This window comes from Lichenibacterium minor, assembly GCF_004137685.1.
In the GTDB taxonomy this organism is placed as follows: Bacteria; Pseudomonadota; Alphaproteobacteria; order Rhizobiales; family Beijerinckiaceae; genus Lichenihabitans; species Lichenihabitans minor.
The window spans coordinates 1-55,850 of sequence record NZ_QYBB01000023.1; the positions used below are offsets into that span (position 1 = coordinate 1).

General features: G+C 71.0%; 55 protein-coding genes and 2 tRNA genes (1 of these 57 running past the window's edge). 26 read left to right on the forward strand and 31 right to left on the reverse strand.

The window, feature by feature from the left end; translation table 11 throughout:
- The 3 genes from D3273_RS17810 to D3273_RS17820 form a co-directional block, all read left to right on the forward strand.
- Positions 1-494: DNA translocase FtsK (locus tag D3273_RS17810; protein WP_165359550.1), on the forward strand; the 494-nt coding region annotated here is incomplete at its 5' end.
- Positions 495-603: 109 nt separating this feature from the next.
- The gene (locus tag D3273_RS17815) at positions 604-1,275 is read left to right on the forward strand and encodes a LolA family protein (protein ID WP_245501249.1); all 672 of its coding nucleotides are present in this window, start codon (positions 604-606) and stop codon (positions 1,273-1,275) included.
- Positions 1,276-1,343: 68 nt separating this feature from the next.
- Positions 1,344-2,147 (forward strand): exodeoxyribonuclease III, encoded by an 804-nt coding sequence (locus tag D3273_RS17820; RefSeq protein ID WP_129228315.1) that lies wholly within the window; start codon positions 1,344-1,346, stop codon positions 2,145-2,147.
- Here D3273_RS17820 and D3273_RS17825 read toward each other — a convergent pair.
- Entirely contained in the window at positions 2,125-2,568 is a 444-nt protein-coding gene (locus tag D3273_RS17825; protein WP_129228247.1) for a Crp/Fnr family transcriptional regulator, read from the reverse strand. The genes D3273_RS17820 and D3273_RS17825 overlap by 23 nt on opposite strands.
- Positions 2,569-2,578: 10 nt before the next feature.
- Positions 2,579-3,268: a response regulator transcription factor gene (locus D3273_RS17830; RefSeq protein WP_129228248.1), complete on the reverse strand. Its 690-nt coding sequence runs from the start codon at positions 3,266-3,268 to the stop codon at positions 2,579-2,581.
- Between the two features lie 176 nt (positions 3,269-3,444).
- On the opposite strand from D3273_RS17830, the gene D3273_RS17835 reads away from it, so the two are divergent.
- The 4 genes from D3273_RS17835 to D3273_RS17850 all read left to right on the forward strand — a co-directional run bounded on the left by D3273_RS17835 (position 3,445) and on the right by D3273_RS17850 (position 7,797).
- Positions 3,445-5,190 carry a glucan ABC transporter ATP-binding protein/ permease gene (locus D3273_RS17835; protein ID WP_129228249.1) on the forward strand — a complete coding sequence of 582 codons (1,746 nt, stop codon included), beginning with the start codon at positions 3,445-3,447 and terminating at the stop codon, positions 5,188-5,190.
- Positions 5,191-5,296: 106 nt separating this feature from the next.
- Positions 5,297-6,355: a tRNA (adenosine(37)-N6)-threonylcarbamoyltransferase complex transferase subunit TsaD gene (tsaD, locus tag D3273_RS17840; RefSeq protein WP_129228250.1), complete on the forward strand. Its 1,059-nt coding sequence runs from the start codon at positions 5,297-5,299 to the stop codon at positions 6,353-6,355.
- Positions 6,355-7,347: an NAD(P)H-dependent glycerol-3-phosphate dehydrogenase gene (locus D3273_RS17845; RefSeq protein WP_129228251.1), complete on the forward strand. Its 993-nt coding sequence runs from the start codon at positions 6,355-6,357 to the stop codon at positions 7,345-7,347. The genes tsaD and D3273_RS17845 overlap by 1 nt, the downstream gene beginning before the upstream one ends.
- Before the next feature lie 39 nt (positions 7,348-7,386).
- On the forward strand, positions 7,387-7,797 hold the full coding sequence (locus D3273_RS17850) for an EVE domain-containing protein (RefSeq protein ID WP_129228252.1): 411 nt from the start codon (positions 7,387-7,389) through the stop codon (positions 7,795-7,797).
- Positions 7,798-7,944: 147 nt separating this feature from the next.
- Here the strand turns inward: D3273_RS17850 and radC are convergent, their stop codons facing one another.
- Positions 7,945-8,664: a RadC family protein gene (gene radC / locus D3273_RS17855; protein ID WP_129228253.1), complete on the reverse strand. Its 720-nt coding sequence runs from the start codon at positions 8,662-8,664 to the stop codon at positions 7,945-7,947.
- Positions 8,661-9,488, reverse strand: coding sequence for a type I methionyl aminopeptidase (gene map / locus D3273_RS17860; RefSeq protein WP_129228254.1), 828 nt, complete (start codon positions 9,486-9,488; stop codon positions 8,661-8,663). The genes radC and map overlap by 4 nt, the downstream gene beginning before the upstream one ends.
- Before the next feature lie 145 nt (positions 9,489-9,633).
- On the opposite strand from map, the gene D3273_RS17865 reads away from it, so the two are divergent.
- The 3 genes from D3273_RS17865 to gpt are packed head-to-tail and all read left to right on the forward strand — an operon-like array spanning position 9,634 to position 11,765.
- Positions 9,634-10,500 (forward strand): FkbM family methyltransferase, encoded by an 867-nt coding sequence (locus D3273_RS17865; protein WP_129228255.1) that lies wholly within the window; start codon positions 9,634-9,636, stop codon positions 10,498-10,500.
- Positions 10,493-11,239, forward strand: coding sequence for a competence/damage-inducible protein A (locus D3273_RS17870; protein ID WP_129228256.1), 747 nt, complete (start codon positions 10,493-10,495; stop codon positions 11,237-11,239). The genes D3273_RS17865 and D3273_RS17870 overlap by 8 nt, the downstream gene beginning before the upstream one ends.
- Positions 11,240-11,264: 25 nt before the next feature.
- On the forward strand, positions 11,265-11,765 hold the full coding sequence (gene gpt, locus D3273_RS17875; protein WP_129228257.1) for a xanthine phosphoribosyltransferase: 501 nt from the start codon (positions 11,265-11,267) through the stop codon (positions 11,763-11,765).
- 862 nt (positions 11,766-12,627) lie between these two features.
- On the opposite strand, the gene D3273_RS17880 is transcribed toward gpt, so the two are convergent.
- The 3 genes from D3273_RS17880 to D3273_RS17890 form a co-directional block, all read right to left on the reverse strand.
- On the reverse strand, positions 12,628-13,923 hold the full coding sequence (locus tag D3273_RS17880) for a hypothetical protein (RefSeq protein ID WP_129228258.1): 1,296 nt from the start codon (positions 13,921-13,923) through the stop codon (positions 12,628-12,630).
- 405 nt (positions 13,924-14,328) lie between these two features.
- A tRNA-Leu gene (locus tag D3273_RS17885) sits at positions 14,329-14,410 on the reverse strand.
- Between the two features lie 350 nt (positions 14,411-14,760).
- A complete protein-coding gene (locus D3273_RS17890; RefSeq protein WP_245501250.1) occupies positions 14,761-15,228 on the reverse strand; it encodes a c-type cytochrome in 468 nt (155 codons plus the stop codon).
- 477 nt (positions 15,229-15,705) lie between these two features.
- Here D3273_RS17890 and D3273_RS17895 point away from each other — a divergent pair, with 477 nt between their 5' ends.
- The 3 genes from D3273_RS17895 to D3273_RS17905 all read left to right on the forward strand — a co-directional run bounded on the left by D3273_RS17895 (position 15,706) and on the right by D3273_RS17905 (position 18,587).
- Positions 15,706-15,960, forward strand: a complete 255-nt coding sequence (locus D3273_RS17895) for a hypothetical protein (RefSeq protein WP_129228259.1) — start codon at positions 15,706-15,708, stop codon at positions 15,958-15,960.
- A 150-nt stretch (positions 15,961-16,110) separates the two neighbouring features.
- Positions 16,111-17,925 carry a pyrroloquinoline quinone-dependent dehydrogenase gene (locus D3273_RS17900; protein ID WP_245501251.1) on the forward strand — a complete coding sequence of 605 codons (1,815 nt, stop codon included), beginning with the start codon at positions 16,111-16,113 and terminating at the stop codon, positions 17,923-17,925.
- An 80-nt stretch (positions 17,926-18,005) separates the two neighbouring features.
- The gene (locus D3273_RS17905) at positions 18,006-18,587 is read left to right on the forward strand and encodes a c-type cytochrome (protein ID WP_129228260.1); all 582 of its coding nucleotides are present in this window, start codon (positions 18,006-18,008) and stop codon (positions 18,585-18,587) included.
- Positions 18,588-18,642: 55 nt separating this feature from the next.
- Here D3273_RS17905 and D3273_RS17910 read toward each other — a convergent pair whose 3' ends face one another.
- A complete protein-coding gene (locus D3273_RS17910; protein ID WP_129228261.1) occupies positions 18,643-19,569 on the reverse strand; it encodes an ankyrin repeat domain-containing protein in 927 nt (308 codons plus the stop codon).
- Between the two features lie 162 nt (positions 19,570-19,731).
- On the opposite strand from D3273_RS17910, the gene D3273_RS17915 reads away from it, so the two are divergent.
- The 5 genes from D3273_RS17915 to D3273_RS17935 are packed head-to-tail and all read left to right on the forward strand — an operon-like array spanning position 19,732 to position 23,798.
- Positions 19,732-20,079, forward strand: a complete 348-nt coding sequence (locus D3273_RS17915) for a hypothetical protein (RefSeq protein ID WP_129228262.1) — start codon at positions 19,732-19,734, stop codon at positions 20,077-20,079.
- Complete coding sequence (locus tag D3273_RS17920; protein WP_129228263.1) at positions 20,069-21,034, forward strand: PQQ-dependent catabolism-associated beta-propeller protein; 966 nt, start codon at positions 20,069-20,071, stop codon at positions 21,032-21,034. The genes D3273_RS17915 and D3273_RS17920 overlap by 11 nt, the downstream gene beginning before the upstream one ends.
- 13 nt (positions 21,035-21,047) lie before the next feature.
- Complete coding sequence (locus tag D3273_RS17925; protein ID WP_129228264.1) at positions 21,048-22,253, forward strand: type 1 periplasmic-binding domain-containing protein; 1,206 nt, start codon at positions 21,048-21,050, stop codon at positions 22,251-22,253.
- On the forward strand, positions 22,238-22,996 hold the full coding sequence (locus tag D3273_RS17930; protein WP_245501252.1) for an ATP-binding cassette domain-containing protein: 759 nt from the start codon (positions 22,238-22,240) through the stop codon (positions 22,994-22,996). Before D3273_RS17925 ends, D3273_RS17930 begins: the two co-directional genes overlap by 16 nt.
- 4 nt (positions 22,997-23,000) lie before the next feature.
- Positions 23,001-23,798: an ABC transporter permease gene (locus tag D3273_RS17935; protein ID WP_129228265.1), complete on the forward strand. Its 798-nt coding sequence runs from the start codon at positions 23,001-23,003 to the stop codon at positions 23,796-23,798.
- Between the two features lie 94 nt (positions 23,799-23,892).
- Here D3273_RS17935 and D3273_RS17940 read toward each other — a convergent pair whose 3' ends face one another.
- The 3 genes from D3273_RS17940 to rffA form a co-directional block, all read right to left on the reverse strand.
- Positions 23,893-24,297: a c-type cytochrome gene (locus D3273_RS17940; protein WP_129228266.1), complete on the reverse strand. Its 405-nt coding sequence runs from the start codon at positions 24,295-24,297 to the stop codon at positions 23,893-23,895.
- 525 nt (positions 24,298-24,822) lie between these two features.
- Positions 24,823-24,907, reverse strand: a tRNA-Leu gene (locus D3273_RS17945).
- Between the two features lie 68 nt (positions 24,908-24,975).
- Positions 24,976-26,106 carry a dTDP-4-amino-4,6-dideoxygalactose transaminase gene (gene rffA, locus D3273_RS17950; RefSeq protein ID WP_245501259.1) on the reverse strand — a complete coding sequence of 377 codons (1,131 nt, stop codon included), beginning with the start codon at positions 26,104-26,106 and terminating at the stop codon, positions 24,976-24,978.
- Between the two features lie 321 nt (positions 26,107-26,427).
- On the opposite strand from rffA, the gene D3273_RS17955 reads away from it, so the two are divergent.
- Together D3273_RS17955 and D3273_RS17960 are read left to right on the forward strand one after the other, a co-directional pair.
- Positions 26,428-26,793, forward strand: coding sequence for a response regulator (locus tag D3273_RS17955; RefSeq protein ID WP_129228268.1), 366 nt, complete (start codon positions 26,428-26,430; stop codon positions 26,791-26,793).
- Between the two features lie 116 nt (positions 26,794-26,909).
- Complete coding sequence (locus D3273_RS17960) at positions 26,910-27,920, forward strand: complex I NDUFA9 subunit family protein (protein WP_129228269.1); 1,011 nt, start codon at positions 26,910-26,912, stop codon at positions 27,918-27,920.
- Positions 27,921-27,963: 43 nt separating this feature from the next.
- On the opposite strand, the gene D3273_RS17965 is transcribed toward D3273_RS17960, so the two are convergent.
- The 8 genes from D3273_RS17965 to uxaC all read right to left on the reverse strand — a co-directional run bounded on the left by D3273_RS17965 (position 27,964) and on the right by uxaC (position 37,393).
- Positions 27,964-28,719: an SDR family oxidoreductase gene (locus tag D3273_RS17965; RefSeq protein ID WP_129228270.1), complete on the reverse strand. Its 756-nt coding sequence runs from the start codon at positions 28,717-28,719 to the stop codon at positions 27,964-27,966.
- 117 nt (positions 28,720-28,836) lie between these two features.
- Positions 28,837-30,357: a UxaA family hydrolase gene (locus tag D3273_RS17970; RefSeq protein WP_129228271.1), complete on the reverse strand. Its 1,521-nt coding sequence runs from the start codon at positions 30,355-30,357 to the stop codon at positions 28,837-28,839.
- On the reverse strand, positions 30,354-31,847 hold the full coding sequence (locus D3273_RS17975) for a mannitol dehydrogenase family protein (RefSeq protein WP_245501253.1): 1,494 nt from the start codon (positions 31,845-31,847) through the stop codon (positions 30,354-30,356). Before D3273_RS17975 ends, D3273_RS17970 begins: the two co-directional genes overlap by 4 nt.
- Positions 31,847-32,689 carry an ABC transporter permease gene (locus D3273_RS17980; protein ID WP_129228272.1) on the reverse strand — a complete coding sequence of 281 codons (843 nt, stop codon included), beginning with the start codon at positions 32,687-32,689 and terminating at the stop codon, positions 31,847-31,849. The genes D3273_RS17975 and D3273_RS17980 overlap by 1 nt, the downstream gene beginning before the upstream one ends.
- The gene (locus D3273_RS17985; protein ID WP_129228320.1) at positions 32,686-33,507 is read right to left on the reverse strand and encodes an ABC transporter permease; all 822 of its coding nucleotides are present in this window, start codon (positions 33,505-33,507) and stop codon (positions 32,686-32,688) included. Before D3273_RS17985 ends, D3273_RS17980 begins: the two co-directional genes overlap by 4 nt.
- Positions 33,508-33,584: 77 nt before the next feature.
- The gene (locus D3273_RS17990; RefSeq protein WP_245501260.1) at positions 33,585-34,682 is read right to left on the reverse strand and encodes an ABC transporter ATP-binding protein; all 1,098 of its coding nucleotides are present in this window, start codon (positions 34,680-34,682) and stop codon (positions 33,585-33,587) included.
- A gap of 11 nt (positions 34,683-34,693) precedes the next feature.
- The gene (locus D3273_RS17995; protein WP_129228273.1) at positions 34,694-35,866 is read right to left on the reverse strand and encodes an extracellular solute-binding protein; all 1,173 of its coding nucleotides are present in this window, start codon (positions 35,864-35,866) and stop codon (positions 34,694-34,696) included.
- 126 nt (positions 35,867-35,992) lie between these two features.
- Complete coding sequence (gene uxaC, locus D3273_RS18000) at positions 35,993-37,393, reverse strand: glucuronate isomerase (protein WP_129228274.1); 1,401 nt, start codon at positions 37,391-37,393, stop codon at positions 35,993-35,995.
- A 172-nt stretch (positions 37,394-37,565) separates the two neighbouring features.
- Here uxaC and D3273_RS18005 point away from each other — a divergent pair, with 172 nt between their 5' ends.
- Together D3273_RS18005 and uxuA are read left to right on the forward strand one after the other, a co-directional pair.
- Complete coding sequence (locus D3273_RS18005; RefSeq protein ID WP_245501254.1) at positions 37,566-38,216, forward strand: GntR family transcriptional regulator; 651 nt, start codon at positions 37,566-37,568, stop codon at positions 38,214-38,216.
- Positions 38,217-38,226: 10 nt separating this feature from the next.
- The gene (gene uxuA, locus D3273_RS18010) at positions 38,227-39,411 is read left to right on the forward strand and encodes a mannonate dehydratase (protein WP_129228276.1); all 1,185 of its coding nucleotides are present in this window, start codon (positions 38,227-38,229) and stop codon (positions 39,409-39,411) included.
- 10 nt (positions 39,412-39,421) lie between these two features.
- Here the strand turns inward: uxuA and pdxH are convergent, their stop codons facing one another.
- Positions 39,422-40,036, reverse strand: coding sequence for a pyridoxamine 5'-phosphate oxidase (gene pdxH, locus D3273_RS18015; RefSeq protein WP_281011322.1), 615 nt, complete (start codon positions 40,034-40,036; stop codon positions 39,422-39,424).
- 159 nt (positions 40,037-40,195) lie between these two features.
- Between pdxH and D3273_RS18020 the strand changes: the two genes are divergently transcribed.
- Together D3273_RS18020 and D3273_RS18025 are read left to right on the forward strand one after the other, a co-directional pair.
- Positions 40,196-40,594, forward strand: a complete 399-nt coding sequence (locus D3273_RS18020; protein ID WP_165359551.1) for an RT0821/Lpp0805 family surface protein — start codon at positions 40,196-40,198, stop codon at positions 40,592-40,594.
- A 139-nt stretch (positions 40,595-40,733) separates the two neighbouring features.
- Entirely contained in the window at positions 40,734-41,660 is a 927-nt protein-coding gene (locus D3273_RS18025; RefSeq protein WP_129228278.1) for a DnaJ C-terminal domain-containing protein, read from the forward strand.
- 57 nt (positions 41,661-41,717) lie between these two features.
- Here D3273_RS18025 and D3273_RS18030 read toward each other — a convergent pair whose 3' ends face one another.
- Positions 41,718-43,274, reverse strand: coding sequence for a sensor histidine kinase (locus D3273_RS18030; RefSeq protein WP_129228279.1), 1,557 nt, complete (start codon positions 43,272-43,274; stop codon positions 41,718-41,720).
- 188 nt (positions 43,275-43,462) lie between these two features.
- On the opposite strand from D3273_RS18030, the gene D3273_RS18035 reads away from it, so the two are divergent.
- On the forward strand, positions 43,463-44,104 hold the full coding sequence (locus D3273_RS18035; RefSeq protein ID WP_129228280.1) for a uracil-DNA glycosylase family protein: 642 nt from the start codon (positions 43,463-43,465) through the stop codon (positions 44,102-44,104).
- A gap of 61 nt (positions 44,105-44,165) precedes the next feature.
- Positions 44,166-46,256, forward strand: a complete 2,091-nt coding sequence (locus D3273_RS18040) for a prolyl oligopeptidase family serine peptidase (protein WP_129228281.1) — start codon at positions 44,166-44,168, stop codon at positions 46,254-46,256.
- 35 nt (positions 46,257-46,291) lie between these two features.
- Here D3273_RS18040 and D3273_RS18045 read toward each other — a convergent pair whose 3' ends face one another.
- The 10 genes from D3273_RS18045 to tkt all read right to left on the reverse strand — a co-directional run.
- Positions 46,292-47,545 (reverse strand): energy transducer TonB, encoded by a 1,254-nt coding sequence (locus tag D3273_RS18045; protein WP_129228282.1) that lies wholly within the window; start codon positions 47,543-47,545, stop codon positions 46,292-46,294.
- Positions 47,546-47,636: 91 nt separating this feature from the next.
- Entirely contained in the window at positions 47,637-48,533 is an 897-nt protein-coding gene (locus D3273_RS18050) for a fructose bisphosphate aldolase (RefSeq protein ID WP_129228283.1), read from the reverse strand.
- Between the two features lie 117 nt (positions 48,534-48,650).
- Complete coding sequence (pgl, locus tag D3273_RS18055; RefSeq protein ID WP_129228284.1) at positions 48,651-49,385, reverse strand: 6-phosphogluconolactonase; 735 nt, start codon at positions 49,383-49,385, stop codon at positions 48,651-48,653.
- Positions 49,385-50,062: a ribulose-phosphate 3-epimerase gene (rpe, locus tag D3273_RS18060; protein ID WP_129228285.1), complete on the reverse strand. Its 678-nt coding sequence runs from the start codon at positions 50,060-50,062 to the stop codon at positions 49,385-49,387. Before rpe ends, pgl begins: the two co-directional genes overlap by 1 nt.
- Before the next feature lie 6 nt (positions 50,063-50,068).
- Positions 50,069-50,902, reverse strand: coding sequence for a Cof-type HAD-IIB family hydrolase (locus D3273_RS18065; protein ID WP_129228286.1), 834 nt, complete (start codon positions 50,900-50,902; stop codon positions 50,069-50,071).
- 11 nt (positions 50,903-50,913) lie between these two features.
- A complete protein-coding gene (locus D3273_RS18070) occupies positions 50,914-51,753 on the reverse strand; it encodes a Cof-type HAD-IIB family hydrolase (RefSeq protein ID WP_129228287.1) in 840 nt (279 codons plus the stop codon).
- Positions 51,750-53,339 (reverse strand): glucose-6-phosphate dehydrogenase, encoded by a 1,590-nt coding sequence (zwf, locus tag D3273_RS18075; protein ID WP_129228288.1) that lies wholly within the window; start codon positions 53,337-53,339, stop codon positions 51,750-51,752. Before zwf ends, D3273_RS18070 begins: the two co-directional genes overlap by 4 nt.
- A 14-nt stretch (positions 53,340-53,353) precedes the next feature.
- On the reverse strand, positions 53,354-54,433 hold the full coding sequence (gene gnd, locus D3273_RS18080) for a phosphogluconate dehydrogenase (NAD(+)-dependent, decarboxylating) (RefSeq protein WP_281011324.1): 1,080 nt from the start codon (positions 54,431-54,433) through the stop codon (positions 53,354-53,356).
- A gap of 128 nt (positions 54,434-54,561) precedes the next feature.
- On the reverse strand, positions 54,562-55,686 hold the full coding sequence (gene tal / locus D3273_RS18085) for a transaldolase (RefSeq protein ID WP_165359552.1): 1,125 nt from the start codon (positions 55,684-55,686) through the stop codon (positions 54,562-54,564).
- A gap of 62 nt (positions 55,687-55,748) precedes the next feature.
- Positions 55,749-55,850: the 3' end of a transketolase gene (gene tkt, locus D3273_RS18090; RefSeq protein ID WP_129228291.1), read on the reverse strand. It continues 1,983 nt past the right edge of the window; 102 of the gene's 2,085 nt are visible here — the last part of the coding sequence; its start codon lies off the right edge, out of view; its stop codon occupies positions 55,749-55,751.

Here is a 55,850-nt window from a genome sequence, read left to right on the forward strand (position 1 = left end):
TGACCAGCAAGATCGACTCGCGCACCATCCTGGGCGAGCAGGGCGCCGAGCAGCTGCTCGGCCAGGGCGACATGCTCTACATGGCGGGCGGCGGGCGCATCTCCCGCGTGCACGGCCCCTTCGTGTCCGACGCCGAGGTCGAGGGCGTCGTGGCCCACCTGAAGGCGCAGGGCCGGCCCGACTACCTCGGCGCCGTGACGGAGGACGTCGACGGCGACGCGGCGGCGGACGGCGACGGACCCGCGCCGGGCTCGCTCGACGCGGAGGAAGGCGGCGACCTTTACGACCGCGCCGTCGCGATCGTGGTGCGCGACAAGAAGTGCTCGACCTCCTACATCCAGCGCCGGCTGTCCGTCGGCTACAACAAGGCCGCGTCCCTGGTGGAACGCATGGAGCGCGAGGGCGTCGTGGCGGCGCCGAACCATTCCGGCAAGCGAAACGTCCTGGTCGGCGGCGGCGTCGACCACGGCGCCTTCGACCCGGAGGAGGCCTGAGGCTTCGGGCTCCTGCGCCGCTTCCGGGCGGGGCGGTCAGGGCCGCACTGTCTCACAAACGCCATACCGCCCCTTTATCGCGCCGATCATGGCCAGCCGGACACCCCGCATGCATCGTTCGCTCCCGATCGCCCTCGCAATCTTCGCCCTGATCGGGGGTCGGGCGTCGGCGGAATCGAAGCCGATGAACCTCCAGTCGGCCAAGGTCGCCAAGCCGGTCGGCAAGCCCGTGCCCCTCGACCCCGACGCCGTGGTGGCCAAGGCGAACGCGTATTTCAACGACGATGCCACGATGATCGCCCGGTTCACGCAGATCGGCGGAGACGGCCGCCGCACCGACGGCCAGCTCCTCATCGACAGGCCCGGCCGCATGCGCTTCGCCTACGCGCCTCCCGCCACGCTGGAAGTGGTGGCCGACGGCACGTCCGTGGCGGTGATCGACCGCAAGCTCCACACCCAGGATCTCTACTTCATCGCGCAGACGCCGCTGAAGTTCCTGTTGAACGACCACGTCGACCTCGCCGCCGACACCAAGATCATGGGTGTATCGGGAGACGGCAACACGGCGTCCATCGACATCGAGGACCACGCCACCTTCGGCGGCACCTCGAAGATCCGCCTCACCTTCGAGCAGAACCCCTTCGCCTTGAAGCAGTGGACCGTGGTCGACCCCCAGGGTTACGAGACCGTGGTGTCGCTGTCGGACATCGACCTGCAGACCAAGCCGGACGACAGCCAGTTCAAGATCAACACCGAACGGCTGCTCGACACCCGCCGGTGACGGTGGCACGGGGCCGCGGGACGCGGGTTCCCGCCGCCGTCCGCGCCTCCTCCGCCGAAAGCTTCGCCTTGCCCATCACGATAGCGTCCTGGAACATCAACTCGGTGCGGCTGCGCATGCCCATCGTCAAGCGCTTCGCCGAGGCCGCCCGCCCGGACGTGCTGTGCTTGCAGGAAACCAAGGTGCGCGACGAGGATTTTCCCTTCTCGGACCTGCGCGACCTCGGCTACAACCACATCGAGATCAGCGGCCAGAAGGGCTACCACGGGGTGGCGATCCTGTCCCGCTTCCCGCTGTCCGACGTGGTGCGGGGTCCCTTCTGCCGCGAAGGCCACGCGCGCCACATCGCGGCACGGGTCGGCGCCGGGGCGGGCGTGACGGTCCACAATTTCTACGTGCCGGCCGGCGGCGACGAGCCCGATCCCGCGATCAACCCGAAGTTCGACCACAAGCTCCACTTCCTCGGCCGCATGTCGGACGGGCCGAAGGAGCGCCACCTGCTGCCGGAGCGCGCCGTGGTGGTCGGCGACCTCAACATCGCGCCCCTCGAAACGGACGTTTGGAGCCATAAGGCGCTGCTCAAGGTCGTCAGCCACACGCCCGTGGAGGTCGAGGCTTTCGGGCGCGTACAGGCGGCGGGGGGCTGGGTCGACGCCCTGCGCGAGCGCATCCCACCGGCCGAGAAGCTCTACACCTGGTGGAGCTACCGCTCGCCCGACTGGGCCGCCGCCGACAAGGGCCGCCGCCTCGACCACGTGTGGCTGAGCCCCGACCTGCGCCAGGACCTCGGTGCCGTGACCGTGTTCAAGGAAGCCCGCGGCTGGGACAAGCCGTCGGACCATGTGCCCGTCATGGCCGAACTTCGGATCTGAAGCCCGCGAGCCTGCGGCCGAGCCGGTCCGCCCAGTAGCGCCGCAACGGTTCCGCGTTGCCGGGGTGAACCTCGAGGACCCGCATCATCAGCGTATGCGGCACGGCCACGACGGTGCAGGCTTCCTGCGCGGTCGCCGTCACGGTCTGCATCCCCGGCGCGAAGAGAGCCGTCTCGTTGAGCAGCGTGCCCGCCAGGGCCCAGCTCACCGACAGGCGGTCCTCGGTTTCCTCGTCGAGCGCCAGCATCCCGGTGGCGAGCAGCACCGCGGCGTCGGCGACCTCGCCCCGGCGGAACAGGACGTGGCCCGCCGGCAGGCGCCGGGCCTGCGCCGAAAAGGCGACGAGCGTCAGCGCTTCCGCGTCGAGGCAGGCGAAGACCGGCAGGCGCCGCAGCCGATCGATGTCCTGGCCCAGTGCCATTCCGGTCCCTTCACGCGATCAGTCGGTAGCCGCCGGCATCGGTCACGAGCACCCGGGCGTGGGCCGGGTCGTCCTCGATCTTCTGCCGCAGGCGGTAGATGTGGGTTTCGAGCGTGTGGGTCGTGATGTTGGAATTGTAGCCCCACACTTCCCGCAGCAGCACGTCGCGGCTGACCACCTGCGGCCCGGCGCGGTACAGGAACCGCAGGATCGCGGTCTCCTTCTCGGTGAGCCTCAGCCGCGAGCCCCGCTCCGTGACGAGCAGCTTGGCGCTCGGCTTGAAGGTGAAGGTGCCGACCTGCAGCGCCGCGTCCTCGCTGCCGTCGTGCTGGCGCAGGTGGGCGCGGATGCGCGCCAGCAGCACCGCGAAGCGGAAGGGTTTCGACACGCAGTCGTTGGCGCCGGCTTCCAGCGCCGCCACGACCTCGTCCTCGGGCGCGCCCGCGCGGTTGAGCACGATCACCGGGCCGGAGAACCCTTCGGCCCGCAGCGACCGGACCAGGACGAGCCCGTCCCGGTCGGGCAGCGACAGCGCGAGGATGACGAGGTCGGGCCGGTCGGACCCCAGCGCCGCTTCGGCTTCGGCGGCGCTGCGGGCGCAGCGGGCGGCGAAGTCGACATGGCCGCCGAGCTGCTCGGAAAGGGTCGCCCGCAGATCGCCGTCGTCGTCGACGATGAGGATCTTGCGGGCGTGGGCCATGGGCGCGTCTTTCCGGTCGTCGGCGGTGCCACCACGGCGCGCCGCCCGCTGGGCCCCGCCCCGGAGGCCACGTTGCGCAAAGACGGGGCAGGGCGCAAGCGCCGCGACGCCGGTCTTCCCCATCGGCCGTCGATCCGTGCTAACGCCCGTCGACCCTCCCTCCCGCCGAAGCCGCCATGATCCGCATCTACCTCCGCGTCCTCGGCGCCCTCGGGGCCGAGCGACGGCTCGCCGCGGCCCTGATGCTCGCCAACGCCGTGCTGGCGGCCGCGCAGTTCGGCGAGCCCGTCCTGTTCGGCCGCATCATCGACCGCGTGACGGGCACGGGCGCGGGCGGATGGCCGGGCGTGCTGCCGCCCCTCGCCGCCTGGGGGGGGCTCGGGCTGTTCAACATCGCCTGCGGCGTGGGGCTGGCCTTCAACGCCGACCGCTTGGCGCATCGCCGCCGCCTCGACCTGACGGCCGGCTTCTTCGAGCACGTGCTCCACCTGCCGACGAGCTTCCACGGCGCCAACCATTCGGGCCGGCTCCTCAAGGTCATGCTCGAGGGGGTGAACGGCATGGCGGGGCTGTGGCTGTCGTTCTTCCGCGACAATTGCGCGTCCGTGGTGGCCCTGACGGTGATGATGCCGCTGTCGCTTCTGGTGAACTGGCGCCTCGGCCTGCTGCTCGTCGTGCTGGTCGCGGCGTCGGGTTCGGCGACGCTGCTCGTGCTGCGCCACACGGAAGCCATGCAGACCAGCGTCGAGCGCCACAACAGCGGGCTCGCCGAACGGGTGGCCGACAGCTTCGCCAACGTCCCGGTGATCCAGAGCTTCACCCGCATCGCCAACGAGACGCGGGGCCTGCGCCGCGTCACCGAGGCCGTTCTGGCGGCGCAGATGCCGGTGCTGTCCTGGTGGGCGCTGGCCGCGGTGGCGACGCGGGCGGCGTCCACACTGACGCTGTTGTCGATCTTCGTGCTGGGGCTCGCCCTGCATTTCCGCGGCCTCGCCACGGTGGGCGAGATCGTCGCCTTCATGAGCCTCGCCGCGGGCCTCATCGCCCGGCTCGACCAGCTCGTGTCGTTCTCCAACGCGCTGTTCCTGCAGGTGCCGAAGCTCCGCGACTTCTTCGGCGTGCTCGATACCGTGCCGGCCGTCGCCGACCGCCCGGGCGCGCGGGACCCCGGCCGGGTGGCGGGCCGCGTCGCCTTCGAGGGCGTCGCCTATTCCTACGACGGCCGGCGCGACGCCGTGTCGGACATCGCCTTCGAGGTGCGGGCCGGCGAAACCGTGGCGCTGGTGGGCGAGACGGGCTCGGGCAAATCGACCACGCTGGGGTTGCTGCACCGCGTGTTCGACCCCGCGCGCGGCCGCATCACGGTCGACGGCGTCGACCTCCGCGACCTGTCGCTGGCGGGCCTGCGGCGCAACATCGGCGTGGTGTTCCAGGAGCCCATGCTGTTCGCCCGCTCGATCGAGGAGAACCTGCGCGTGGGGGCTCCCGACGCTTCGGCCGACGAGGTGGCGTCGGCGCTCGCCCGCGCCCGCGCGGCCGACTTCGTCGCGCGCCAGCCGGACGGGCTGTCCACCGTGCTGGGCGAGCGCGGCCGGTCGCTGTCGGGCGGCGAGCGCCAGCGCCTCGCCATCGCGCGCGTCCTGCTGAAGAACCCGCCCATCCTGCTGCTCGACGAGGCCACGAGCGCGCTCGACGCCGTGACGGAGCGGATGGTGCAGGACGCCGTCGACGCCGCGGCGCGCGGGCGCACGACCTTCATCATCGCCCACCGCCTGTCGACGGTGCGCCGCGCCGACCGCATCCTCGTGTTCCACGACGGGCGCGTGGTGGAGGAGGGCGGCTTCGACGAGCTGCTGCGCCGCGGCGGGCGCTTCGCCGCCCTCGCGCGGGCGCAGGGGTTCGCGGTGGCGGAAGCGGGGTAGCGGACGCCCACGTCCCGCGACCGGCCGCGCGGCGGGGCGGTCCGGCTCCCGCCTTGTCGCCCCCGACCCCCTCCGCTACGGTCCCGCCGCACGCTGAAGGGGACCCATGCGCGTTCTGGGCATCGAGACGACCTGTGACGAATCCGCCGCCAGCGTGGTGCGCCTGCGCGAGGAAGGCGGGGGCGACATCCTGTCGAACGAGGTGATGAGCCAGATCGCCGACCACGCCGCCTTCGGCGGCGTCGTGCCCGAGATCGCCGCCCGCGCCCACGTCGAGGTCATCGACCGGCTCGTCGAGCGCGCGCTCGACCGCGCGAAGATGCGGCTCGACCAGCTCGACGGCATCGCGGCCGCGGCGGGGCCGGGGCTCGTGGGGGGCGTCATGGTGGGGCTCACCACCGGCAAGGCCCTGGCGCTGGCGCTCCGCAAGCCCCTCGTCGCCGTGAACCACCTCGAAGGCCACGCCCTCACGGCGCGCCTGACCGACGGCGTGCCCTTTCCCTACCTGCTGCTCCTCGTGTCGGGCGGCCACACGCAGCTGATCGCGGTGCGGGGCATCGGCGACTACCGCCGCCTCGGGACGACGGTCGACGACGCGGTGGGCGAAGCCTTCGACAAGACCGCGAAGCTGCTCGGGCTGCCTTACCCCGGCGGGCCCTCGGTCGAGCGCGCCGCCGAGGCCGGCGACCCCGTCCGCTTCACCCTGCCTCGCCCGATGCTCGGCCGCGCCAAGCCGGACTTCTCCCTGTCGGGGCTGAAGACCGCCGTTCGGCTCGAGGCCGAGCGCGCGGCCCCCCTCACCTCCCGGGACGTGTGCGACCTTTGCGCCTCGTTCCAGGCCGCCGTCGTCGACGTGCTGATCGACCGGACCCGGGCGGCGCTGCGCCAGTTCCGCGACGTGGCGGGCCGGCCCAGCGCCATCGTGGTGGCGGGCGGCGTGGCGTCGAACCTGTCGGTGCGGAGCGCCTTCGTGCGCTTCGCCGGCGAAAGCGGCATCCGCCTCGTCCTCCCGCCGCCGGTGCTGTGCACCGACAACGGCGCCATGATCGCCTGGGCCGGCATCGAGCGCCTGCAGCTCGGGCTCGTCGACGACCTCACCGCACCGCCGAGGCCCCGCTGGCCGCTCGACCCCGAGGCCGAGCGGGCCCCCGGCGGACGGGCCTGATGCGCTTCGCCCGCATCGCGGTGCTGGGCGCGGGCGCCTGGGGCACGGCGCTCGCCACCGTGGCGGCGCGGCCCGGCCGGCGCGTGATCCTGTGGACGCGCGACCCCGCCGAAGCCGCCGCGATGGCGGAAGCCCGCGAGAACCGCCGGTCGCTGCCCGGCGTGCGGCTCGCAAACGGCATCGTGCCGACGGCGTCGCACGAGGAGCTCGCCACAACGGAGCTGGTCCTGCTCGCCGTTCCGGCGCAGCACCTGCGGGCCACCCTCGACGCCGTGCCGCGCTTCGCGGCCGGCGTGCCGGCCGTGCTCTGCGCCAAGGGGATCGAAGCCGGCACGGGCCTGCTGATGAGCGACGTGCTGGGCGCCTGCCGGCCGGGCCACCCCGCCGTGGCGCTGTCCGGGCCGAGCTTCGCCGCCGACGTCGGGCAGGGCAGGCCCACCGCCGTCACGGTGGCGAGCGAGGACGGGGAACTCGCCCGCGCGGTCGCCGAGGCGCTGGCGAAGCCCGGCTTCCGCCCCTACCACTCCACGGACCTCCGCGGCGTCGAGATCGGCGGTGCCGCCAAGAACGTGCTCGCCATCGCCTGCGGGGTCGCGGCCGGCATGGACCTCGGCGCCAGCGCGTCCGCGGCCCTGATCGCACGCGGCTTCGCGGAGCTCGGCCGCTTCGGCCGCGCATCCGGCGCCCGGCCCGAAACCCTGATGGGCCTGTCGGGCCTCGGCGACCTCGTGCTCACCTGCTCGTCCGCGCAGTCGCGCAACTTCGCCTTCGGCCGCGCCCTGGGTGCGGGCGCTTCGCTGGCGGAGGCCGCCGGCGGCAAGCTGGCCGAGGGCGTCGCCACCGCGCCGGTGCTGGTGCGGCTCGCGCGCGAGCGCGGCGTCGACATGCCGGTCGCCGAGGCCGTGGCGGCGCTGGTCGCCGGTCGCACCACGCCGCGCGACGCGCTCGATGCCCTCATGTCCCGCCCGTCCCGCGCCGAAGCCGGCGACTGAGGCGTCCCCTTTTTCCGAACGAGACGGAGTCGAACCGCCATGGCCCGTTGGCTGGTGAAGAGCGAGCCCGCGAAATGGTCTTTCGCCCAGCAGGTCGAGGCCGGCGACGCCGGCACGCATTGGAACGGCGTTCGCAACCACGTCGCCAAGCAGCACCTGATGGCGATGCGGGTGGGGGAAGAATGCTTCTTCTACCATTCCAACGAGGGCAAGGCGGTCGTGGGCGTGGTCGAGGTCATCAAGCCCTATTACCCCGACCACACGGACGAGACCGGCAAGTTCGGCATGGTCGATCTCAAGGCCGTGCGCGCCCTGCCGCCCGTGACGCTGGAGCGCATCAAGCGTGAGCCGCGGCTGGCCGAGATGGTGCTCGTCAGGAACTCGCGCATGTCGGTGCAGCCCGTCACCGAAGCCGAATGGGCCCTGGTGCTCGAGCTCGCGGCCGGTTGAGCGGCAACCCGGGGCGTCGGCGGCCGTTCCCCGCGGGTCACCCGGGGGCGGCGTCGATGAACAGGGTGCGAAGGTCGAGCAGGAGCGTCTTCGCCGTCCTGCTCGCGGCACCCCTCGCGGGGGCCCGGCGATACCTGTCCGCTCGGGTCAGATGAACTTCAGCGCCTTCATGCTGCTGTGGCCGTGCTTGCCGACGATGAGGTGGTCGTGGACCGCGATGCCCATCGGCTTGGCGATCGCGATGATCTCGTGGGTCATGCGGATGTCGGCGGTCGACGGCGTCGGGTCGCCGCAAGGGTGGTTGTGGACCAGCACCAGCGCCGTCGAGCCGAGCTCCAGCGCGCGGCGCACGACTTCGCGCGGATACACGGGCGTGTGGTCCACCGTGCCGCGGCCCTGGACCTCGTCGTCGATCAGCACGTTGCGCTTGTCGAGGAACAGGACGCGGAACTCTTCGCGGTCGTTGAACGCCATCGCGGTGCGGCAATAGTCCAGCACCTCCGTCCAGGAGCCCAGGGTTTGGCGCGCCTTGACGGCGCCCCGGGTCAGCCGGCGTGCCGCCGCCTCCACGACCTTCAGGTCGGTGATGGCGGATTCGCCGAGGCCGGCGATCTCCCTCAAGCGTTCCGGCCGGGCCGCCAGCGTTTCCGCGAAGGAGCCGAAGCGCGCGATCATCGCCTTGGCGAGGGGCTTCACGTCGCGCCGCGGGATGGCGCGGAACAGGATCAGTTCGAGGAGCTCGTAATCGGCGACGCCGGCATCGCCCACCGCGTTGAAGCGCTCGCGCAGCCGGTCGCGGTGGCCCGCGTGGAGCGGTTCCGCCGGGCGAGGCTCGCCGAAACCGTCCTCCCTGGCGTCGGAGCTCACGGCTTGGCGAAGGGCGGGTGGTGGAGGCCGGCGGGCGACAGGGTGAAAATCTCGCAGCCCGCGTCGGTGACCCCCACCGTGTGCTCGAACTGCGCCGACAGCGAGCGGTCACGCGTGACCGCCGTCCACCCGTCGCCGAGCACCTTCACGTGGGGGCGGCCGAGGTTCACCATCGGCTCGACGGTGAAGAACATGCCGGGCTTCAGCACCACGCCTTCGCCCCTGCGCCCGTAATGCAGGATGTTCGGCTCGTCGTGGAACAGGCGGCCGATGCCGTGCCCGCAGAACTCGCGCACGATGGTGCAGCGCTCGCCCTCCGCGTAGTCCTGAATGGCGGCGCCGATGTCGCCCGTGGTGGCGCCCGGCTTGACGGCCGCGACGCCGATCATCAGCGCCGCGTAGGTGACCTCGATCAGCCGCGCGGCGCGGCGCGGGATCTCGCCGACCGCGTACATGCGCGACGAATCGCCGTGCCAGCCGTCCAGGATCAGCGTCGCGTCGATGTTGACGATGTCGCCTTCCCGCAGGGGCTTGTCGTCCGGGATGCCGTGGCACACGACATGGTTGATCGACGTGCAGATCGACTTGGTGAAGCCGCGATAGTCGAGCGTCGCCGGAAAAGCGCCGTTCGCCACTGCGAAGTCGAACATCAACCGGTCCAGCGTGTTCGTGGTCACGCCAGGCCGGACATGCTCGGTCAGCATGTCGAGCGACTCCGCCGCCAGCCGCCCGGCCCGCCGCATGCCGGCGAAAGCGGCCGCGTCGTGGATCTTGATCTGGCCGTTCTTCCGGCCCGGCGATGTCGATGCTTCGACGAAGGTCATGGATGCCCGAACGCGTGTGATGGTTGGCCCGACGCCCCAGGTGGGGCCGTCCGGGACGATAAACAATCGGCCGCTTCGGTTCAAACGGCGAACCGAGCGGCGGGCCGCCCTTGCCAAGCCGGACCGCTTGCTGGACAGAGGGGCCATGACGTTTCGCGCCAGCAACGACCTTTCCGCCTACGGCCGGCACGCGCCCCGCGGCTGGCTCGCCGGCCTGGTCGGCGTGGCCCGGCGCTGCGGCACGGACTGGTCCGGCCGGCGCCTCGCCTTCGCGCTCCGGGCGGTCGGGGTTCGCGCCCTCGCCGGCCGTCCGCTCGACGTCGAGTCGCTCGGGCTCCGCATGCGGCTCTACCCCGGCAACAACGTCGCCGAAAAGAACCTGCTGTTCACCCCCCAGTATTTCGATCCCGAGGAGCGCCGCTTCCTCGCCGACCGGCTGGGGACCGACTTCGTCTTCGTCGACGTGGGCGCCAACGTCGGCGGCTACGCGCTCTTCGCCGCCACCCTCGGCGGCCCCCGGGCCCGGATCCTGGCCGTCGAGCCCCAGGCGGACATCTTCGAGCGGCTGTCCTTCAACATCCGGCAGAACAGCCTCACCACCGTGAAGGCGCTGGAACTCGCGGTCGCCGACCGAGACGGCGAGATCACGCTCTTCGTCGACGCGAAGAACAAGGGTGAAACCTCCATGCGCCTCGTCGGCACGCACGGCCCCGGCACCTCCGTCAGGGTGCCCGCCAAGGCGCTTCGCACGCTCGTCGAGGAGGAGGGCTTCCCTCGGCTCGACTGCGTGAAGCTCGACGTCGAGGGGGCCGAGGACCTGATCCTGGAAGCCTTCTTCCGCGACGCGCCCCCGGCGCTGTGGCCGCGGCTGCTCGTCGTCGAGGACGCGCCCGGCCGCTGGGCGATCGACCTGCCGGCGCTCATCGCGGCCCACGGTTACGCCGTCGCGCTGAAGACGCGCACCAACGTCATCTACGAGCGCGACACCGCCGAAAGCCGAACCCATGACTGAAGCCGTGACGGCCGCCATCCTGGTCATCGGGGACGAGATCCTGTCGGGTCGCACCAAGGACAAGAACATCGGGACCATCGCCGACCACCTGTCGGCCATGGGCATCGACCTGTCCGAGGTCCGCATCGTGCCGGACGTCGAGGCCGAGATCGTCGCGGCCGTGAATGCGCTGCGCTCCCGCTACACCTACCTGTTCACCACCGGCGGCATCGGCCCGACCCACGACGACATCACGGCCGACTGCGTCGCCAAGGCCTTCGGGGTCGGGATCGGCGAGCATCCGGAGGCGATCCGCATGCTGCTGGAACGGATCAGGCCGGAGGACCTCAATGAGGCCCGGCGCCGCATGGCCCGGATCCCCGACGGGGCGGAGCTGATCCGCAACGACGTGTCCAAGGCGCCGGGTTTCCGGCTCGGAAACGTGATCGTGATGGCGGGGGTGCCCGCCATCATGCGCAACATGCTCGACAACGTGACGCCGAGCCTGCAAGGCGGCGACCGCATGGTGGCTGAGGCGGTCGACGCCGAAGGGTTGCCCGAGGGCGCCTATGCGGCCGGCCTCGGCGCGCTCGCCAAGGCGCATCCCGGCGTGTCGATCGGCTCGTACCCGTCCTTCTCGCCGGACGGCTTCCGCAACCAGATCGTGGTGCGGGGCAAGGACGCCGGGCTCGTCGCGGCCGCGCGATCGGCGGTGGTCGCCCTTCTGGCGGGCCTGAAGGGCGACGGCGTCCCGGCCTGAGCCGGGACTGAAGGAGGACGGGGCGATGAGCGACCACGGCGACAAGGCTTTTCCGGTCTCCTGGGACCAGTTCCACCGGGATTGCCGCGCGCTGGCCTGGCGGCTGTCGGCGGCCGGCCCTTTCGACGCGCTGGTGGCCATCACCCGCGGCGGCCTCGTGCCGGCCGCCATCGTGGCGCGCGAACTCGGCATCCGCACCATCGAGACGGTATGCATCGCGAGCTATCACGACTACGACACCCAGGGCGGCCTTCGGGTGCTGAAGGGGGTCTCCGATGCCGTGCTGAAGCTCGGGCGGGACGCCAAGGTGCTGGTGATCGACGACCTCGTCGACACCGGCCAGACCGCCCGGGAAGTGCGCGACATGCTGCCCCACGCCCATTTCGCCACGATCTACGCCAAGCCCCTCGGCCGGCCCCTGGTCGATACCTTCGTGACCGAGGTCAGCCAGGACACCTGGATCTACTTCCCCTGGGACATGGGCCTGACCTTCCAGGAGCCGCTGGCCAAGGGGCAGCCCGGATAGCCCTCGCCCGTGGCTCGCGGGCGCGTGGTCCTAGGCCGGCGTCCTGCCGCAGCGGCGGTCCGCGCAGGGCGCCGGGCCGGGATATGGAAGCGTACCTCCCGCGAAGGATTGCCCTCCGGACCGGATCTCATGCGTGTTCATGGCTCGACCGGCTCGCCGAATGCGGTCGCGATCTGCCGCAGGCGCCCCGTTCGAGGGCCAGCCGGGCCGCCCCGGTCACGAAAACGACATTGCCGACGTCGTGGTGCACTCCGTCGTGGAGCCAGGATGGGCACCTATGTATTGAGTAATGGTGCGTTCGTGATCTGACGAACGGCGCCGAGGACCCAGGGTCCGATCCAGGCGATGTCAACCGCAGACAATATCTAGGCCCGACGGCTCTGGCCCGGGTGAGCGAGCATCAGGCGAGAGTGCGATGAACCAGATGAGAGGCCTTGACGTCACCTTCGCCGTCCACCCGAGGCCGGCGCCTCACGATTCCAAGGACAATACGGATCCGGTTCCTGTGCCGACCCAGCCGAGTTCGGTGGCGTCGCTCGCCGAAGACGCGGTTCCCGAACGAGACACGTTCATCGGCGACCTGATCTTCCTGGCTCGCTTCGCATTCGGGCGATATTGATCGATCCCTCAAAGGAAGACGCGCCTCGGAGCAACGGGCGCTCGCTTCGCGAACTTCGTCATATACACCGTCTACGGAGGACGTCGGCCGGTTCGCGACGGTTCATTCCGGACGAGAAACGGATCAGACGACCGACTCGCCGGCGCCCACAGGTCAGGATATCGGACGAGGCCCCCCTCGACCGCGCGTGCCGGCGTCCCCAACCTCATGAGCCCGGGCCGGTGCCTCCGGTCGCCGGCGACCTCATCCGCCGCGCCTCGGCTTGATGTCGAAGGTCCAATGCAGGCCGGCCGGCCAGACGGTCACCCGACACCAGCCGGTCCCGCAGGCGTCAACCTGGGACGCTACGGACGGCCCTTCCACATTCTGCTTCGGCCATTGAGCGAGCACAGCGGTGCTGATGCCGTTCAGCAGGGCGAAGCCGACCAGCGCCGTTCCCATGATCCTGGCTGTGGCCGTCACGCCATCGATACAGGCAGCCATGAGCACCAGCATGGAGCTCGCGCCAACGAAGAAATAGCGGCTGCCGGCCCATCCGGAGAGCATGTCATCGGCTGTCGCCAAGGCTCCGAACTCGTTCACGAGCGGGATCAGGAGGGCGCCGACTTGCAGCAGCCCCGCGGTGAACAAGCCTAACCTGCGTGAGGCCAGGACGGTGACGGCCACCATGCCCGCAACGCCCAGCGCTGCCACCTGTAATCCCGTCGCGTGGCCCAGGCCATCGTAGGCCCCCACCGTCCGCCCGAGCACGTCCAACACATGTGCGGGCAGGACTTGGGCGTAGAAGACCTGAAGCACCTCGGGCAGGAGCATGTGCGGAGACAGAGATAGCGCCCTGTGCAGTTCCGCCCGGTGCGCCAGAACGACCCCCGCTTGCACGGCGGTCGCGATGCCCAGCACCGACGTCATCGCCCAGCGGAAGGTGCTGCGGCGCCACGCGGCCCCGGCCAAAAAAAGCGGAAGCAGGATGCAAGACGGCGTTCCGGTGAGACCGCAAGCCAGCAGCACGGCGTAATGCACGGCCGCCCGCGGGCTCCATGCCGGGACGTCGTCCGAGACTGCCAAGAGCAGCGTCAGGACGGATGCCACCCACTGAACGTTCGTGGCGCTCAGGAAAACCTCGTAGCCTCCCGGCTGAAGAGCGAACAGAGCAGCGGCTGCGGAGGCGGCCCATGTGGAGCAGCCTCGGGCAAGCAAGAGCCTCGCGATCATCCAGCAGCACGCCATCGCCACCGCGAGGCTCAGGTAGGTGGTGACATGGGCTGCATACCGTGGCGGAAACTGAAGCGCCGCTTCAACCAGCCCGTCGGTGAGGAGCTGGTAATTGCCGTTGAAAACTCGGACGAGGCCTTTGAGCGGCGCCACATTCTGCAGCTCGCTGTAGTACAGAGCGCCCTCCTCGGCCCAGAACCGAGGGGCCGTGAGCAGGCCGGGAGATCGCCAAGCGAGGCAGCAGACGAAGATACCGGTAGCCAGCAGCGGAGTACTCGCGAAACCCCGCACGATGCCGACGGTCCGCGGCGCTTCGATTGCGCTCAAGGCGTGTCCTTCGATGTCAATCCATCCCCCGGTCGTTCAATGTCCGACTGATCCCGATTCGAACCGCCCACTCCCGGTTTCCGGCCGCGAACGGGTATGAATAAAGGCGCGTCCGCGAGCCGCATCGCATCTCGCGCTCGGTTGGTCCAGTGCCGAATCAGCTGCTTCGGGTGAGCGGCGTCACGAACCAAGCGTTGCCGCTCCCCTCCAATCTTGCCGGTTTTGCATCGATCGACATGGGCCAGGACTGCCCCTAAGCCTCCGGACATCTGACAAGTGGGCGCCTACGCCCGGCATCGAGGCGTTTGTCTGCCATATTTCGTTTCCGGTCGATCCGCCTGAGTGGTTCGGAAAGCGCAGGTGCAGTCCGGCGCCGCGACGTGGATTGCGGATCATACGACGCGGTGCGCGCTGGGGGACTCGAACCCCCAAGCCGTGAGGCGGGGGATTTTAAGTCCCCTGCGGCTACCAGTTTCGCCAAGCGCGCGACGCGACCGAAGCCGCAGATAGCACGGCGTTGGAAGGGACAGGAAGCGGCTTTCGGCACGCGTGCCCCGACCGCAGGGCTCGAGAGGGCGGCCGGCCCTGGCGTGTGGCACGGCACCGCCGGCAGGCCGACGAGCGCGGATTCTGCCCGTGCCGCTTCCCGACAACCAGCCCAGCGAAGCTTCCCCGGGGGTCGCTGACAGCGCTCGCGCCGGACAGGCTCAGAAACCCGAGGACTGACGAGGCCCGCGTGGTGTCGGGCGGCCCGGCGACCGGTGGCTCCGCCCGGCGTGCCGTGATCTGGCGTCGGTCGACGCGTCCGCCTCCGCGTTTCTACCGCCTCGGCCGTCGTCATCGCCGCGCGGGGCCCTGCGCCCCCAGATAGGCGATGACGTCGGCGCGCTCCCCGGCGTCGGGGAGCCCGGGGAAATGCATCGCGGTGCCCGGCGCGAAGGCGGCCGGGTCGGTCAGCCACGCGTCCAGGCGCGCTTCCGTCCAGGTCCCGCCGCTGTCCCGGAGGGCCTGCGTATAGCCGTAGCGCGGCCTGCGCTCCGCCACGCGGGCGCCGACGACGCCGTACAGGTTCGGGCCGTCCACGTCGGCGCCTCCGCGCCCGATCGTGTGGCACGCCGAGCAGGCCCGGAAGACCGTCGCGCCGCGTCCGGCATCGGCCGAGCGGCCCGGGTCGGGCCGGCCGCCGATCTCGGTGGGAGCGCTTCGGGGTGGGGCACGCTCGGGCGCGGGTGCCAGCGTCACAGCCACCGCCACGACCGCCACGGCGGCGGTGCCCACGGCGGCCAGGGTCATCGCATGTTTCATGGGGAGGCGGCGTCCGCGATTGAGCAGGGGATGCTGCCGCGCATCCTGTCGCCGGCGCGGCTCGCCGCGAAGCGATGGGTGGGCGACGTTCCGGCGCCGCCACCGCTCCCACAGAAGATCCGCATTCCGTTCATCCTCCATGATAGGGGCTGGCCACGGCCCCGAGCGCTCCCGCATGCCCGTGAGATGTCGCCTCGGGCCACACGGGACCAGCACTCCGCGCCAAAGCGACACGCTGGACACCGGCCGCGACGGTGCCGACCCGTTGCAGGCGAGTCGCCTGGGTCTTTCTTCGTGCGGGCATCCTGGCCCGTGCCGCGGCCGTGCTTTCGCCAAGCCGCCTGGGGGCCGTCCCTCCGGCGCTTCAGCGTGCGACGCCAACCCGCGACGATGGATCGAGGCGGAAAAGCGCGCCCCGCGAAGGCCCGGGGGGACCTCGGCGTCGAGAACGGCGTTGAGCGGCCGGGAGAAAACATCATGCGCAATCTCATCGCGGTCGTCCTGACCCTGTCGACACTGTCGGGCGGCGCTCTCGCCCAAGACGCCGCTCCGGCGGAAGCGCACAAGGGCGCGTTGCCGCAACCGGTCGGGACGACCCAGGTGCAGCAACCGGCCGGCGTCACCAGGACCGGCGACGCCCAGGGCAAGTCGGGCAACACGGCTTCGGGCGTCAACTGCCAGTCGGCCAGCGCGGAGATGACCAACGGCAAGGTCGAAACCTGCGCCAAGTGAGACCGCCCTGGAACGATTTCGTGGGCCGTCCCTGGGCCGGGGCGCGTCGACCCGGACGAAAATAATTGACCCTCGTGCCCCGCCGGTCCAGGGTTCAGACGGACGACCGTCCCGGACAGAGGTGGCGACGCCCCTGTCTGGAGGGACGTCGTGAAGAAGCTCGTGACCGCGCTGCTGTGTTCGGCAGCTTTGGGGATGCCCGCCGTTCAGGCGCAGGAGATCAAGTCGGCGACGAAGTTCGGCGACATGTCGACCGTCTCGCAGGACATGCTCAACCGCGCCGCCACCGACAGCCAGAACTTCCTGCAGACCAACGGCGACTACGCCCAGCAGCGGTTTTATCCCAACCGCCAGATCAACACGACCAACGTGTCGAAGCTGCGCCCGGCCTGGATCTTCCAGACCGAAGTGAAGGAGTCGCTCGAAACCTCGCCCATCGTGGTCAACGGCACGATGTTCGTGACCACGTCCTTCAGCCAGGTCTACGCGCTGAACGCTCGCACCGGCGAGGAGCTTTGGCACTACGTTCCCAAGATGGGGCCGATCACGACCTTCTGTTGCGGCCCGAACAACCGCGGCGTCGCGGTCTCGGACAACATGGTCTACCTCGGCACGCTCGACTCGCAGCTCGTGGCGCTCGATGCCCGCTCCGGCAAGGTGATGTGGAAGACCGAGATCGCCGATCCCGAGGAGGGGTACAGCGAGACGATGGCGCCGACCGTGGTCGACAACAAGGTGCTGATCGGCACCAACGGCGGCGAGTACGGCATCCGCGGCTTCATGAAGGCCTTCGACGCCAAGACCGGCAAGCTGATCTGGACCTTCAATACCGTCCCTGAGAACTCCGTCGGCGTGTGGGCCGAAAAGGACGCGACCGGCAAGGACCTCCACCGCGACATCGCGGCCGAGAAGGCCACGCTGGCGGCGATGATGCAGCCCGCGCCCGGCGATCAGAAGCAGAAGAGCGGCGCCGTCGATCCGGCCGCCAAGGTCGTGCCCGTTGCCGACAAGACCGGCCCGGCGCCGTCCACGTCGGCGGCCCCGCAGCCCAAGGCCGCCCAGTTCTACAAGACGCTTGGCGGCGGCATCTGGCAGAATCCGGCCGTCGACCTCGAGTCGCGCCGCATCTACTTCGTCGTCGGCAATCCTTCGCCGGATCTCGACGGGTCGCAGCGGCCCGGCGACAACCTTTACACCGACTCGCTGGTGTCGCTGGACCTCGACACCGGCAAATACGTCTGCCACCTGCAGTACATTCCCCACGACGTGTGGGACTTCGACGCCGTGTCGCCGCCGGTCATCACCAAGGTGGCGGACAAGGACGGCAAGCCGATCAAGGGTGTGCTGCACGCGGGCAAGACCGGCTACGTCTACGTGCACGACGCCAAGGACTGCAGCCTGGTCCGCTATTCCGAGCCGATGGTGCCGCAGGAGAACATGTGGACGCTTCCCACCAAGGAAGGCGTGCGCATGCTCCCGGGCGCCAACGGCGGCGTGGAATGGTCGCCGCTCGCCACCGATCCGAACCGCGGGCTCGCCTATGCGATCAACCTGCACCAGCCCATGACCTACCAGGTGCAGAACTCGGCCTACCCCGACGGGAAGCTCTGGCTCGGCGGTGCCTTCAAGGTGATCCCGTCCGAGGAGCAGTGGGGCAACATCACCGCGGTCGACTACAACACCGGCAAGATCCGCTGGCAGGTGAAGACGCCTCAGCCGATGATCGGCGGCATCCTGGCGACCGCCGGTGGCCTCGTCTTCGCCGGCGAAGGCAACGGCCTGTTCAAGGCCTACGACTCGGAAAGCGGTTCGCCGCTGTGGTCGTTCCAGGCCGGCGCGGGCGTCAACGCACCCCCGTCGTCCTATTCGGTCGAGGGCAAGCAGTATATCGTGGTGGGCGCCGGCGGAAACACGCAGCTCGACTACAAGCGCGGCAACTCGATCATCGCCTTCACGGTCGATTGACCGGAACGGGTCTACCGTCGACAGGAGGGCGGGCTCATGCCCGCCCTTCCCATATCTGAAACCGAGATGAGGCCATCGACATGACGGTTCGGCGTTTGGGGACCTGCCTTTCGGCGGCGCTCCTCGTGTCCGCGGTCCTTCCAGTGTCGGTCCGCGCCGACACGATCGACGAGAAGGCGGCGGTCTGCTCCTCGTGCCACGGCGAGAAGGGCGTCCCGACCGAGAAGAACATCCCGATCATCTGGGGCCAGCAGGAGGGCTACCTCTACCTCCAGCTTCGGGACTTCAAGAAGGGCGCCCGCAAGAACGAGATCATGAACGGGATCGCGGAGTCGCTCGAAAAGGACGACATGAAGGAGCTGGCGGCCTATTTCGCCGCGAAGTCCTGGCCGAACCTGGACCAGGCCTCCGCCAGCGACGCCGATGTGGCGGCGGCCAAGACGGCCAACAGCGCTGTCGGCTGCTCGGCCTGCCATCTCGACCATTTCCAGGGCACCGGCACCGTGCCGCGCTTGTCCGGTCAAAGCCACGAATACCTGACCAAAACGCTGGCGGAGTTCCGCAGCGGCGAGCGGGCCAACAACCCCGGCATGACCAGCCTCGCCCAGGCGACGCCCGAGCCCGACCTCAAGGCGATGGAGGCCTATCTGGCGGGGCTGTGACCGCCAGGGTCGACCCGGTTCCCGCCGGTGCGATCGCTCCGGGCGCGGCCCGCCTTCAGCCTTTCGCCGCCAGCTTCCCCTTGAGCGCTTCCGTCGGCGCGAGGTCGGCCGCCGTCTGCCCCCCCTTGTCCCGGAGCGTCCGGTCGGCGCCGCGGCCGAGCAGGAGGTCGACCACCTCGTCGTGACCGAGGCCCGCCGCGATCATCAGCGGCGTGCGGCCGCGGTCGTCGCGCGCGTCGATCGCCCCGCCCTTGTCCAGCAGCAGCTTCACCAGCGCCACGCCGTCGTCGGTCGGCACGTCGTTGGCGTAGCCGGCGGCCCACATCAGCACCGTCAGGCCGTTGCCGTAGGTCGCGTTGACGTCCGCCCCCGCGGCGAGCAGCCGCGTCACCACGGGCGCGAAGCCGCGCGCCGCCGCGTAGAGGATCGCGGTCTTGCCGCTCGCGTCGGCCGTGCCCGTGGCGGCGCCGTGCGCCAGGAGCAGGTCGACCAGGCGGGCGTTGCCGTTGAAGGCGGCGGCCGAGAGCGGCGTGACGCCGGCTCGCCCGGGCGTATTCACGGCGGCGCCGAGCGCCACCAGCGCCGCCGCGGCCTTGAGCCGGTTCTGTTCCACCGCCACGTAGAGCGGCGTGGAGCCTTGGACGTTGCGCTCGTCGACCTCCGCGCCGTGGGCCGCCAGCACCGCGATGGTGCCCTCGTGCCCGCCGCGCGCCGCGTGGGTCAGCGCCGTTCCCCCGGTCCGGTCGCGGGCCGCCACCGAGGCGCCGGCGTCGAGCAGGCGCGTCGCGAGCGCCTCGCAGCCGTCGTCGGCGGCGGCGAACAGCGCCGCGCTGACCTGCGGCGGTTCCAGCTCGGCTCGCTTCGCCTCGTATCGCGCCGTCAGCGCGTCGCAGGTGGAAGCGTCGGCCGCCCGCGCCGGTGCCGCGGGCTGCAGGCAGGCGAGCCAGGCGGCGGCTCCGGCGAACAGGGGCTGGTGGCGCAAGGCGTGTCTCCCTCCGGTGTGGGGCGGCCGGGCCGCCGTCCCGCCCCGTCCCTATAGGCCCCGGCGGATCGAAACCAGGGCGTTTCGCCGGGGACGCCCTTGTGCGGCCCGCGCCGGCATGGTGAGGTCCCGCCCCGTCGAAAGAGAGGGGAACCGCGTCGGATGAGGCCATCGATCGCCGCAGGCTGCCTGTGCCTGCTGCTCCCCGCCGTCGCCCTCGCGGCCGGCAAGAAGGGCACCCAGTTCTGGAACCTCACGGGGGAAACGCTGAGCGAGGTATCGCTCGCGCCGGCCGGCACGAAGGACTTCGGCGCCAACCAGTGCGTCAACGACAAGGACGGCACGGTCGACTTCGACGAGAACCTCCGCATCAAGGGCGTGACGCCCGGCCGCTACGACCTCCGCCTGAAGGACGTGCACGGCCGCACCTGCTATGCCCGGAACGTCGAGGTGAAGACCGACGAGACCTTCTCGGTGCGCGACAAGGACCTGGTGGACTGTGCCGGGTAGCCGCCCGACGCGCGTCGCCGCGGCGATCCTCCTCGCCGCCGCGCTGTCGCCCGCGCCCGCCCGGGCGGCGGGGACCGGCCAGATCTTCGTGTCCAACGAGCGGTCGAGCCAGATCTTCGTGCTGACCCCGGACGGGGACGTCGCGAGCTCCTTCGAAAGCTGCGGGCGCCCGCGGGGCATGCAGTTCACCCCCGACCATGCCCGCCTGCTCGTCGCCTGCGGCAGCGACGACACGATCGCCGCATACGATGTCGCGACCCACAAGCTCGCGAAGCGCTTCCGCGACGTGCCCGATCCGGAAGCCTTCGCGCTGAGCCCCGACGGCCGGAACCTGTACGTGTCCAACGAGGACGACGCCGAGGCCACCGTGATCGACATCGGGACCGGGGCCGTCGTGCAGCGCTATCCCATGGGCGACGAGCCCGAAGGCGTCCTGGCGACGCCGGACGGGAGATACGTCTTCGTGGCGTCGGAGGCCGCCAACCTGGTCCAGGTGATCGACGTGGCGGCGAAGAAGGTCGTCAAGGAGATCGTCACGGCGACGCGCCCGCGCCGCTTCGCCCTCACGCCCGACGCCAAGCGGGTGTGGGTGTCGGACGAGATCGCGGGCCTCGTCGAGATCATCGACGTGTCGACGTTGGCGGTCGTCGGCCAGGTCACCTTCGACGTGCCGGGCCTGCGCCACGACGAGATCACCCCGGTCGACATGGCCATCAGCCGCGACGGCCGGACCGCCTATGTCACGCTCGGCCGGGCCAACCGCGTCGCCGTGGTGGACGTCGCCACGCTGAAGACCACCGATTTCATCCTCACCGGCAAGCGCCCCTGGGGTCTCAGGCTCAGCCGCGACGAGACGCGGCTTTACGTGGCCAATGGCCTGTCCGACGACGTGGCCGTGGTGGACACGGCGGCCCGGAAGGTGATCAAGGCCGTCCCGGTCGGCGTCATCCCCTAAGCGGTGCTGATCGATGAATAGGCTCCCCTCCGCCGCGCTCGGCGCCGCGCTCTTCGGCCTCGCGGCGCTGCCGGCCGCCGCTCAGGAAGCCCCCAGGGTGCCGGCCGGCGCGGCCGACCTCCACGTCGTCTACCTGTCGCGCGAGAACGATCCCGCGTATCAGCCGGTGCGGGCCGAGAACGGCGTGACGGTGCCGACCTTGCCCGACCCCTTTCCCGGCGCCGAACTCGCGATCCGCGACACGCGGGCCACGGCCCGCGCCCTCGACCTCGCCGTGGAGCTCGACCGCCGCGTGCTGCCCGAGGGGGCCCCGGTGGCGGAGGTGGCGGCCGAGATCGCCCGCTCGGGCGCGGTCGCGGTGGTCGCCGACGTGCCGAAGGACGACCTCGTGGCCCTGGCCCGGGCCGTGCCGAAGACTCTGGCGGTGTTCGACGTGCGCCAGCACGACGACGACCTGCGCGCGGGCTTCTGCGACGCGCCGCTGTTTCACCTGTTGCCGTCCGACGCCATGGCGACCGACGCCCTGGCGCAGTTCGTCGTGGGGAAGAACTGGCGCCGTGCCTTCGTGCTCTACGGCCCGCTGCCCGCCGACAAGGCGCTCGCCGACGACTTCGCCGCTTCGGCGAAGAAGTTCGGCGCCAAGGTCGTGGCCGCCAAGCAGTTCGCCATCGGCAACGACCCCCGCCGCCGCGACGAGATCGACGTCTCGCTGATGACCGCCTCGGACGACTACGACGTGGTGTTCCTGGCCGATACGGCGGGCGATTTCGGCCGGTTCGTGCCCTGGCAGCTGTCGCGCCCGCGGCCGGTGATCGGCACCGAGGGCCTGCGCGCCGCGGCCTGGGATCCGCTCGCCGAGCGCTTCGGCGCTCCCCAGGTCAACCACCGCTTCGCCCGCCTCGCCAAGCGCGACATGGACAACGGCGACTGGGCCACCTGGGCAGCGGTGCGCAGCGTCGTCGAGGCGGCGATCCGGCACGGCGCCCGGGACGCGGCCGCGGTGGAGAAGAGCCTCGCCGAGGACGCGACGCCGATCGACCTGTCCAAGGGCGTCGAAAGCTCGTTCCGGCCCTGGGACCACCAGCTCCGGCAGGCCGTGATGCTGCGCTCGGCCGACGCCGTGATCGCTTACGCGCCCTTCGAGCCGTTCCTCCACCGCCGCACGCCGCTCGACACGCTGGGCGTCGACCTCGAGGAGTCGCCGTGCCGGCTGAAATGACGGCGGCCGCCGTGGCGGTGGCGGGCCTGTCGAAGGGCTACGGCCGGGTGAAGGCGCTGGACGACGTCTCGTTCGCGGTGCCGACGGGCTCCGTCACGGCGCTGCTCGGCCTCAACGGCGCCGGCAAGACCACGCTGTTCCAGATCCTCACGGGTCTGTTCGTGGCGGATGCCGGGCGGGTGTCGGTCTTCGGCGACGACATCGCGGCGGCACCCGTGCGGGCGCTCGGCCACATGGGGATCGTGTTCCAGCAGCCGGTGCTCGACCTCGACCTCACCGTGCGCCAGAACCTCGCCTTCCACGCCGGCCTGCACGGCTTGAAGCGGCACCGCGCCGCGGCAGCCATCGCGGCCGGCCTCGCGCGCTTCCGCATCGGCGACCTCGCGGCCCGGCGCGTGCGGGAACTGTCGGGCGGCACGCGCCGCAAGGTCGAGCTGGCCCGCGCCCTGGTGACCTCGCCGCGGTTGCTGCTGCTCGACGAGCCCAGCCAGGGGCTCGACACGCGCAGCCGCTCCGAACTCGTGGCCGACGTCTTCGCGTTGGCGGCGGAGCGCGGCACGACGGTTCTGTGGGCCACCCACCTCGTCGCCGAGGTGGCCGGGGCCGACCGCGTGGTGGTGCTGCACCGCGGGCGCGTCGCGGCCGACGGCACGCCGGCTGAACTCATCGCCGCGGAAGGCGTCGACTCGCTGGAAGCCGCCTTTCTCGCCATCGCGCGCTCCGGCGCAGCGGAGGCGGCCTGATCGCATGTCCCTCACCGTCCTCCTCGCCGTCGTGTGGCGCGAACTCCTGCGCTTCCGCCACCAGACCAGCCGGCTCGTGTCGGCGCTCGTGCGCCCGACGCTGTGGCTCGTGGTCTTCTCGGCCGGCTTCCAGAACGTGCTCGGCATCTCGATCACGCCGCCTTACGGCAGCTACATCACCTACGACGTCTACATGCTGCCGGGCCTGCTCGGCATGGTGCTGCTGTTCCAGGGCATGCAATCGTCGCTCGCCCTGGTGTTCGACCGCGAAGCGGGGATGCTGCGCCTGTTGCTGACGGCGCCCGCGCCGCGCTGGTTCGTGCTGCTGGCCAAGCTCGTCGCCGCCGCCGTGCTGTCCGTGGTGCAGGCCTACGTGTTCCTGGCCGTCGCGGCGCTGTTCGGCGTGGACATGCCCGCCTTGGCTCCGCTCACGCTGCTGCCGGCGCTGGTGCTGGGCGGCTTCGCCCTGGGGTCTGTCGGGCTGCTCCTCACCGTCTACGTCCGGCGGATGGAGAACTTCGCCGGCACCATGAACTTCGTGATCTTTCCGGCCTTCTTTTCCACCGCGCTGTTCCCGATCTGGAAGGTCCAGGACAGCGGCACCGCGTGGATCGTCGACGTGATTCGCCTGAACCCCTTCACATACGTGGTGGAGATGATCCGCTTCGCCGCCTACGGCCGGTTCGACGCCCCGTCCTGGGCCGTGACGGCGGCGGTCGGGCTTTCGGCGTTCCTCCTGTCCGTGCGCGGCTACGATCCCCAGAAGGGCATGCTGGGGCGCAAGCCGCGCAACGAGGGTTGAGGGGACCGCCGATCACCCGCCCACGCGGCAGAGGGATGGCGGGCCCGCTGGCGCGCGGGATCGCCGGAGTCGACCGGGTAGCCGCCCGCCCGGATCAGGGGATCTTCTTGCCGTCCGGCCCGAAGGTCTTGAGATACGCCGTCACGTTGTCGATGTCGCTCTGCTTCGACAGCCCGGCGAAAGCCATCTTGGTGCCTGGAACCTTGGCCTTCGGATCCTTGATGTACTCCTTGAAGGTCGCCTCATCCCAGACGATGTTGGAGTTCTTCATCGCTTCCGAGTAGGAATAGTCGGGGATGGAAGCGGAGTGCCGGCCGATCAGGCCGTTGAGCTGGGGGCCGACCGCGGTGTGGGCGCCCTCGCCGATCTGGTGGCAGGCCTTGCACTTCACGAAGACCTTTTCGCCCAGCGCGGCGTCGCCGGCCGCAGGTGCGTCCTGCGCCCTCGCGGCCCCGACCGACAGCAGCGCCAACATCGCGGCGGCAATTCTCATCGACATGTCCCAGTTCCCGATCTTTCGTCCGACCCGCGGTACGCTGCCGGGTTCGACCGGCGACCCGTCACGGATCTGGAATCATAACAAGGAGCGAGAGGATTTGTCCCGGCCTTTCGCCCCGCTGGCGACGGTCACGGATCGGCCGGGCCCGACGGAACGGCCCGGCGCGGGGCGGATCCATCCCGACCCGCCTCGTCGAGCACATCGGCAGGCCGCGTCACCTCGCGCGTGACATCCGCGCCGAAGCCAGCGGCCTCCGGTGGCCGGGTCCCGGCGTGTGGGATCGTCCGTCTGCCGGCCCCGCGCCGGGCTGCGCTTCGCTGGCGAGATCGGCTTCGGTGGGACGAACCCCGGAGAGCCGGCACAGGCCGAGCCAGGACGGCGCGAAAGGTGGAGATGTGCGACGCGCCCACACGGTCCCGCGGCGACAGCGGTCGAGCCTCGAAGGACGATGGGCGAGATGATTGCGAGTCTGAAGTCCGAACCCGATCAGAAGGGGATCGCGACTTCGAACGACGTCATGTCGTGTGGTGCCCTGGAGAGGACTCGAACCTCCACGGTGTTACCCACTGGTACCTGAAACCAGCGCGTCTACCAATTCCGCCACCAGGGCCTCGACCGCGCTTCTAGGAAGCTGGAGCGCGGCTGTCAACCCGTTTCGGCCGGCGAGGGTGGGGGAGTTCAGCGTCCTCGGGCGACGTCGGCCACGAGTGCCGCCACGGCGTCGATGGCGTCGTCGGCGAGGCCGGCCCAGAGGGGCAGCCGCACCAGCCGCGCGCTGGAATCCTCCGTGACGGGCAGGGGGCCGTTCTGCCGCGCGAAGCGCAGCCCGGCGGGCGCGCTGTGGAGGGGCACGTAATGGAACACGGCACCGATCCCGGCCGCCTTGGTGCGCCTGAGCAGCTCGACGCGCTTGTCCACGCTCGGCATCGTCACGTAGTAGATGTGGGCGTTGTGGGCGCAGATCTGCGGCACCGTCGGCTGGGCGAGCAGCCCTTCGCGCGCCAGCGGCGCCAGGACGCGGTGGTAGCGCTCCCAGGCGCGATGGCGCGCGCGCTGGATCTCGTCGATCTTCTCGAACTGGGCGAGCAGGAAGGCGGCGTTGAGCTCGCTCGGCAGGTAGGACGAGCCGACGTCCACCCAGGTGTACTTGTCGACGCGGCCCTGGAGGAACTTGGTCCGGTTCGTGCCCTTCTCGCGCAGGATGTGGGCGCGGTCGACGAAGCGCTCGTCGTTGATCAGCAGGGCGCCGCCCTCGCCGGCGATCACGTTCTTGGTCTCGTGGAAGCTGACGGCCCCGAGGTGGCCGATGGAGCCGAGCGGCCGGCCGTCGTAGCGCGCCGCCATGCCCTGGGCGGCGTCCTCGAGCACGAACAGGCCGTGGCGGTCCGCGATGGCCATGATTTCGTCCATGGCGGCGGAAACGCCGGCGTAATGGACGACGAAGATGGCGCGCGTGCGCTCCGTGATGGCGGCTTCGATCAGGCGTTCGTCGATGTTCAACGTGTCGGGCCGGATGTCGACGAAGACCGGGACGGCACCCCGCAGCACGGCCGCGTTGGCGGTGGACACGAAGGTGAACGACGGCATGATCACCTCGTCGCCCGGCGCGAGGTCGAACAGCATGGCCGCCATCTCCATCGCGGCCGTGCAGGAATGCGTCAGCAGGGCCTGGCGCGTCCCGGTTTCCCGTTCCAGCCAAGCGTTGCAGCGCTTGGTGAAGGGCCCGTCGCCGCTCAGGTGCCGGTTGCCGATGGCTTCCGCCAGATAGGCGAGTTCGTTGCCGGCCGGCAGCGGCACGTTGAAGGGGATGGGGCCGGCCTGGGTCGCGGGATGGGGTGCCGCGACGGGACCCGGGCTCTGGTGGTCGCTCGAAGACACGGTGGTGGCACGTTCTCGCGGGGAAGGGGGCATGTGCGATCCTTAAACCCGATCGCGCGCCGCGGCCACCCGATCCCGCGGTCGGGGCTCGACGCCGGCCCGGCGCCGGGGCTAGAAGGGTGCCCGCGATCGCGCCGCCGTCGCGTGCGACATCTTTACTTTCCCGCGGCACGCGTCCCCGGATTAAGGAATTATTAACCGTTTCCGTTAACCCTGTGTTGACCGAGTTGTCGCGTTTTCCACGAGGACACCATGCAGCGCAGCACGATCCTGATCGTCGAAGACGATGCCATGCTGCGGGCCGACACCGTGTCGTCGTTGGAGGATGCCGGACTGTCCGTCATCGACCGCGCGGATGCCGACGAAGCTCTGGGCTTCCTGCTGGAAAACGGCACCGACGTCGCGGCCGTGCTGACGGACATCAACATGCCCGGCCATTCGGACGGCGTTCACCTCGCCGAGATGATTTCCCGCCATTGGCCGCACATCGGCGTCGTGGTCACGTCGGGCGGGGCTCGGCCGCTGCGGGACCTGCCGGCGCGGGTCCACTTCATCCCGAAGCCGTGGCGGGCCGAGCAGGTCGTCGCCGCCATGCAGGTGCTCGTCGAGGCCGCCTGAAGTCTCGACGCGCGGGGCCGGCACACCGGGCCCCGTTCAACGCCCGCGGCACCGCCCGCGCTATACACGGCGGCCGCCCTCCACTAGACATCGCACCGATTCTCGTGGAGCGCATGATGGCCGGTTCCGATCTCGCGACCAATGGGCAGGTGACCGTCTTCGGCGCCTCCGGATTCTTGGGGCGCCACGTCGTGCGCGCCCTCGCCCGGGCCGGCTTCCGCGTCATGGCCGGCTGCCGCCGCCCGGACCTCGCCAACTACCTCCAGCCGCTCGGCCGCGTCGGGCAGATCCAGCCCGTCCAGACCAACGTGCGCTACCCGGAATCGCTCGCCGCAGCCCTGCGCCACGCCGAAGTGGCGGTGAACCTCGTCGGCATCCTGTCCGAAAGCGGCGACCAGACCTTCGAGGCGGTGCATGTCGAGGGTGCGCGGGCCATGGCGCGGGCCGCGCGCGACGCCGGCGTGCGACGTTTCGTGCAGGTGTCCGCCATCGGCGCCGATGCCGAATCGAACGCCGTCTACGGCCGCACCAAGGCCCGCGCCGAGGCGGCGGTGCGCGACATCTACCCCGACGCGGTGATCCTGCGGCCGTCGATCGTCTTCGGCCCCGAGGATGACTTCTTCAACCGCTTCGCCGCCATGGCGCGGTTCGCCCCCGCGCTGCCGCTGGTCGGGGGAGGCCACACCCGCTTCCAGCCGGTCTTCGTCGGCGACGTCGCCGATGCCGTGGCGCTGGCCGCCGAAGGCGGGGCCAGGGCCGGAACGGTGTACGAACTCGGCGGCCCGAGCGTCCGGACCTTCAAGGAGCTGATGGAATACGTCCTCGCCACGGTGCAGCGCAGCCGCCCCCTGGTGTCGGTGCCGTTCGGCGCCATGGAAGGGCCGGCCGCCCTCACGGAACGGCTGTCCGGGCTGATGATGGGGCTGTTCCCCAAGACGCTCCTGATGACCCGCGACCAGCTGAAGATGCTCGGCCACGACAACGTGGTGTCGGCCGTCGCCGTCGCGGAAGGCCGCACCCTGCAGGGGCTCGGCAACGAGCCGCGCGCGATGGAATCCGTGGTGCCGTCCTACCTGTACCGCTTCCGCAAGCACGGCCAGTTCGACCGCGACAGCCGCCTCGCGTGAGCGGCCGGGCCCGGGGGTGGATCCACCCCCGGGCTTCGCGCCGTCAGCCCTGGCGCTTGATCGCGAAGGGGCCCGACGCCTGGCAGGTCGGCATCATCTCGACGCGGTTGATGTTGACGTGGCGCGGCAGCGTCACCACCCAGGCCACCGTTTCGGCGATGTCCTCGGAGGTCAGGGGTTCGGTGCCCTTGTAGACCGCCGCCGCCTTGTCGTCGTCGCCCGAAAAGCGGACGTTGCTGAATTCCGTGCCGCCGCACAGGCCAGGCTCGACGTCCGTCACGCGCACGAAGGACCCCACGAGGTCCGCCTTCAGGTTGAGGCTGAACTGCTTCACGAAGGCCTTGGTGCCGCCGTAGACGTGGCCGCCCGGATAAGGGTAGGAGCCCGCCACGGAGCCCAGGTTGACGATGTGGCCGCGGTCCCGCTCCACCATGCCGGGCAGCAGGGCGCGCGTCATGTGGATCAGGCCGGTGACGTTGGTGGCGACCATACGGTCCCACTGCGCCAGGTCGGCCTTCGGGGCCGGGTCGAGGCCGAGGGCGAGCCCCGCATTGTTGACCAGGACGTCGACCTCGCGCCAGCCGTCCGGAAGGCTGCCCGGCAGCGCCGCCACGGCATCGGCGTCGGTGACGTCGAGCACGACGGGCAGCAGCCGCTCGCCGAGTTCGGCTCGAAGGGCGTCGAGCCGGTCGGCGCGGCGGCCCGCCGCGATCACGCGATGGCCGTCGGCCACGAGGCGCTGCGCGATGGCCCGGCCGAAGCCCGAGGTGGCGCCGGTGACGAAGGCGGTGAGGCTCATCGGACGCTCCGCGGCGCGCGAACGAATGGGGTCATGGCGGTCTCTCCTGTGACGTGTTCCGACGCTTGAGGGTTTAGCGCCGCGCCGCGCTGCGGGGATAGGGGCGGCCGCGAAGGCCTACATGGTGGCGCCGATCTGCCAGGGCACGAATTCGGCGTCGCCGTAGCCCAGCGCCTCGGATTTCGTGAGCTCGCCCGACGCGACGGCGAGGATGCGCGCGAAGATGTCCCGGCCCTTGTCGGCGATCGACACGCCGTCGAGCACGTCGCCGCAGTCGACGTCCATGTCATCCGCCATGTGGCGGGCCATGTCGGAGTTGGTCGCGAGCTTGATCGAGGGCGTCGGCTTGCAGCCGTAGGCCGAGCCGCGGCCCGTGGTGAAGCACAGCACGTTGGCGCCGCCCGCGACCTGGCCGGTGGCGGACACGGGGTCGTAGCCGGGCGTGTCCATGAACACGAAGCCGCGCTCGGTCACCCGCTCGGCGTAGCGGTACACGGCCTTGAGGTCGCGGGTGCCGCCCTTGGCGGCGGCGCCGAGCGACTTCTCCAGGATGGTGGTGAGCCCGCCCGCCTTGTTGCCGGGCGACGGGTTGTTGTTCATCTCGCCGCCATTGCGCCGGGTGTAGTCCTCCCACCAGCGGATGGTGTCGACGAGCCTTTCGCCCACCTCCCGCGTCGCGGCGCGCCGCGTCAGCAGGTGCTCGGCGCCGTAGATTTCGGGGGTTTCGCTGAGGATCGCGGTTCCGCCGTGGTCGATGAGCAGGTCGGCGGCGGCGCCGAGCGCCGGGTTGGCGGTGATGCCCGAATAGCCGTCCGAGCCCCCGCACTGCAGGGCCAGCACGAGGTCGGCGGCGGGCATCGTTTCGCGCCGCGCCGCGTCGGCGGCGGGCAGCATCTCGAGGAGGCGTTTGACGCCGTTCTCGACGGTGCGGCGGGTGCCGCCCTCGTCCTGGATCGTCATGGTGCGGAAGCGGTCGCTTTCGCTGAGGCCGTATTCGGACTTCATGCGGCCGATCTGGAACACCTCGCAGCCGAGCCCGACCAGCAGCACGCCCGCGATGTTGGGGTTGGTGGCGTAGCCCCACTGCGTGCGCTTCAGGGCCTCGAACCCTTCGCCCCGGTCGGCCATGCCGCAGCCGGTGCCGTGCACGAGCGGGATGACGCCGTCCACGTGGGGGTAGTCGGCCAGCACGCCGGAACGCTCCACCTCCTTGGCGATGAAGCGCGCCACCGAGGCGGAACAGTTCACCGACGTCAGGATGGCGAGGTAGTTGCGAGTGCCGGCGCGGCCGTCGGCGCGGCGGAACCCCTGGAAGGTCGCCCGCTCCTCGTCGGGCACGAAGCTGTCGAGGCGGGTCGCTCGGCCGAACGCATAGTCGCGGGCGAAGTCCTCGCCCATGGCGAGGTTGTGCTCGTGCACCCAGTCGCCGGGCGCGACGGGGCGCGTCGCGAAGCCGATCACCTGCCCGAACTTCAGCACCGGCTGGCCGACGGCCACGGGCACCGTCGCCATCTTGTGCCCCTTCGGCACGCGCGCCGCCGCGACGACGCCGGACTCGGTGCTGTTTCCCGCCTGCAGCACGTCGAGGGCGACCACGACGTTGTCGTCCGGATGGAGGCGGAGCGTTCGGGCCGTCATGGGTGCTCTCCAAACCGCGCGACCGTGGCGGCGGCGCCGTCGCGCAGCAGAGACGACAAGGCCGCCACCACGGCGCCGGTGAAGCGGGGCTCGGCCGGCAGGTCGGAACCGAACACGGATGTCATGCCGAACAGCGCGCCGGCGAGCGCGCCCGCGTCCGCGGCGTCGGCCGTGCGGCGGCGAAGCTCGTCGGCCAGCGGATCGCGCAGGTCGATCGGCTCCCCGCGCTCGTCCCGACCCCGGGCGTAGCACATCCACGCGGCGACGCCGAGGGCGAGCCGGTCGATCGAGGCGCCGGCGGCCAAACGGTCGCGCACCGTGCCGAGCAGGCGCTGCGGCAGCTTCTGGGTGCCGTCCATGGCGATCTGCCAGGTGCGGTGGCGCAGCGCCGGGTTGCGGAAGCGCGCGACGAGTTCCTCCCCATAGGCGGCGGGGTCGAGGCCCGGCACCGGGGGCAGGGTGGGGGCGACCTCTGCACCCATCAGGCCGCGGACCAGGGCGGCGAAGCCCGGCGCCGCCAGGGTGTCGGCGACGGTCTCGTGCCCGGCGAGGTAGCCGAGGTAGGCCAGGGTCGAATGGCTGCCGTTCAGCATGCGCAGCTTGGCGAGTTCGAAGGGCGCGACGTCGGACACGAAGGTCGCGCCGGCCCTGTCCCAGGCGGGGCGGCCCAGGGCGAAATCGTCCTCGATGACCCATTGGGTAAAAGGTTCGGTCGGCACCGGCCAGGCATCGGACAGGCCGAGGGCCGCCGAGATGCCGTCCCGATCGGCCTCGGCCGTGGCCGGCACGATGCGGTCGACCATGGTGAACGGGCAGCGCAGCTCCGCCGCCACGGCGCGGCCGAGCGCGGGATCGCGCAGCTCGGCGAAGCGGACGAGCACGCGGCGCAGCGTGGCCCCGTTGTGGGGGAGGTTGTCGCAGCAGAGCGCGGTGAAGAAGGGCAGGCCGGCGGCGCGCCGGCGGCGCAGGGCCTCGACGACGAAGCCCGGCGCCGAACGGGGCGCGTCGGGATGGGCGAGGTCGTGGAGAACGTCCGGGTGCCGCTCGTCGAGGTCGCCCGTCGCCGGCGAATGGCAGTAGCCCTTCTCGGTGACGGTGAGCGACACGATGCGGGTGTCGGGGGCGCTCATGATCGTCAGCAGGGCGTCGGGGTCCTCCGGGGCGACGAGCAGGCGCGTCACGGCACCGATCACCTGCAGGCGCTCGGCCGCGGCGTCGCGGATCGCGAGGGCGTAGAGGCCGTCCTGAGGGGCGAGCGCGTCGCGCGTGTCGGGCGAGCGGAGCGACGCGCCGGCGATGCCCCAGCGCGCGTCGCCCGCCGCCAGCACGGCGTCGGTGTAGGCCGCCATGTGGGCGCGGTGGAAGGCGCCGATGCCGAGGTGGACGATGCCGGTCCGGAGCGACGAGCGGTCGTAGGCGGGGCGGCCCACGGCCGCGGGGAGGCGGCCGAGGGTGGCTTGGGACAGGCGGTCCATCGTCCGATCCGCCATCAATGCGCTCCCTGCGTCTTGGCCCGCGCCACGATCTGCGTCGGGTTGACGAAGCGCAGCGCCAGCAGCAGCCACACCAGCGTGGTGACCATGTAGACCACCGCCATCACGTCGACCTCCTGGCCGGCGCGGACGCCCGACGCGAAGACGGCGTAGTAGAGCGCCACCACGAGGGTCTGGCTCGTCGGGCCGGAGGTGAGGAAGGTCAGCTCGAACATCGCCACGGTCCGCACCAGCACGAGCAGCAGCGCCGCCAGCACGCCGGGGAGGAGCAGCGGCAGCAGCACGCGGATGAAGAGCTGCCACGTCGACGCGCCGAACACCCGCGCGGCGGCCTCGACCCGGGGGTCGATCTGCTCGATGAAGGGGATCATCACCAGCACGACGAAGGGCACCGCGGGGACGAGGTTCGCCAGCACCACGCCGGCGAAGGAGCCGCCGAGCCCGACCCGGTAGAGCAGCGTCGCCATGGGGATGCCGTAGGTCAGCGGCGGCACCAGCAGCGGCAGCAGGAACACCAGCGTGGCGGCCCGCTTGCCCGGGAAGTCTCGGCGCGCCAGGGCGTAGGCGGCCGTGACGCCGAGCGCCCCCGAGATCAGCACCACGGCGCCCACGACCTGGAAGGTGACGACGAGCACGTCGGTGAGGCCGAACTCGTCCCACGCGTCGGCATACCAGTGGGCCGTGAACCCCGCGGGCAGCCAGGTGCCGAGCCAGCGGGTGGACAGGCTGTCGATCACCACGGTGGCGATGAGCGCCAGGAGGTTCAGCACGAAGACCACCACGACGGCCCACACGGCCGTGCGCCACAGCTTCGACCCGATGCCGGTGTCGCGGATCATCCCTTGGTGCCTCCGACAGGGCCGCGGTAGAACAGCGAGCGGGCGCCCAGCGCCAGCAGCACCACGACGAGCTGCACGGCGCCCATCACCATGGCGATGGCGGAGCCCAGCGACGCGTCGTAGCGCTCGAAGGCCGCCTGGTAGGCCGCGATGGAGATGACGTGGGTGGACCCCGCCGGCGCGCCGAGCAGCACCGCCGACGGGAAGACCGCGAAGGCCTGGACGAACGACAGGCAGAACGTCACGGCCAGCCCCGGCACGAGCAGGGGCAGGAAGATGCGGCCGAAGCGCCGCGCCGCGCCGGCGCCGAGGGTCGCGGCCGCATGTTCCAGCGCGGGGTCGATGCCGCTGACGTAGCTGAGCGTCAGCAGGAACGTGAACGGGAAGCCCGTGATCACCAGCGAAGCGAACACGCCCCAATAATTGTTGGTGAGCTTCAGCGGCGCGCCGATGACGTGGAGCGCCAGGAGCGTGCGGTTGAACCAGCCCTGCGGCCCGAGGTAGGTCAGCAGGCCCTGCGCGACCAGCACCGTGCCCAGCGTGACGGGCAGAACCAGGATGGTGGTGAGCAGCCTCTGGTTGGACATCAGCCGCACGCGAAAGGCGATGGGCACCGCGAGCAGGATGTTCAGCAGCGTCGTCGGGATCGCCAGGACCAGGGTGTTCCACACCGTTTCGCGCAGGAACGGGTCTGAGAAGAACGTCCGGTAGCTGGCGGTGAACGGGCCCACCTTGGGCTGCAGCGACAGAACGAGCCCGTAGACGAAGGGGTAGACGAACAGCGCCACGATCGCGAGCAGCGCCGGCACGACCAGCATCGTGGTGCCGTCGATGCCCCGCGCGGCGAGCCGGACCCGCAGCGGGACCGCGGTCGGGCGCCCCGCCGGCACGGCGGTCACGCGCCGCTCCCGGCGAAGACAAGGATCTGGTCCGGGCGGGCACCGAGCGTCACGCGCTCGCCCGTCGAAACGGGACGGTCCGAGCGGAAGAACAGCTCCGTGCCGTCGATCGCCTGGGCGGCCCCGAAGAAGGCGCGGCCGCGATACTCGCTGATCCGCACCGTGGCGACCACGCCGGAGGTCCCGGCCACGAGGTCCTCGGGCCGCACCATCAGGGTCACGGGGTCGCCGGGCGACACGGGCGCGCGCACCGACACTTCCAGGCGAGCCCCGCAGGCTTCCACGGACGCGCGGCCGTTCGAGGCCGACACGACCCGGCCCGCGAGCTTGGAGCGGTAGCCCATGAACTCGGCTACGTCGGCGTGGGCCGGGCGCTCGTAGAGTTCCTCGGGCGTCCCGGTCTGGCGGATGAGGCCGTCGCGCATCACCACGATGCGATCGGCCATCGACAGGGCCTCGTCCTGGTCGTGGGTGACGTAGATCGTGGTGGAGCCGATGGCCTCGTGGATGCGGCGGATCTCGGCGCGCATCTCGAGGCGCAGCTTGGCATCGAGGTTGGACAGCGGCTCGTCCATCAGCACCACGGGCGGCCGGATCACGATGGCGCGGGCGATGGCCACCCGCTGCTGCTGCCCGCCGGACATCTGGCCCGGAAGCTTGTCGGCCTGGGCGCTGAGGCGCACCAGCGCCAAGGCCTCGTCGATGCGCTTCTCCGCTTCCCGGCGGGGCACGCGCTGCATGGCGAGGCCGAAGCCCACGTTGCGCCGCGCGTTCATGTGCGGAAACAGCGCGTAGCTTTGGAACACCATGCCGAAGCCGCGGCGCTCGGGCGGCAGCTCGTCGATGCGGCGGTCCCCCAGCGAGATCGTGCCGGCCGACAGCGGCTGCAGCCCCGCGATGCAGTTCAGCGCCGTGGTCTTGCCGCAGCCCGACGGGCCGAGCAGCGCCACGAATTCGCCGGGGCGGATCTCGAGGTCGAGGCCCTTCAGAGCCTGGAATCCGCCGAAGTCGCGCCGGAGCCCGGCGAGGCGCAGGGCCTCGCCGGAAGGTGCCGGGCGGGGCGGCGGGGCGTCGCGGGTGCTGGCCATCGTCATGGTCATGGAGGTCAGCCCTTGCCGGCGCCGATGCGCTGGTCCCACAGGGTAAAGGCCGACACCATGCTCTTCGCGTCGAGCGGCACTTCGAGCGGGTGGTCGGCGATCAGCGCGTCGTAGTCCGGCCGGCCGAAGGTGCGGATGGCCTCCTGCGAGTCTTCGGGCGCCATGTCGAGCGTCACGCCCTTCACGGCCGGGCCCGGGTAGAAATAGCCCTGGTCGTAGGCATAGGCCTGCTGCTTCGGCTGCAGCATGAAGCCCATGAGGTCGATCAGCACGGCGAGCTTGTCGTCCGACACGCCCTTCGGCACCACCATGTAATGGGCGTCCGTCACCCAATGGAAGTTCTGCAGCGCCCCCACGGCGGCCTCCTTCGGCACGATGCCGAGCACGCGCGGGTTGATGTCCCATCCCGTGGTCGAGACGATGATGTCGCGCGTGCCCTCGCCGAGCTCCTTCATGGTCTGGGTGGTGCCGGCGGGGTAGTATTCGATGTTATCGCCCAGGGCCTTGAGGTAGTCCCAGGTCTTGGACCAGCCGTTGGCGGGATCGCGCGGGTCGGTGTCGCCCAGGATGTAGGGCAGGCCCATCAGCCACGTGCGGCCGGGCCCGGAGTTCGATGGCCGCGCGTAGATGAACTTGTTCTTGTTCTGGCGGGTGTAGTCGAGCAGCTCGGCCGCGGTCTTCGGCATCGCCTTGACCCGGTCCGGCATGTATTCGAGCAGCGGCCCGGAAGGGTAGTAGCTCACCACGCGGCCGTGATCGGCCGCGATGGCCTGCATCTTCAGGGCCTGCGGCAGGTACACGTCGGACGGCTTCGGCAGGTCTGCGGCATAGGGCGCGAGGTCGAGCCAGATGCCCTGGTCGAGCCCGGCCGACAGGGCGTCCGGTCCCGTCAGCACGAGGTCGATGTCCATGTGATCCGCGTCCTGCTGCGCCTTGATCTTGGCGGGCAGCTCGGGCGCCGGGGCCTTGGTGAAGACGAAGCGCGACACGACGTTCGGCTTCGCCTTGCGGTAGGACTCGATGGCCTTCTGCGTCAGCGCCAGGTTGCCCGCCACATCCACCACCGTGAGCGTGACGGGGCTCTTCGGCAGGGGCGGGGCCGCCCAGGCCCGGCCGGGCAGCAGCCCCGCCGCCGAAACCGCGCCGAGGCCGCCCAGAACCCGCCTGCGATCCACCATCTCATCCCCCATCGCTGACGCCTTCTCACGAGGCGTGCCGTCGTTTCGGTGTCGTCTCCGCCGTCCCGGGCGATCGCTCGTCCGCGACGGGTCGTGCCGGCCGGCGGTCGGCGCCAACCGCCCGTGTCACAGCCTGTAGGCCGCCTTGGCGAGCCCGTAGGCGAGGTCGTGGGCCAGGTCGTGGGCCTCGTCCTCGTCCAGCCGGTGCTCGGCGACGAGGCGCGCCAGGTGACCGCAGTCGATCCGGCGCGCCATGTCGTGGCGCGCCGGGATCGACAGGTAGGCGCGGGTGTCGTCGTTGAAGCCGACCGTGTTGGCGAAGCCCGCCGTTTCGGTGGCGATCTCGCGGAAACGCCGCATCCCGTCCGGGCTGTCGAAGAACCACCAGGGCGGCCCGAGGCGCAGCGCGGGGTAGTGCCCGGCCAGCGGCGCCAGCTCGCGGCCGTACTGGGCCTCGTCAAGCGTGAACAGCACCAGCGTCAGGCGCGGGTCGTTGCCGAAGCGGTCGAGCAGCGGCTTCAGGGCGTGGACGTAGCCGGTCGGCTGCGGGATGTCGGCACCCTTGTCGAGGCCGAAGCGGGCGAAGACCTGGGGGTTGTGGTTGCGCACCGAACCCGGGTGGAGCTGCATCGTCAGCCCGTCCTCGACGCTCATGCCGGCCATCTCGGTCAACATCTGGGCGCGGAACAGCTCGGCATCCTCCGCCGAAACCGGTCCGGCCATCACGCGGTCGAACAGCGCCGACGCTTCCGCGGCACCAAGGTCGGCGGTGCGGGCGGTCGGGTGGCCGTGGTCGGTCGCGGTGGCGCCGAGCGACCGGAAGAAGGCCCGCCGCGCCCGATGCGCCGCGAGGGAGCCCGACCAGGTGACGGGCTCGCCCGCCAGCGCGCAGAGCCGGGCGACGTCCTCCCTGAAGGTCGCCCGGTCGGGGTCGACCACGGCGTCCGGGCGGTACGTCGGCAGCACGCGGCCGCTCCAGCCGCAATCGCGCAGGGCGGCATGGTGGTGGAGGTCGTCGAGCGCGGCGTCGGTGGTCGCGATCGCCTCGATGCCGAAGCGCTCGTAGAGGGCGCGCGGCCGAAGCTCCGGCCGGCCGATCGCGTCCGCGATGGCGTCGTAGAGGCGGTCGGCGTTGCCCGGCGTGAGGCGCTCGTCAATGCCGAACACGGTTTCCAGCGCGTGCTCGAACCACAGCCGCGTGGGCGTGCCGCGGAACAGGGGGTAGTGCCGCGCGAAGAGCCGCCAGATGGCCCGCCCGTCCGTTTCCGTCGGCCCACCGTCGCGCCGCGGCACGCCGAGGGCTTCGAGCGGCACGCCCTGGGAATACAGCATGCGGAACACGTAGTGGTCCGGCACCACGAAGAGCTGCGCGGGGTCCGGGAACGCCCGGTCCTCGGCGTACCAGGCCGGCTCGGTGTGGCCGTGCGGCGACAGGATCGGCAGCCCCGACACCGCGCCGTAGAGCCGGCGTGCGATGCCGCGGGTCCCGGGGTCGACGGGGAGCAGCCTGTCGGGGTGGAGGGCCATGGCGCGTTTCCGATGCGGACCCTGGTCGATCCGCTTGGCGACCATGAACAACTGATATACTAGTATGTCAATAGGGGGTGGAACGATGGAGGGGAGCGTGTCCGGCAAGGGCGCCGTCGCGCGCGGGCGGCAGGCCGGGATCCGGTGTCCGGCGACCCGGGCCGGGAGCCCCATGACGGCGGCGGGCGCGATCGCGACCGCGTTGCGCGACGACATCGTCGGCATGGCGATCCTGCCCCGCACGCCGCTGCGCGATGCGGCGCTCTGCGAACGGTTCGGCACGAGCCGCACGCCGGTGCGCGAAGCTCTGATTCGCCTCGGCGAGGAGGGGCTCGTCGACATCCTGCCGCAGTCCGGCACCTTCGTGTCGCGCATCCCGCTCGACGCCATCCCGGAAGCCGTCCTGGTGCGCCAGGCCCTCGAAGGGGTGACGGTGGAGGGCGCGGCGGCCCGGGGCGGGAGTGCCGCGGCGGCCCGGCTCGACGCCGCCATCGGCGCGCAGCGGCAGCTCGCGCTGCGCGGCGACACGCGCGGGTTCCACGAAGCCGACGAGGCGTTCCACGAGGCCATCGCGCTGCTCGCGGGCCACCCGAACATCTGGCGGCTGCTGCGCCAGGTGAAGGTGCAGCTCGACCGCGCGCGCCGCCTCACCCTGCCGGCGCTGGGCCGCATGGACCAGGTGATCGCCGAGCACGCAACGATTCGCGACGCCGTGGCGGCGGGCGACGCCGGCCGTGCGAGGTCCGCCATGACGGCGCATCTCGGCGTGGTGGTGCCGGACGTCGCGCGCCTGCGCGACCTCCACCCCGATTTTTTCATCTGAAGGAGCAGGCATGCGGCAGGGTTGGAGATGGTACGGGCCGGACGCTTTCGTTTCGCTCGACGACGTGCGCCAGGCCGGCGCGACCGACATCGTGTCGGCGCTGCACGCCGTGCCGATCGGCGAAGCCTGGTCCCGCGCCGCGGTGGCGGAGCGCAAGCAGCTCATCGAGGCCACGCCCCCCGGCCGCACGCCGCTCCGCTGGTCCTGCGTCGAAAGCATCCCGATCCCGGACGCGGTGAAGCGCCGCGGCGGCGCGGCCAAGGCCGAGATCGAGAGCTGGATCGCCTCGCTCGAAGCGGTGGCGGACTGCGAGATCGACACGATCTGCTACAACTTCATGCCGGTGGTCGACTGGACGCGCACCGACATCGACCACGTGCTGCCGACCGGCGCGACCGCGATGCGCTTCGACCAGGACCGCTTCGCCGCCTTCGACCTCCACATCCTGCGCCGCCCCGGCGCCGAGGCGGACTATTCCGAAGCCGATCGGGCGCGGGCGCGGGCCGCCTTCGACGCCATGCCGGACGAGGGCGTCGCCGAGCTGACCCGGACCATCGCGTCGGCGCTGCCCGGATCGACGACGGAGCCCATGACGGTGGACGGGTTCCGCGACAAGCTCGACCAATATCGCGAGGTCGACGCCGCGCGGCTGCGCCGGCACCTGATCGAGTTCCTCGCCGCCGTGACCCCCGCCGCGGAAGCGCGCGGCGTGACGCTGACGCTGCACCCGGACGACCCGCCGCGCCCGCTGTTCGGCCTGCCGCGCGTGGCCTCGACGGGCGACGACTATGCGGCGCTGTTCGAGGCCGTGCCGTCGCGGGCGAACGGCATGTGCTTCTGCACCGGGTCGCTCGGCGTGCGGGCCGACAACGACCTGCCCGCCATCGCCCGCCGCTTCGCGGACCGGATCGGCTTCGCGCACCTTCGGGCGACGAAGCGCGAAGCCGACCCGCGCTCGTTCCACGAATCCGATCACCTCGACGGGGACGTCGACATGGTGGCGGTGCTGCGCGAGCTGGTGGCGGCCGAGGGGCGTCGGGGGGGCCCGATCCTGTTCCGCCCCGACCACGGCCACCGCATGCTCGACGACCTCGCCAAACCCGTCAGCCCCGGCTACCCCGCGATCGGGCGCTTGAAGGGTCTTGCGGAGCTGCGCGGCATCCTCCACGCGATCGGGGCGAAGCCGCACGCCTGACCACCGCGCCTCAGGGATACAGGCGCTGCTTGGCCCAGGGGCCTTCCGTGCCGCCGCGGCGGAACACGATCCGGTCGTGCAAGCGGTTGGCGCGGTCGGCCCAGAACTCGATCTGGTACGGCTTGACGCGGAAGCCGTGCCAATAGGCGGGGCGGGGGATGGGCCGGTCGCGGTAGTCCGCTTCGAGCGCGGCCACGCGGTCTTCCAGCGTCGCGCGGCTGTCGAGCGGGCGCGACTGCTGGCTCGCGATGGCGCCGATGCGGGAGCGGGGGTGCCGGCTGTCGAAGTAGGCGTCGGATTCGGCGTCGGACACGGATTCCACCGACCCGCGCACGCGGATCTGGCGGTTCAGGCTCTTCCAGTAGAGGACGAAGGCCGCTTCGGCATGTGCGGCCAGCTCCTCGCCCTTGGCGCTTTCGGCGTTGGTGTAGAAGGTGAAGCCGCGCGGGTCCTTGCCCTTGAGCAACACGGTGCGGACGTCCGGCCGCCCGTCGCGGTCCACCGTGGCGAGCTGGATCGCGTTGGGGTCGCGCGGCTCGCTGGCCGTCGCTTCCGCCATCCAGGCGTCGAACAGGGCGTCGGGGTCGTCCGAAAGGGTGAAGTCACCCGAATTTAACGCGCTCACGCTAAGTCCTTCCGTGTCGTTGCGGGTGGGGGGGGGCGGGCGGTGAAGCGAAGGTTGCGTTGCCGTCCCCGGGACCCCCACACCGATCTAATCCGCCCCCCGGAGCCGAACAACCGCGCGCGGCATCGCGTCGGCGGTGCGGCCTGCCGGTGCGCCGCGGTGGCGCTCCTGGCCGTCGCGACCTCGGCCTGCTCGCTGTCGATCCCGATCTCCGGCATCGAGGCCGACGACACGCCGACGGGTGGCATCGACCGCACCGTCGCGCTGCTGTCGCCCTCGCTCGACCGGGAAGACCTGCGTCGCGCCCGCGCCGCCATGGCGGTGGCGCTCGATCCCCAGGGCGACGGCGCGCGCTCCGCGTGGCGGAACGCGCAGACCGGCTCCCACGGCGCCTTCACGGCCGCGGCCCCGCCCTTCGCGGACCACGACCGCGTGTGCCGTCGCTTCTCCGGCGAGGTGACGCCGCTCGGCGGAAAGGAACGGCGCCTGTCGGGCTCGGCGTGCCGCGACGGGGACGGAACCTGGGTGATGCGGGCGGGAGAAAGCGGCAAAGCCTGAGCGGACGCGCGTCGATCGGCCCGCGCCATCCTGCCGAGCGCCGGCCGCGCGGCTTGCTGCCGCGGGCTTTCGGCCCCATGTCCAGCGCGACAGGTTTCTCGACGCGCCGCACCGGCGCGCGCCCGCCACGAGTCACGAGATGCGCGATCCCTACACGGTCCTCGGCGTTTCCAAGTCGGCCGACGCCGCCGAGGTCAAGAAGGCGTTCCGCAAGCTCGCCAAGAAATACCACCCCGACCAGAGCAAGGAGCCCAAGGCCAAGGAGCGGTTCACCGAGGTGAACAGCGCCTACGAGATCCTGGGCGACGAGGCCAAGCGCAGGCAGTTCGATGCCGGCGAGATCGACGCCGAAGGCAAGCCCCGCTACGGCGGCTTCGCGGGCGGGCAGGGGGCCGGCGGCTTCGACGCCGGTGACTTCGGCGGCGGCTCGCCCTTCGGCCGGGGTGGCGGGCGCGCAGGCGGCTTCGACCCATCGGACATCTTCGACATGCTCAACGGCGGCATGCGGGGCGGCCGCCGCGCCGCGCCGCAGCCGACCCGGGGCGAAGACGTGACGGCGTCCGTCGCGGTGCCGCTCGAGGATGCCGTCAAGGGCGGCACCGCGCGGGTGACGCTGCCCACGGGCCGGACGCTGGACGTCAGGATCCCCGCCGGGATCGAGGAGGGCAAGGCCATCCGGCTGAAGGGCCAGGGCCACGACAGCCCCACCGGCGGCGCCGCCGGCGACGCCCTGGTGACGGTGCGCTACGCACCCCACCGGCAGTTCCACATCGAGGGGCGCGACCTCAGGCTCGACCTGCCCGTGACCCTCTACGAGGCGGTGCTGGGCGGCACGGTCCCGGTCGCCACGCTCGACGGGACGGTCGAGATCACCTTGCCGCCCGGCGCCAACAAGGGCCGCACCTTGCGGCTGCGCGGCAAGGGGATGCCCGGCCCGAACGGCGCCGGCGACCTCCTGGTCACGCCGCGGGTCGCCCTGCCGGAACGGCCTGACGCCGATCTCGAAGCCCTCGCCAAGCGGTGGCGCGACGAGCACCCCTACGACCCGCGCGCCGTCAAGGTCTAGGGCGGATCGGCGGCTCCCCCGGCAGGGCGCCGCGTTCGGGTCGCGACCCGCTCGGCCTCACGCCGCCGGGCGATGGGTGCGGCGCGTGGACCTCGCGGGGCTTTCGGCCGGCGCGTCGGGGTCGAGCGCCGGCAGGGCGTCGATGACGCGCTCGGGCGGCAGGATCACGATGACCTCCGTGCCCTCGCGCACGCGGGACTTGATGGTGAACGAGCCGCCGTGCAGCTCCACCAGCCCCTTCACGATGGGCAGGCCGAGGCCCGACCCTTCCTCGGCGTTCTTCTGCGCCAGCGTGCCCCGACCGAAGGACGACATGACGATCGGGATCTCGGCCTCGGGGATGCCCGGGCCCGTGTCGCGGATCGCGAAATACTGGCCGCCCTGCGCCGTCCAGCCGACCTTGACCGTCACGGTTCCGCCCTGGGGCGTGAACTTGATGGCGTTGGAGAGCAGGTTCAGGACCACCTGCCGGATGGCGCGCTCGTCGGCCCAGATGGGCGGCAGGCTCGGCTCGATCATCTCGGTGACGGTGATCTCGCGCTTGGACGCGCGCAGCATGAGCAGGTGCTGGCAATCCTCGGCGATCAGCGCCAGCGAGGTCGGCTCCTCCTTCAGGTCGTAGCGGCCCGCCTCGACGCGCGACAGGTCCAGGATCTCGTTGATCAGCATCAGCAGGTGCTGGCCGCTCGAATGGATGTCGGCGGAATAGTCGCGGTAGACCGGCACGCTGTGCTGGCCGAAGAGCTCGCCCTTCATCACCTCGGAGAACCCCAGGATGGCGTTGAGCGGCGTGCGCAGCTCGTGGCTCATGGTGGCGAGGAAGCGGCTCTTGGCGAGGCTCGCCTCCTCGGCGCGGCGCCGCGCTTCGTCCGAATTGAGCTTGGACTGTTCGAGCTCGACGATGAGCGCGTCCTTTTCGGCCTGGAACGACAGCGTGGCGAGCGTCGTGGAATGCAGGCGCGCCGCCAGCACCGCGAAGCACAGCTGCGCCACGCCCGCCACCGCCAGCACGGGCAGGAACTGGTAGCCGACCGCGGGACGGGCGTAGAGGGCGACGCCCAACGTCATGGGGATCAGGCCCGCGTAGACGGCCGCCGGCACGGGGGCCGACATCATCGCCGTCATGGCGCCGACGAGGAGGAGCACGAACAGCACGAAGGTTTGCGCCGCGGAATCGTGCGCCCCGATCACCAGGAACACGCTCGCCGCCCAGGCGATGCCCCGCAGGGCCTCGGCGGCCGCGAAGCCGCGCGTCCAGCGCAGCACCCGGCCGTGGACCTGCGGCTGCCGCAGGAACAGCCGGGCCGACACGGCGACGAGCAGGATCGCGAGCAGCGTCGTGCCGAGCCACGCCGCCGCGGCGACGGACGGCACCCACAGCGACAGGACGCCGGCGGTCGCGCACGCCAGCACCGCCTCGGCGATCGTGGCGCCGCGCCGGCCGGCGGCGAAGAGGCGGAGGAGCTCGAGGTCGAAGGCGTGCCGTCCGGTGCCGGACGAGGTGAGCCTTTCGCGCGCTTCCCGCATCTTCGACGCGGTGCGGCGGCGCTGCAGGGACGTGTCGCCGTCGGAGCCGCGGCCGCGCTCGATCATCTCCGCGGTCACCTCGTCCATGGTTCGACACACTCACCGACGCGATACGCCTCATCGACACGATGGGGGGGAAAGCTTAATGGAGGGCTCACGCGGGTCTCACGATTGCCACCGAACGGCCATCCGACCATCTCACCGCCGCCGTGTCGCCCTCGTGGCGAGGGCGGGCCCTCCGGCTCCGACCGACCGCCTTATCCACAAGTATCGCCATGGATCCCGACGCCGACGCGCTCCCCTTCCCGGCGTTGACGGAAGCGATGCGGCGGTGCCGGATCTGCGTCGAGCGCCCCCGCATCGCGCCGCTGCCCCACGAGCCGCGCCCCATCTTCCAGGTCGACGCTGGCGTGCGGTTGGTCATCGCCAGTCAGGCGCCGGGCATCCGCGCCCACGTGAGCGGCGTGCCGTTCCAGGACCCGTCCGGCGTGCGCCTCCGGCAATGGATGGCGCTGGACGAGGCGCGGTTCTACGATCCCCGGCGCGTCGCGATCCTGCCGATGGGCTTCTGCTTCCCCGGCCACGACGCCCAGAAGGGGGACCTGCCGCCGCGGCCGGAATGCCGCCCGGCATGGCACGATGCCGTCTTCGCCGGGCTGCCCGCCGTCGAAACCATCCTGGCCATCGGGCTTCACGCCATCCGCTACCACGCCCCGCGCCTCGGCGTCCCGCGGCCGGCCGGGCAGGGGCTCGGCGAAACGGTGGCGGACTGGCGCCGCTACTTCGAGCGCCCCGCGCCCCGCATGCTGCCGATGCCTCACCCGTCCTGGCGCAACAGCGCGTGGCTGAAGCGAAACCCGTGGTTCGAGGCCGAACTGCTTCCCGTGCTGCGCGCCGAGGTGCGGCGGCTGGCATGACGGGATCCCGCGCGGGCCGCGGGCATTGTCGGGCAGCGGCAGGCTGCGGCGGAGACGCGCGATGACGGACAGGACCGACCTTCCCACGCTGGCCTCGCCCGACGACGATCCCTGGATCTGGCTCGAGGAGATCGAAGGGCAGCGCGCCACCGCCTGGGTCGACGGGCGCACCGCCGACACGGTGCGGCGCTTCGGCGGCCCGCGCCGGGACGCCGAAGCCGCCGCCCTGGCGGCGCTGATGGACCGGCCCGACAAGATCCCCGGCGTCACGCGGCGCGGCGAGCACCTTTACAACTTCTGGCAGGATGCCGCGAACCCGCGGGGCCTGTGGCGGCGGACCACGCTCGCCTCCTACCTGCGACCCGCGCCGGACTGGGAGATCGTCCTCGACGTCGACGCCCTGGCGAGGGCCGAAGGCGAGGATTGGGTCTATGCCGGCGCCGCCGTCGAGCCGGAACGGCGCGAGCGGGCCATCCTGCGCCTGTCGCGGGGCGGCAGCGACGCCGTGGTGCTGCGGGAGTTCGACGTCCCGTCGCGCGGCTTCGTCGCGGGCGGCTTCGCAGCGCCCGAAGCCAAGGGCGGGACCGCCTGGGTCGATCGCGACACGCTGCTGCTGTTCACCACGCTTCCGAGCGCGTCGGGTGTCGAAACGTCGACGCGGTCCGGCTACAGCCGCACGGTCCGCCTGTGGCGCCGCGGGTCGGCGATCGCCGACGCGCCCGTGGTGTTCGCGGTCGACGCGGCGTCGATGGCGGCGCAGGCTTTCGTGGACCGGAGCGGGGCCGAGCCGCGCATCTGGTTCACCGAAGCCATCGCTTTCTTCGACCATGCGGGCTGGCTCGGCGACCCGTCCGGCCCGAAGCACAGGCTCGACCTCCCCACCGACGCCCAATGGGACGTCCACGGCGACGTCCTGCTCGTGAAGCCCCGGACGCCGTTCGGCGTCTCTGGCCGCACCCACCCGCCCGATACCCTGCTGGCCTTCCCGCTGTCGGGTTTCCTCGCCGGCGAACGGTCCTGCGACGTCCTCTTCGAGCCCGCGCCGCGCCGCTCGCTCGAAGCCTTCTTCTGGACCGGCGACCGCCTCGTCCTGTCGGTCCTCGACGACCTCGTGCCGCGCTTCGCGCTCCTGTCCCGCGCCGGGGACCGGTGGGAGCGCCGCGACCTCGACATGCTCCCGTCGGTCGGCGTGGTCGACCTCAGGACGCTCGACGCCGAAGCGGAGGACAGCGACGGGACCCTGGTGGTGTCTTCGCAGGATCCCGTGACCCCGTCGCGGACGATGCTGTTCCAGGCTTTCGGCGACGGCCCCTTTCCGTCCCCCACCGTGGTCAAGGCCAGCCCCGCGGGGTTCGACGCATCCGGCCTCGTCGTGACGCGCCACGAGGCCGTCTCGACCGACGGGGAGCGCATCCCCTACACGCAGACCGGCCCGGCCGGCGACACCGGGGACGCACCCGTCCACCTCAGCGGCTACGGCGGCTTCGCGGTGTCGACGCTGCCCCATTACCGCCTCGCCGCCGGCAAGCTGTGGCTGGAACGGGGCGGCACGACCGTCACGGCCAACATCCGCGGCGGCGGCGAGTTCGGCACGCGGTGGCACGAGGCCGGGCGGCGGGAAGGCAAGCGGCTCGCCCACGACGATTTCGCGGCCGTGGCGGCAGACCTCGTGCGCCGCGGCGTGACGCGCCCGGGCCGCATCGCCGCCGAAGGCGGGTCGAACGGCGGACTGCTCATCGCCAACATGCTGACGCGCTACCCGGAGCGCTTCGGCGCCCTGTTCTGCACCATCCCGCTGATCGACATGCGCCGCTATTCCAAGCTGCTCGCCGGCGCCAGCTGGGTGGCGGAATACGGCGACCCGGACGTTCCGGAGGATTGGGCCTTTCTCGGGCCCCTGTCGGCCTATCACGCCGCCGAGCCGGGCCGGCCCTATCCGCCGACCCTCATCGCCACGACGCGGCGCGACGACCGCGTCCACCCCGGCCATGCCCGGAAGATGGCGGCCAAGCTGCAGGCCATGGGCTACCCGGCCCACCTCTACGAGCCGGCGGCGGGCGGCCACGGCTATGGCAAGGACAATGCGGAGCGCGCCGCCTTCGTGGCGCTCGGCTACGGCTTCCTGCGCCGCTCCATCGGCTGGGAGGGCTGACACCGGCGGTCGAGGGTTCACACCGCCGGCCACGATCACCCGCCGACCAGGAACGCCTTATTGAACGTGTGGTCGGCCTCGGGCGGCGGGGGCGGGAACGGCGCGGCCAGTTCGATCGCGTGCAGGGCCAGCGCGTCAAGCTGGGCGTTTCCGCTGCTCTGCACGATGCCGAGGCCGGTCAGCTTTCCGGCGTCGTCCACCGTGAAGGTGATGGCGACATTGCCGCTCAAGCGCTGCGCGAAGGCCGTGCGGGCGAGCTCGACCTGGGCCTGGCGGATGCGGCCCTGGACCACGCCCGCGTAGGCGGCGTTGATCTGCGCCGTCGCATTGCCCGCCAGCACCGAGCGGAAGCTCATGGGCATCGCGGCCGCGTCCATCGGCAGGGCCGCGGCCAGCTTGTCGGCGGTGCTCGGCACCTTGGCGACTGTGGGCGGCGAGGGCCTGTCGACCGGGGCCGGAGCCTTGGCCGGGCTGGGCACGCTCGACGCCGCCGTCGGATCGCCCGTGGTCAGCACCTGGGGCACGGCGGCGGGCCGTGCTTCGCGGGTCGCCTGATCCGCCTGGTGCTCGTCGGGCACGAGGTTGGCGGCCTTGTTGTCCCGATCCTGCGTGGCGGCTCGGGCCGCGTCGGGCGGCGGCGCGACGAGCTTCGGGGGCGCCGTCTCGCCAGGCGGGGCCGCCGCGGTCGGCTTGCCGGCGTCTGTCGGGCTCGGCGCCGGTTGGCGCGGCGGCGACGGGGGCACCGGGGACGGCGGCGACAGCGCGGCCGCGAGCTTCGCGTCCTGCGTCGGGGCCGGCGGCTTCTGCTGGGGCCGCGCGGGCACGGGGCTCGGCGTCTCCGACGACGCGGGCTTCGCCGCACCCGCCTTGGCGTCCGCCACCGGGCCCGCGCCCCCGTTCCCTCGCTCGGCACCCTTCGTCGCCGCGGTCGCCGACGCTGGCTTCGGGACCTCGTGGACCACCTCCACGGGGATCTCGACCTCGCGCTGGGTTTCGGCGTCGCGAAAGGACAGGAGATAGAAGAAGGCGGCCGCCAGCGCGACATGGACCAGGATGGCGCCGCCGCCGAAACCCACCAGGCCGCCCGCCCGCTCCCGCCACCCGCGCCGGGCGGCGCGCTGCAGGATGTGGCGGGGGACGAGGTCGAGGCGGGGCGCCGGCTCGTGCAGCGCCTGCAGGTGCGGGGCATCCCCGAGCCGCGCATCCGGGGGCACGTCGGCGGAGGTCGGCCCGGACGCGTCGATCGAGATCAGGCCGTTGCTCCGTCGGCAGGCGAAGGGGGGCGGCATCGCGCCCCGGCCGCCGCTGCCGCGTTTCGGTGGGGCAGCCCCGCGGACGTCGGGACGCCCGCGGGGCCGAAGTCCGAGTCGAAGCGGGCCTTCAAACCTTGCTGGTCGAGGCCCGGTAGATCTGGTCGATCGCCGTCGACAGCGCGGCGTCGAAGTCCGCCTCGGTGGTGTCGTAGCGGAGGTCGTCGATCAGCGCGCGCGAGAAGCTCGCGATCATGCCGTGGTTGCGGGACAGCCGTTCGCATGCGTCGTCGCGCGTGTAGCCGCCCGACAGGGCCACCACGCGCATCACCTTGGGGTGCTCCGTCAGGCTCCGGTACAGGTTCGCCTCGGTGGGGATCGTCAGCTTCAGCATGACCTGTCGTCCCGCCGGCAGGGCGTCGAGGTGCCTGACGATCTCGGCCTTGAGCATCTCCTCGGCCGCGGCCTTGTCGGGGGCTTTGATGGACACTTCCGGCTCGATGATCGGCATCAGGCCGTGCTTCGCGATCTGCTCGGCGACCTCGAACTGCTGCGCCACGATGGCGGCGATGCCGTCCTTCGACGCGCGGGCGACGACCGATCGCATCTTGGTGCCGAAGACGCCGAGCTTCGCGGCGCGCGCCAGCAGGGCGTCGAGCTCCGGCATCGGCTTCATGAGCTGGACGCCGTCCTTCTCGGCCTCGAGCCCTTTGTCCACCTTGACGAAGGGGACGACGCCGCGCTTCTCCCACAGGTAGGACGGAACGGGTTGGCCTTCCGCCTCGCCGTCCATCGTGCCCTCGAACAGGATCGCCCCGATCACCCGCTCGCCCGTGAAGGCGGGGGCGGTCACGATGCGCACCCGCATCTTGTGGATCTCGCCGTACATCTGGGCGTCGCCGCTGTAGGCGGTCTCGGGCACGCCATACTGGGCGAGTGCCTTGGGGGTGGACCCGCCGCTCTGGTCGAGGGCGGCGATGAAGCCGCCCTTGCCGGACATCTGCGCCATCATGGATTCGTTCGCCATGCCCGTCGGCCTCGCGTGTCTAGAGGGGGGAACCGGGCCCGTGCCCGGCATCGCCGTGATTCGCCCTGGTGGTGCGCGCCGATGTCCTAACACATCCCGCGGACGCGCGAGCGGGGCTCAGCCCTGGCCGGCGGCCGCCCTGTCGAGGAACCAGCGCACCTCGCCGGAGCTGCGCAGGCGGCCGGCCGGCACGTCGGCGGCGCCCGACCGGATATGGGCCACCATGTCGGCCTTGTCCTTGCCGGTCACCAGGAACGCGATGGCGCGGGACGACGCGATGGCTGGGTAGGTGAGCGTCAAGCGCGCTTCGGGCCGCCCTTCCGTGACGGCCGCCGACCACCTGTCCCGCTCGTCGAGCACCGGTTGTCCGGGGATGAGCGAGGCCGTGTGGCCGTCGGGGCCGAGACCCAGCAAAGTCACGTCGAAGAGCGGCCGGGCGGGGTCGAGCGTGTCGGCGCCGTAGAACCGCTTCAAGCGCCGCTCATAGGCGGCGGCGGCATCCTCGGGGGTCAGCGCGGCCGTGTCGAAGCTGTGGACGCGCCCCTCGGGTACGGGAACATGGGCCAGCATGGCTTGCTCCACCATGCGGAAGTTGCTGTCCTGGTCGTCCTTCGGCACGAAGCGCTCGTCGCCGAAGAACCAATCCGTCCGGTCCCAGGGGAAGCGGTCGCGAAAAGCGGCGCTCGCCAGGCGCTCGTAGAGCCGCTTCGGGGTCGAGCCGCCCGACAGGCTGACGGCGAAGCGCTCCTTGCCCTCGGCCTGCCGGACGAGCCAGGACGCGGCCGCGTCGGCCACGGCGTCGGGATCGTCGAAGACGGCGAACTCGCCCTGGGCCACATGTCGGTCCGTCATCACGCGGTCTCCTCGATGGCGGCCCGGCGCAGCGCCGTGATCCGCTCCGCATAGTCGGGGGCGTCGAACACGTAGGATCCCGCCACGAAGACGTCGGCGCCGGCGTCCACGCCGGGCCGGATGGTGCGGTCGTTGATGCCGCCGTCCAGCATGACGCGCGTGCCGAGGCCCCGCTCGGACGCCATGGCGCGGATCGCCCTGACCTTGGGAAGCATCTCGGGCAGGAAGCTTTGACCGCCGAAGCCCGGGTTGACCGTCATGACGATGACGACCTCGCAGAGGTGCATGACGTATTCGATCAGCGCCGGCGGGCTCGCCGGGTTCAGCGCCACGCCGGCCTGCTTGCCCAGGGCGCGGATCTGGCCGAGCACGCGGTGGAGGTGGATCGTCGAGGTCGATTCCGCCTGGACCACGATCGAATCGGCGCCGCTCTTCGCGAAATCCTCGACGAAGCGCTCGGGCTCGACGATCATCAGGTGGAGGTTGAGGTGCTTGCGCGTCGCCTTGCGGATCGCCGCCACCACGGCGGGCCCGAAGGTGATGTTGGGCACGAAGCGCCCGTCCATGATGTCGACGTGCAGCCAGTCGGCGCCGGCCTCGTCGACGGCGCGGCAGTCGTCGGCCAGGCGGCCGAAATCGGCCGACAGGACCGAGGGGGCGATCAGGAACTCACTCATGGCGCGTCAGGTCGGCTCGGCTGGGGGCAGGAGAAAGGTTTCGATGGCCTTGGCGAAGCCCTCGTCGTCGTAGCCGGCCGTGACGGCGGAGGCCTGGGCCTTCACCTCGTCGCTGGCGTTGCCCATGGCGATCGAGAAGCCCGAGCGCTTGAACATGTCCACGTCGTTCGGCATGTCGCCGATGGTGGCGATCTCCGAGGTGGGGATGTTCATCGCCTTCGACAGGACTTCCACCACGTCGCCCTTGTTGGCGTGAGGGTGGGTGACGTCGAGGTAGTAGGGCTGCGAGCGCGCCGCCGAGGCCCGGTCGCCCAGCGCCGCCCGCATGTCGCGTTCGGCCGTCTCGACCGCCTTCAGGTCGTCCGACACGCCCACCACCTTCGTGGCGCGGTCGAGGTCCTCGTCGGCGAAGGCGTCCACCACCTCGGCGGCGAACTTCACCGTCCAAGCTTCCCGCTCGACGTGGGGCGCGCCCCGCTTCGTGATGAACCAGCCCTTCGCGGTGTAGAGCCACGCGTCGAGCCCGTGGTCCGCGATGATGCGGATGGCTTCGCGCGTGACGTCCGGCGGCAGCGTCTTCTCCTCGATGACGCTGAGGTCCGGCCTCACCAGGGCCCCGCCGTTGAAGCCGGCGATCATGGTGGTGATGTGCAGCGGCGCGATCAGCATCGCCATGCCGCGCGGCGGCCGGCCGCTGGTCACGGCGAAGCGGATGCCGGCCGCTTCCAGGGCCGCCACGGCCTTCACGGCGCGCTCGGTCAGCACCTTGTCCTTGGTCACCACCGTGCCGTCGACGTCGGCCAGCAGCAGCGAAATCTTGCCTTTCGGGCGGTCTGACACTGGATGCTCCTTCACAGCTGCAGCACGTAGCGTTCGATCGCCTTGGCGAAGCCGTCGTTGTCGCAATCGTCGGTCACCGCGTGGGCGGCCGCCTTCACGGCGTCCGAGCCGTTCCCCATGGCGACGCTGAACCCTGCCACCTCCAGCATGGGGATGTCGTTGGCGCCGTCCCCGATCGTCAGCACGGCCGAGACCGGGACGCCGAAGGCCTTGGCGAGGCTCGCCACCGCTTCGCCCTTGTGGGCCCGCGGGTGGGTCACGTCGAGGTAGTAGGGCTGGGAGCGGGTCGCGAGGGCACCGTCGCCGAGGTCGCGCTGCAGCATCGCCTCGCAGGCCGCGAGGCGGCCGTGGTCGTTGCAGGAGCCGATGACCTTCAGCACGCGGCCGTAAAGGTCGGGTCCGAAGTCCTCGACCACGACGGGCTCCTGCCCGATGGTCCGCGTTTCCAGGGGAACGTTGTCGCCTCCGGGATCGCGGATGTACCACTGCGCGTCCGTGAACAGCCAGGGGTCGAGGCCCTGGCCGCGCAGCAGGGACACGGCGCGCCGCGCGACGTCGGGGGCGAGCAGCTTCTCCTCGACGATGTTGAGGTCGCCGTCGACCACGGCCCCGCCGTTCACCGCCGCTGCCGTCACCTTCATGCCCAGGAGGGCGAAGATGCCTCGCAGGCCCACCGGCGGCCGCGCGGTCGTCACCGTGAAGCCGACACCCTTCTGCGCCAGGGCCGCGATGGCGGCGCGGGCCCGGGGCGTCAACACCTTGGCGTGATCGACCAGGGTGCCGTCGATGTCCGAAACGACGAGGCGGATCGGCTCTGGCGGCATGGACGGGCGCAGGGCTGAAGCCGTCACTTCGAGGGCTCCCCGGGCTGCTTCGGGCCGGGGTCCAGCCTCACCGGCCGCCAGGCACGGTCTCCGTCCCGCGCCAGCAGGAGGTCCGCCGAAACCGGCCCCGCGGTGCCGCCCGCGTAATCCGGAAAGTCCTGCGGCGCCGACCGGCCCCAGTGGGCCAGCACCCCGTCGACGACCCGCCAGGCCTCCTCGACCTGGTCGGCGCGCTGGAACAGCGTCTGGTCCCCGGTCATCGCGTCGTAGAGCAGGGTCTCGTAGCCCACGTTCTGTTGCGCCGGAAACCAGTCCTTGTAGGCGAAGTTCATCTTCACGCTCTTCAGGTCGACGACCGGACCGGGGCGCTTGACCTCGAACTGCAGCGAGATGCCCTCCTCCGGCTGGATCTGGATCGCCAGCCAGTTCGCCTGGATGTCGGAGGTTTCCGTCGCGGCGAAGAGAGCCGTCGGCGCCGGCTTGAAGCGGATCGCGACCTCGCTGGTGCGCGCGCTCATGTGCTTGCCGGTGCGCAGGTAGAAGGGAACGCCGGCCCAGCGCCAGTTGTCGATGTCGAGCTTCAGGGCGACGTAGGTTTCGGTGTGCGACCGCGGGTCGACGTGGGGTTCGGCGCGGTAGGCCTCGGTGGGCTTGCCCAGCACCGTCCCGGCGGCGTACTGCCCTCGCACCGCGTGTTCGGGCTTCACGGTCTTCATGGACTTGAAGACGTCGACCTTCCGCGAGCGCACGTCGTCCGCGCCGAAGGACACCGGCGGCTCCATGGCCACCATGGCGACGAGCTGGAAGACGTGATTCGGCACCATGTCGCGCAGCGCGCCCGTCGCCTCGTAGAACCCGCCGCGGCCCTCGACGCCGACCGTTTCCGCCACGGTGATCTGCACGTGGTCGATGTGATCGCGGTTCCACAGCGGCTCGAACAGGCCGTTGGCGAAGCGGAAGGTCATGATGTTCTGGACCGTTTCCTTTCCGAGGAAATGGTCGATCCGATACACCTGATCCTCGCGCAGCACCTTCAGCACGCGCGCGTTCAGGGCCTGCGCCGACGCGAGGTCGTGGCCGAAGGGCTTCTCGATGACGACGCGGCGCCACGCCCCATCCCCGCTCTCGGTCAGCCCGGCGGCGCCGAGCCCGTCCACCACCGTGCCGAAGAAGCGGTCCGCCACGGCGAGGTAGAACAGCGCGTTGCCGCCCGTGCTGTGGCTGCCCGCGAGGTCGCCGAGCCGGGCCTTCACGGCCTCGAACGTCTTGGGATCCTCGAAGTCGCCCTTGAGGTAGAACATGCGGGACTTCAGCCAGTCCCAGGCTTCGACGTCGATCTTGGCGGGATCGAACTCACCGGATCCGCCGACGAAACCCTGCATCATCTCCGACAGGCTGTCCCGCCAGCCCTCGTCGGTGCCGTCCGAATGGTCGACGCCCAGGATCGCGAAATCGTCGGGCAGCAGGCCCGTCGTGGCCAGATTGTAGAGCGCCGGGGTGACCAGCCGCTTCGTCAAGTCGCCGCCTCCGCCGAAGATCACCATGGCGCAGGGCCCGGCCTTCGGCGTGGACGATTCCGGGGCGGCCGAAGCCGAAACGGTCTGCTCACCCATGGCCTACCCCTCCTTCAGCGCGGCGTCGGCGACGTCGACGCGCCTTCGGGGGCGGGAGCGTCGCGGTGCTCGACGTGGCCGCCGAAGCCGAAGCGCATGGCGGACAGCGCCTTCTCGCCGAACGTATGCTCCTCGCGCGACCGGAACCGCGCATACAGCGCCGCCGACAGCACGTTGGCGGGGACGGCCTCCTCGATGGCCGCCTCGATGGTCCAGCGTCCCTCGCCCGAATCGTCCACGACCCCGGAGAAGTGGTCGAGCTTGGGGCTGGCCGTCAGGGCCGACGCGGTGAGGTCGAGCAGCCACGAGGAGATGACGCTGCCGCGGCGCCAGACTTCGGCGATGTCGGTGAGGTTCAGGTCGAAACGCTCGGTCTCGGTCAGGTCAGGCGAGTTCTTCTTCTTCAGGATGTCGAAGCCCTCGGCATAGGCCTGCATCAGACCGTACTCGATGCCGTTGTGGACCATCTTGACGAAATGGCCCGCGCCGGTCGGGCCGGCATGGATGTAGCCGCGCTCGGCGCGGGTGTCGGTCAGCTTCTCGCGACCGGGCGTGCGGGGGATGTCGCCGATGCCGGGCGCCAAGGCGTCGAGGATCGGGTCGATGGTGTCGACGGCCGACTTGTCGCCGCCCACCATCATGCAATAGCCGCGCTCCAGCCCCCACACGCCGCCGGACGTGCCGACGTCCACGTAGTGGATGCCCTTCTTGCCCAGGTCCTGGCCCCGGTGGATGTCGTCCTTGTAGAAGGAGTTGCCGCCGTCGATGAGGATGTCCCCGTCGGACAGGAGCTCGCCCAGCCGGTAGACGGCGTCGTGGGTGATGGCGCCGGCGGGCAGCATCACCCACACGACGCGCGGCGACGCCGTGAACTTCGATACGAGGTCCTCGAGGCTGTCGGCCCCGACCGCGCCGTCGTCGACCAGGTCCTGGACCGCTCGCGCATTGCGGTCGAAGGCGATGCAACGATGCCCGTGGCGCTGGAGCCGCCGCACGATGTTGCCGCCCATGCGGCCGAGACCGATCACGCCGATTTGCATCGCTGAAGCCTTTCGAAGATCTGGAGTCGCCGCGCCAACGCGGAGGGTGGCCATTCGGCCGCGTCACGCCGGCCGATTTCGGGCGGCATCTTTCCCTCGTGGAGGGATGGCGCGAAACCCATGAGGCGTTGATCGGCGGGCGCCGGAGCCCCTTCGGACGCCGACGCCGTCGCGATGCGGGATCAGGCGGCCTTGCTGAACTCGCCGCGGCGCTTCTTCACCCCGCCGATGAGGTTGTCGAAGGCTTCCTCGAACTTCTTGATGCCGTCGATCACCAGCTCGTGCGTGATCTCGTCGAGCGAGATGCCGAGCTTCTCCAGCGCCGCCAGGGAAGCCTCGGCGCCGGCGACGTCGCTCTCGATCGAGTCCTTGATGGCGGTGCCGTGGTCGCCGAAGGCCTTCATCGTCGCGGGTGGCATGGTGTTGACCGTGCCGAGGCCGATGATATTGTCGACGTAGTAGGTGTCGGGCAGCGACTTCGATTTCGTGCCCGTCGAGGCCCAGAGCAGCCGCTGCGGGTGTGCGCCCTTGGCGGCCAGGGCTTCCCAGCGGGGGCCGGAAAAGATCTGCTTGCCGCGCTGGTAGGCGCGCTTGGCATTGGCGATGGCGATCTTGTGCCTGGTCATCTCGACCAGAGCCGGGTCGGCGCCTTCGAGGGCATCGATCTTGGCATCCGCCGCGGAATCGATGCGGCTGAGGAAGAAGCTCGCCACGGACGCGACGCGGGACACGTCGCCGCCCTTGGCGGCCAGCTCCTCGAGGCCCGCGATATAGGCCTGCGCCACGTCCTCGTAGGCCTTCACGGCGAAGAGCAGAGTCACGTTGACGTTGATGCCTTCGGCGATCGTGGCCTGGATGGCGGGCGTGCCGGCGTCGGTGCCCGGGATCTTGATCATCAGGTTGGGCCGGTCCACCGCGGCCCACAGGCGCTTCGCGTCCTTTTTGGTCGCTTCGGTGTCGTTGGCGATGTTGGGCGCCACCTCGAGGCTGACGAAGCCGTCCCCACCGTCCGCGCCCTCGTAGACGGGGAGGAAAACGTCGGCGGCGGCCTGGATGTCGGCGATCGCGATGGTCTCGTAGACCGTCATGTCGTCGGCATCGCCCTTGCCGAGCATCTCCTTGAGGACGTCGTCGTAGTCGTTGGTCGAGCCGATCGCCTTCTCGAAGATGGACGGGTTCGACGTCAGGCCCTTCAGGCCGTGGTTGTCGATGAGGTTCTTCAGTTCGCCGGACGACATCAGCGTCCGGTGGAGGTCGTCGAGCCAGGGCGACTGGCCGCAGGCTTCGAGCTGCTGCAACGGGTTCATGGCGGATCTCCTGCCTTCCGGAAAACGGGAGGGCGCCGGCCGGACCGGCCGGCGCCCCGGGATCATTCGGCGGCGCGCTTCGCCCCGGCGGCGTTCTGCTTCTCGATCTGCTGCTTGGCGTGTTCGACGATCTTCTCGGGCGTGAAGCCAAATTTGGTGAGCAG

Coding starts and splice junctions, on each gene's coding strand:
- D3273_RS17865 (WP_129228255.1), top strand. CDS start 9,634: ATGACGTTTCGCGCCAGCAACGACCTTTCCGCCTACGGCCGGCACGCG.
- D3273_RS17965 (WP_129228270.1), bottom strand. CDS start 28,719: ATGAGCCTCACCGCCTTCGTCACCGGCGCCACCTCGGGCTTCGGCCGG.
- D3273_RS17825 (WP_129228247.1), bottom strand. CDS start 2,568: ATGGCACTGGGCCAGGACATCGATCGGCTGCGGCGCCTGCCGGTCTTC.
- tal (WP_165359552.1), bottom strand. CDS start 55,686: ATGAACCCGTTGCAGCAGCTCGAAGCCTGCGGCCAGTCGCCCTGGCTC.
- D3273_RS17890 (WP_245501250.1), bottom strand. CDS start 15,228: ATGAAACATGCGATGACCCTGGCCGCCGTGGGCACCGCCGCCGTGGCG.
- D3273_RS18045 (WP_129228282.1), bottom strand. CDS start 47,545: ATGCCGCCCCCCTTCGCCTGCCGACGGAGCAACGGCCTGATCTCGATC.
- uxuA (WP_129228276.1), top strand. CDS start 38,227: ATGCGGCAGGGTTGGAGATGGTACGGGCCGGACGCTTTCGTTTCGCTC.
- tsaD (WP_129228250.1), top strand. CDS start 5,297: ATGCGCGTTCTGGGCATCGAGACGACCTGTGACGAATCCGCCGCCAGC.
- D3273_RS18035 (WP_129228280.1), top strand. CDS start 43,463: ATGGATCCCGACGCCGACGCGCTCCCCTTCCCGGCGTTGACGGAAGCG.
- D3273_RS18030 (WP_129228279.1), bottom strand. CDS start 43,274: ATGGACGAGGTGACCGCGGAGATGATCGAGCGCGGCCGCGGCTCCGAC.
- D3273_RS17850 (WP_129228252.1), top strand. CDS start 7,387: ATGGCCCGTTGGCTGGTGAAGAGCGAGCCCGCGAAATGGTCTTTCGCC.
- D3273_RS17870 (WP_129228256.1), top strand. CDS start 10,493: ATGACTGAAGCCGTGACGGCCGCCATCCTGGTCATCGGGGACGAGATC.
- D3273_RS17970 (WP_129228271.1), bottom strand. CDS start 30,357: ATGACGGCCCGAACGCTCCGCCTCCATCCGGACGACAACGTCGTGGTC.
- D3273_RS18050 (WP_129228283.1), bottom strand. CDS start 48,533: ATGGCGAACGAATCCATGATGGCGCAGATGTCCGGCAAGGGCGGCTTC.
- gnd (WP_281011324.1), bottom strand. CDS start 54,433: ATGGCCACCCTCCGCGTTGGCGCGGCGACTCCAGATCTTCGAAAGGCT.
- D3273_RS17905 (WP_129228260.1), top strand. CDS start 18,006: ATGACGGTTCGGCGTTTGGGGACCTGCCTTTCGGCGGCGCTCCTCGTG.
- D3273_RS17960 (WP_129228269.1), top strand. CDS start 26,910: ATGGCCGGTTCCGATCTCGCGACCAATGGGCAGGTGACCGTCTTCGGC.
- D3273_RS17985 (WP_129228320.1), bottom strand. CDS start 33,507: ATGCTGGTCGTGCCGGCGCTGCTCGCGATCGTGGCGCTGTTCGTCTAC.
- map (WP_129228254.1), bottom strand. CDS start 9,488: ATGACCTTCGTCGAAGCATCGACATCGCCGGGCCGGAAGAACGGCCAG.
- D3273_RS17995 (WP_129228273.1), bottom strand. CDS start 35,866: ATGGTGGATCGCAGGCGGGTTCTGGGCGGCCTCGGCGCGGTTTCGGCG.
- D3273_RS18025 (WP_129228278.1), top strand. CDS start 40,734: ATGCGCGATCCCTACACGGTCCTCGGCGTTTCCAAGTCGGCCGACGCC.
- D3273_RS17990 (WP_245501260.1), bottom strand. CDS start 34,682: ATGACGATGGCCAGCACCCGCGACGCCCCGCCGCCCCGCCCGGCACCT.
- D3273_RS18040 (WP_129228281.1), top strand. CDS start 44,166: ATGACGGACAGGACCGACCTTCCCACGCTGGCCTCGCCCGACGACGAT.
- rpe (WP_129228285.1), bottom strand. CDS start 50,062: ATGAGTGAGTTCCTGATCGCCCCCTCGGTCCTGTCGGCCGATTTCGGC.
- gpt (WP_129228257.1), top strand. CDS start 11,265: ATGAGCGACCACGGCGACAAGGCTTTTCCGGTCTCCTGGGACCAGTTC.
- zwf (WP_129228288.1), bottom strand. CDS start 53,339: ATGGGTGAGCAGACCGTTTCGGCTTCGGCCGCCCCGGAATCGTCCACG.
- D3273_RS17955 (WP_129228268.1), top strand. CDS start 26,428: ATGCAGCGCAGCACGATCCTGATCGTCGAAGACGATGCCATGCTGCGG.
- D3273_RS17980 (WP_129228272.1), bottom strand. CDS start 32,689: ATGATCCGCGACACCGGCATCGGGTCGAAGCTGTGGCGCACGGCCGTG.
- D3273_RS17975 (WP_245501253.1), bottom strand. CDS start 31,847: ATGGCGGATCGGACGATGGACCGCCTGTCCCAAGCCACCCTCGGCCGC.
- D3273_RS17835 (WP_129228249.1), top strand. CDS start 3,445: ATGATCCGCATCTACCTCCGCGTCCTCGGCGCCCTCGGGGCCGAGCGA.
- D3273_RS17845 (WP_129228251.1), top strand. CDS start 6,355: ATGCGCTTCGCCCGCATCGCGGTGCTGGGCGCGGGCGCCTGGGGCACG.
- D3273_RS17935 (WP_129228265.1), top strand. CDS start 23,001: ATGTCCCTCACCGTCCTCCTCGCCGTCGTGTGGCGCGAACTCCTGCGC.
- D3273_RS17925 (WP_129228264.1), top strand. CDS start 21,048: ATGAATAGGCTCCCCTCCGCCGCGCTCGGCGCCGCGCTCTTCGGCCTC.
- D3273_RS17940 (WP_129228266.1), bottom strand. CDS start 24,297: ATGTCGATGAGAATTGCCGCCGCGATGTTGGCGCTGCTGTCGGTCGGG.
- pgl (WP_129228284.1), bottom strand. CDS start 49,385: ATGACGGACCGACATGTGGCCCAGGGCGAGTTCGCCGTCTTCGACGAT.
- uxaC (WP_129228274.1), bottom strand. CDS start 37,393: ATGGCCCTCCACCCCGACAGGCTGCTCCCCGTCGACCCCGGGACCCGC.
- D3273_RS17815 (WP_245501249.1), top strand. CDS start 604: ATGCATCGTTCGCTCCCGATCGCCCTCGCAATCTTCGCCCTGATCGGG.
- D3273_RS17895 (WP_129228259.1), top strand. CDS start 15,706: ATGCGCAATCTCATCGCGGTCGTCCTGACCCTGTCGACACTGTCGGGC.
- D3273_RS17830 (WP_129228248.1), bottom strand. CDS start 3,268: ATGGCCCACGCCCGCAAGATCCTCATCGTCGACGACGACGGCGATCTG.
- D3273_RS17915 (WP_129228262.1), top strand. CDS start 19,732: ATGAGGCCATCGATCGCCGCAGGCTGCCTGTGCCTGCTGCTCCCCGCC.
- D3273_RS18005 (WP_245501254.1), top strand. CDS start 37,566: ATGACGGCGGCGGGCGCGATCGCGACCGCGTTGCGCGACGACATCGTC.